A 57,671-nucleotide genomic window follows, 5' to 3' on the forward strand; every position below is an offset into this window, starting at 1 on the left:
TTATCAGAAGTTCTGAGCCGGATTTCCCACCCGATCCGAGGTCACCGTCGTCCAGCGCATGAAGCTCTGGGGTTCCCCCTCGGGCGGAGCCGTAAACGTACTGGAGCGGGGTGCCCCGATGCAAATCGAGGCGCCCCGCTCCCAGTTCACGCAGTCGACGTGTCAGACCTCCACGACGACCGGCAGGATCATCGGCCTGCGGCGGTAGGTGTCCGAGACCCACTTGCCCAAGGTGCGGCGGATCAACTGCTGCAACTGGTGCGGCTCCACGACGCCGTCCTGGGCGGAGCGCTCCAGCGCCTCGTTGATCTTCGGGACGACGCCGGTGAAGGCGGAGTCCTCGATGCCGGAGCCACGGGCCTGGATGTGCGGGCCGCCCGTGATCTTGCCGGTGGACGAGTCCACCACCACGAAGACCGAGATGATGCCCTCGTCGCCCAGGATCTTGCGGTCCTTCAGGGCCGGCTCGCCCACATCGCCGACGGAGAGGCCGTCGACGTACACGTACCCGGCCTGCACCTTGCCGGAGATCCGGGCCTTGCCCTGGACGAGGTCGACCACCACGCCGTCCTCAGCGATGACGATCCGGTCGTGCGGGACACCGGTCATCGCGCCCAGCTCGGCGTTGGCGCGCAGGTGCCGCCATTCGCCGTGGACGGGCATCAGGTTCTTCGGGCGGCAGATGTTGTAGAAGTACAGCAGCTCGCCCGCGGACGCGTGGCCGGAGACGTGCACCTTGGCGTTGCCCTTGTGCACGACGTTGGCGCCCCAGCGGGTCAGGCCGTTGATCACGCGGTACACCGCGTTCTCGTTGCCCGGGATGAGGGACGACGCCAGGATCACCGTGTCGCCGGGGACGATGCGGATCTGGTGGTCGCGGTTGGCCATGCGGGACAGGGCGGCCATGGGTTCGCCCTGGGAGCCCGTGCAGACCAGGACCACCTCGTGGTCCGGGAGGTCGTCGAGGGTCTTGACGTCCACGACCAGGCCCGGCGGGACCTTCAGGTAGCCGAGGTCGCGCGCGATGCCCATGTTGCGGACCATCGAGCGGCCGACGAAGGCGACCCGGCGGCCGTACTCGTGGGCCGCGTCCAGGATCTGCTGGATGCGGTGGACATGGCTGGCGAAGCTCGCCACGATGATCCGCTTGCGGGCTCCGGCGAAGACCTGGCGCAGGACGTTGGAGATGTCCCGCTCGTGCGGTGTGAAGCCCGGGACCTCGGCGTTCGTCGAGTCGCTCAGGAGGAGGTCGATGCCCTCCTCGCTGAGCCGGGCGAACGCGTGCAGGTCGGTGAGGCGGTTGTCCAGCGGAAGCTGGTCCATCTTGAAGTCGCCCGTGTGCACGGCCATGCCGGCGGGGGTGCGGATGGCGACCGCCAGGGCGTCCGGGATGGAGTGGTTGACCGCGATGAACTCGCAGTCGAAGGGACCGATGCGCTCCCGGTTCCCCTCCGCCACCTCGAGGGTGTAGGGGCGGATCCGGTGCTCCTGGAGCTTGGCCTCGATGAGCGCGAGGGTCAGCTTGGAGCCGATGAGCGGGATGTCCGGCTTCTCGCGGAGCAGGAAGGGGACGCCACCGATGTGGTCCTCGTGCCCGTGGGTGAGGACGATGCCCTCGATGTCGTCGAGACGGTCCCGGATGGACGAGAAGTCCGGCAGGATCAGGTCGATTCCGGGCTGCTCCTCCTCGGGGAAGAGCACTCCGCAGTCGACGATCAGCAGGCGGCCCCCGTATTCGAAGACCGTCATGTTCCGGCCGATCTCGCCGAGACCGCCGAGCGGAGTGACGCGCAGGCCGCCCTCGGGGAGCGACGGGGGCGGTCCGAGTTCAGGATGCGGATGACTCAAAAGACTCTCCTCACCATGCGCGCCACGTACCGGTCGGGCACGTGGCGCGCATGACGTTCGTGCAGAAGCAGTTGTCGTTGTGGGGTGCGGGCACCGGTGGCCCGCTGTTCTGTTGTCCGATTCAGTTGTCAAGCTCGGGTGGTGCCAAGTCTGTTGTCAGAGCTGTACCCCGCCGGCGGCAAGATCGATCTTGAGCTGGGCGATCTCCTCGGGCGAGCACTCGACCATGGGCGCCCGCAGGGGTCCCGCGGGCAGCCCCTGGAGGGTCAGAGCGGCCTTGGTGGTCATGACGCCCTGCGTACGGAACATGCCGGTGTACACCGGGAGCAGCTTCTGGTGGATCTCCGTGGCCTTGACGACGTCGCCCGAGGTGTACGCGTCCACGAGGGCACGCAGGTCGGGGGTGACAACATGGCCGACGACGGAGACGAAGCCGACCGCGCCCACGGAGAGCAGCGGCAGGTTCAGCATGTCGTCACCGGAGTACCAGGCGAGGCCGGAGCGTGCGATGGCCCAGCCGGCCCGGCCGAGGTCGCCCTTGGCGTCCTTGTTGGCGACGATGCGCGGGTGCTCGGCCAGGCGGACCAGGGTCTCGGTGTTGATCGGGACCCCGCTGCGGCCGGGAATGTCGTAGAGCATGACCGGCAGCCCGGTGGTGTCCGCGATGGCCGTGAAGTGCCGGTACAGGCCCTCCTGAGGGGGCTTGTTGTAGTACGGGGTCACGACCAGCAGGCCGTGCGCGCCGGCGCGCTCCGCGTCGCCGGCCAGTTCGATGCTGTGGCGGGTGTCGTTGGTGCCGACTCCGGCCACGACGTGGGCGCGGTCGCCGACCGCTTCCACCACGGCTCGTACGAGATCCGCTTTCTCCGCGTTGCTGGTGGTGGGGGACTCGCCGGTGGTGCCGTTGATGATCAGGCCGTCGTTGCCTGCGTCCACCAGGTGGGCGGCGAGCCGCTGCGCGCCGTCGAGGTCGAGTGCGCCGTCCGCCGTGAAAGGCGTGACCATGGCGGTGAGGACCCGCCCGAAGGGGGTCTGCGGAGTCGAGGTCGGAGCCATGGGTAACACGCTACTCGGTGCTCCAGGCGTGGTCTGCCCGTGGGGGGCCGGGTAAGTCAGGACAAATGCGGAGCCCGGCACTGCCTGCTCGGGGGTTCAAGCAGTGCCGGGTCCGTTTGATCAGGCTAGATGAACTTCTCCGAATGCCGCAATACGGACACTTCGCCCGGCTGATCCGTACATCCGTTCCGCGTGGGGGAACAGGGCTTCGTTACGGAGCCACACGTCCGTTCGCGTTGAAGGCGGCATATGTGAGCGGCATGAGCCGGGCCCATTCCGCCTCCATCAGCTCGCCGACCATCTCGATCTCCCGCTGCGGGAAGGACGGCACCTTGGCCAGTTCGTGCTGGGTGCGCAGACCGAGGAAGTGCATCAGGGAGCGGGCGTTGCAGGTGGCGTACATCGAGGAGAAGAGACCGACGGGAAGAGCGGCGCGGGCCACCTCGCGGGCGACGCCCTCGGCGAGGAGCTTCCGGTAGGCCGTGTACGCCTGCTCGTAGGACTCCTCCAGGGTGCCGCGCACCGCCTCCCGCTGGGTCTGCGTGCCCTCGACGAAGACGTACTTGCCCGGGCGGCCCTCCTGGACCAGTTTGCGGTCCTCGCCGGGGACGTAGAAGACCGGCTCGAGCTCCCGGTAGCGGCCCGACTCCTCGTTGTACGACCAGCCGACCCGGTGCCGCATGAACTCGCGGAAGACGAAGATCGGTGCGCTGATGAAGAAGGTCATCGAGTTGTGCTCGAACGGGCTGCCGTGGCGGTCGCGCATCAGGTAGTTGATCAGGCCCTTGGAGCGCTCCGGATCCTTCTTCAGCTCGTCCAGCGACTGCTCGCCGACGGTGGAGACGCGGGCGGCGAAGAGGACGTCGGCGTCCGACGCGCTGGACTTCACCAGCTCGACGGTGACATCGCTGCGGAAAGTGAGCGACTCGGGGGTGGTCACGGGGGTCCTTCCCATCACTTCTTGAGGTTCGCGCCCACTGTACGGGGCACCCCTGACACCCCCGAACAGTGACCTTGCCACGCATTTTTTCGGACAAGGGCACCTTTTGTGCCACTCGCGCGTCTGTACCGGTAAGGCCTGATCGTCCGACCCCGAAAGGAGCTGAGCCCGCGATGTCCCTCTCCCGGCGACCGCAGGGAGGTGCCTCCGGTGAGCCCGTGCCCTTCGTCTTCCCGGCCGAGGCGGACCGGTTCCGCAGCAATGTCACTCCCCCGCCCCGTGAGCGGGCGTCGCTCGGTGAACTGGCCGGGCGCTGGCTGCTGGGCCTGACCGTCATCGCCGGGCTGGTCGGGGCCCTGGTCCTCGGAATGCCGGCGCTGTCCACACCGTCCGGTGCGCCGGACCAGCAGTCCCAGGCCTCGCAGGGGCACTCCCGGGGCCACTGACCCTTACGGCCGCCCAAGGGTGGTGGGCGCGAACCCGGCCGGATAGCCTCACCGGGCACAGCCCCAGCGAGGATCGAGTGAGGACCAGCCGTGCCCCTGCCCTTCCTGACGGCCGACCGCTCCTTCGACGCGGCTTCCGAGAGCCCGCTGCCGTACGACGACCGGGACCGCTGGCGGCGGCCCTACCGGCCCGGGCCGTGGCGGGTGGGCGGTGCCGCCCTGGGACTTCTGCTCTCCTCGTTCGTGCTGTTCGGGGCGGTCCTCATCGCCCTGACCGACTCGGTGTCCGCCGCGGGCCTGGTCCTGGCCCTGGCGCTGACCGTCATCGCCTCGGCGCTGCGCGTCCTGCGCATGGGCGTGTGGGTGAGCGCGCGCGGGCTGCGCCAGGTGGGTTTCCTGGTCACGCGTACCGCGCCCTGGCAGCGGGTGATCGCGGTGCGGACGGCTCAGCAGCCGGTGCGCTGGCTCGGGCTGCCGCGCACCGTGCAGGGTCAGGCGCTGACGCTCGTGCGCAAGGACCGGGCCGTCGAGGACACTCCGCCGCTGCTGACCACGCACTCCCTCGACTTCCTGGACCGGCCCGCGGCCTTCGACCGGGCGGCGGACACCGTGGAGGCGTGGGCCGCGGAGTACGGGCGCGGCTGATCTTCCCCGGACCATGACGAAGGGGCCGGCCCGCGGTGCACGCGGTCCGGCCCCTTGCTCGTACCCGGCCGGCCCGGCCCGGCGCGTCAGACCTGGGCGGGCCTGCCGTCGTGCAGGGCGATCGCCCGCTGCATCGCCTTTCGGGCACGCGGGGTGTCGCGGGCGTCGTGGTAGGCGACGGCGAGGCGGAACCAACTGCGCCAGTCGTCCGGGGCCGCCTCCGTCTCTGCCTTGCGCCGGGCGAACACCTCGTCCGCCGAGTCGCGGTCGACACGGCCGCTCGGGGTGCGCCTCAGCTCGTCCACGGGCAGGCCGCCCTCGGCCTCGAGTTCGGCCGCCAACTGGTTGGCCCTGCGGACGAACTGGGTGTTCTTCCACAGGAACCACAGGCCGATGACCGGCAGGACGAGTACCGCGACGCCGAAGGCGACGGTCAGGAGTGTGCCGGTCTGTATGAGCATGACGCCGCGGCTGCCGACCAGGACGAAGTAGAAGACCAGGACGGCGGCCGTGACGAGGTAGGTGATCTTCGCGCGCATGACGTGTTCGGGCTCAGCTCAGGTCGAGGAAGTGTTCCAGGCCGAAGGTGAGGCCCGGGGTCGACACCACGCGGCGGGCGCCGAGCAGGATGCCCGGCATGAAGCTGCTGTGGTGCAGGGAGTCGTGCCGGATGGTGAGGGTCTCGCCCTCGGCGCCGAGCAGCACCTCCTGGTGGGCCAGCAGGCCGCGCAGCCGGACGGAGTGCACGGGCACGCCGTCGACGTCCGCCCCGCGGGCGCCGTCCAGGGCGGTCACGGTGGCGTCCGGCGCCGGGGCCGAACCGGCCCGGCGGCGGGCCTCGGCGATGAGCTGGGCCGTGCGGGCGGCGGTCCCGGAGGGGGCGTCCACCTTGTTCGGGTGGTGCAGCTCGACGACCTCGACCGACTCGAAGTACGGGGCGGCGAGCTGCGCGAACCTCATGGTGAGCACCGCGCCGATGGAGAAGTTCGGCGCGATGAGGACGCCCGTCTGCGGGAACTGGGCGAGCCAGCCCGTCAGCTGCGCGAGGCGCTCCTCGGTCCAGCCCGTCGTACCGACCACCGCGTGGATGCCGTGGCGCACGCAGAAGTCGAGGTTGCCCATGACGGAGGCGGGGGTGGTGAGTTCGACGGCGACCTGGGCGCCGGTGTCCGCCAGGGTCTCCAGCTTGTCGCCCCGGCCCAGGGCGGCGACCAGCTCCATGTCCTCGGCGGCCTCGACCGCCCGTACCGCCTCGGACCCGATCCGGCCCTTGGCGCCGAGTACCGCCACGCGTAGCTTGCTCATCTGTTGCTTCCTTACCGGAGGTGATTAGGCGACGGCGTCGCGCAGTCGTGCGGCCTGCTTGTCCTTCAGCGGGCCGATGACCGACAGCGACGGGCGTTGGCCCAGGACGTCCCGGGCGACCGAGCGGACCTCGTCCGGGGTGACCGCGGCTATCTTCGCCAGCATGTCGTCCACGGACATCTGCTCGCCCCAGCACAGCTCGCTCTTGCCGATGCGGTTCATCAGCGCGCCGGTGTCCTCCAGGCCCAGGACGGTGGAGCCCTGGAGCTGACCGACGGCCCTGCCGATCTCGTCGTCGGAGAGGCCGTTCTGGGCGACCTGGTCGAGCTCGTCCCGGCAGATCCTCAGCACGTCGTGCACCTGGCTGGGCCGGCAGCCGGCGTACACGCCGAACAGGCCGCAGTCGGCGAAGCCCGAGGTGTACGAGTACACGCTGTAGGCGAGGCCGCGCTTCTCCCGGACCTCCTGGAAGAGGCGGGAGGACATGCCGCCGCCGAGGGCGGTGTTGAGCACGCCCATCGCCCAGCGGCGGTCGTCGGCGCGGGCGAGGCCCGGCATGCCGAGGACGACGTGCGCCTGCTCGGTCTTGCGGGTGAGCAGCTCCATCCTGCCGGTCGCGCGGATCGCGCGGCGGCCGTCGCGCGGGGCGATGGGCTGCGCGCCGGGGTCCGTGAAGGCCTCCGCCTTCTCGAAGGCGGCGCGGACCTGCCGTACGACCTTGTTGTGGTCGATGTTGCCGGCGCAGGCGACCACGAGGTGGGTCGGGTCGTAGTGCTTCCTGTAGAAGCGGCGGATGCGGTCGGCGGTGAGGGCGTTGACCGTGTCCACGGTGCCGAGGACCGGGCGGCCGAGGGCGTTGTCACCGAACATGGTGTGCGCGAACAGGTCGTGCACGCAGTCGCCCGGGTCGTCCTCGGTCATCGCGATCTCTTCGAGGATGGCGCCGCGCTCGACGTTGACGTCCTCCTCGAGGATCAGCGAGCCGGTCAGCATGTCGCAGACGACGTCGATGGCGAGCGGCAGGTCGGTGTCGAGCACGCGCGCGTAGTAGCACGTGTACTCCTTGGCCGTGAACGCGTTCATCTCGCCGCCGACGGCGTCGATCGCGGCGGAGATGTCCAGCGCGCTGCGCTTGGCGGTGCCCTTGAAGAGCAGGTGCTCCAGGTAGTGCGTGGCGCCGTTCAGCGACGGGGTCTCGTCGCGGGAGCCCACGTGCGCCCAGATGCCGAAGGTGGCCGAGCGCACGGAGGGCAGGGTCTCGGTGACGATGCGCAGGCCACCGGGGAGGGTGGTCTTGCGGACCGTGCCGATGCCGCCGGTGCCCTTGATGAGGGTTTGGGTACGGGCGACGGCCCGCGCCTCCGAAGAGGTGCGGGCCGTCGCCTTGGAGCCACGGGACGTCACTGGTCGGCGTCGTCCTTCTTCGTCTCGTCGCCTTCATCGCCCTCGATCACCGGAACGAGGGACAGCTTGCCGCGGGAGTCGATCTCGGCGATCTCGACCTGGACCTTCTGGCCCACACCGAGGACGTCCTCGACGTTCTCCACGCGCTTGCCGCCGGCGAGCTTGCGGATCTGCGAGATGTGCAGCAGACCGTCCTTGCCCGGGAGCAGCGACACGAACGCACCGAAGGTCGTCGTCTTCACGACGGTGCCCAGGTAGCGCTCGCCGACCTCCGGCATGGTCGGGTTGGCGATGCCGTTGATCGTGGCGCGGGCGGCCTCGGCGGCCGGGCCGTCGGCGGCACCGATGTAGATGGTGCCGTCGTCCTCGATCGTGATCTCGGCGCCGGTGTCCTCCTGGATCTGGTTGATCATCTTGCCCTTGGGGCCGATGACCTCACCGATCTTGTCCACGGGGATCTTGACGGTGATGATCCGCGGGGCGTTCGGGGACATCTCGTCCGGCGTGTCGATCGCTTCCATCATCACGTCGAGGATGTGGAGGCGGGCGTCGCGGGCCTGCTTGAGGGCCGCGGCCAGGACGGAGGCCGGGATGCCGTCCAGCTTGGTGTCGAGCTGGAGGGCGGTCACGAACTCCTTGGTGCCGGCGACCTTGAAGTCCATGTCGCCGAAGGCGTCCTCCGCACCGAGGATGTCGGTGAGGGCGACGTAGTGCGTCTGGCCGTCGATCTCCTGGGAGATCAGGCCCATGGCGATACCGGCGACGGGGGCCTTGAGCGGCACACCGGCGTTCAGCAGCGACATGGTGGAGGCGCAGACCGAGCCCATGGACGTCGAGCCGTTGGAGCCGAGGGCCTCGGACACCTGGCGGATCGCGTAGGGGAACTCCTCGCGCGTCGGCAGGACCGGCACGATCGCGCGCTCGGCGAGCGCGCCGTGACCGATCTCGCGGCGCTTGGGGGAGCCGACGCGGCCCGTCTCACCGACGGAGTACGGCGGGAAGTTGTAGTTGTGCATGTAGCGCTTGCGGGTCACCGGGGAGAGGGTGTCCAGCTGCTGCTCCATGCGGAGCATGTTCAGGGTGGTGACGCCCAGGATCTGGGTCTCGCCACGCTCGAACAGCGCCGAGCCGTGCACGCGCGGGATGGCCTCGACCTCGGCGGCCAGCGTACGGATGTCCGTGACGCCGCGGCCGTCGATACGGACCTTGTCCTTGATGACACGCTCGCGGACCAGCTTCTTGGTCAGCGCGCGGTACGCGGCGGAGATCTCCTTCTCGCGGCCCTCGAACTGCGGGAGCAGCTTCTCGGCGGCGATGTCCTTGACGCGGTCCAGCTCGGCCTCGCGGTCCTGCTTGCCGGCGATGGTGAGCGCCTGGGCGAGCTCGCTGCGGACCGCGGCGGTCAGGGCCTCGAGGACGTCGTCCTCGTAGTCCAGGAAGATCGGGAACTCGGCGGTCGGCTTGGCGGCCTTCGCGGCGAGGTCCGACTGCGCCTTGCACAGGACCTTGATGAAGGGCTTCGCGGCCTCGAGGCCGGCGGCCACGACCTCCTCGGTCGGCGCCTCGGCACCGCCCTTGACCAGCTGGATGGTCTTGTCGGTGGCCTCGGCCTCGACCATCATGATCGCGACGTCGCCGTCCTCCAGGACGCGACCGGCGACGACCATGTCGAAGACGGCGTCCTCGAGCTCGGTGTGCGTCGGGAACGCGACCCACTGGCCGTTGATCAGCGCGACGCGGACGCCGCCGACCGGGCCGGAGAAGGGCAGACCCGCGAGCTGGGTGGACGCGGAGGCGGCGTTGATCGCCACGACGTCGTACAGGTGGTCGGGGTTGAGCGCCATGATCGTGGCGACGACCTGGATCTCGTTGCGAAGGCCCTTCTTGAAGGACGGACGCAGCGGACGGTCGATGAGACGGCAGGTGAGGACGGCGTCCTCGGAGGGACGGCCCTCGCGGCGGAAGAAGCTGCCGGGGATCTTGCCGGCGGCGTACATGCGCTCCTCGACGTCCACCGTCAGGGGGAAGAAGTCGAGCTGGTCCTTGGGCTTCTTGGAAGCGCTGGTGGCCGACAGCACCATGGTGTCGTCGTCCAGGTACGCCACGGCGGAGCCGGCGGCCTGCTTGGCCAGGCGGCCCGTCTCGAAGCGGATGGTGCGGGTGCCGAAGGCGCCGTTGTCGATGACGGCCTCGGCGTAGTGGGTCTCGTTCTCCACTAGCGTTTTCTCCTCGTCTTCGTCCCTCGCCGCCCGTGTGGCGGGGGGACGTTTGTGGAGAAGCGCTCCGTCTGGTGCGGGCCGGTCTTCGATCGAAGCACCCGGGGCTCACTTCCCCCCGGGGGCCACTACCGAGGACCGGCGGCGGCGAGGTGCGCTCCTCCTCGTTCTGTTTTGTACGGGTCTGCCGTACGTGTTCCGTGTCGTGCGTACTGCGTTGTGCTACCACACTACAAAGCGGGTGTGACACCGCGCACGTTCCGCACGTTCCGCACGTACGGCAAAGGGAGCGGCCCCCGAGTCATTTCGGGAACCGCTCCCTTCACGGCGTGCTACTTCGCGCCCGCCGCACCGCGGCGGATGCCCAGACGGTCGACCAGCGTACGGAAGCGCTGGATGTCCTTCTTCGCCAGGTACTGCAGCAGGCGACGGCGCTGACCGACCAGGATCAGCAGACCACGGCGGGAGTGGTGGTCGTGCTTGTGGGTCTTGAGGTGCTCCGTCAGGTCGGAGATGCGACGCGACAGCATGGCGACCTGGACCTCGGGGGAGCCGGTGTCGCCCTCCTTGGTACCGAACTCGGTGATGATCTGCTTCTTCGTAGCGGCGTCGAGCGACACGCGTACTCCTCAATAGTCTGATAAGTGCCTTCGAGTGCCCCCGGTCCACATCTCGGGGGAGCTTCCACGACTCGGGAGGCGGGGATCCGCTGAGCGCGGCCTCCAGGGCGGCAGGCGATACCTGCGGTTGCTCCGGGGGTGCGTACACAAACGGCCGTCGACCAGGGTACCAGGCGGCCGAGGGCCCCTCGGCCCCGGTTCCGGAACGCCCCGGAGCGCGGGGCGGCCGCCACTAGGGTGACCGTACTGAGCGTACGTACGTCGGGAAGGGGTCGCTTCGGGATGGCGGAGTCGGAAGCGGAGATGAAGGCACGCAAGGAGCGGGAGCGGGACGAGCTGTACGCGCTCGACATCTCGGACGCCGAGTGGCACTGCGCGCCGGGCACCGAGGAGCACGAGGAGCGGGTCGAGATCGCGTACCTGCCCGCGGGGGCGGTGGCGATGCGCTCCTCCCTCGACCCGGGCACCGTCCTGCGCTACACGGAGGCCGAGTGGCGGGCCTTCGTCCTGGGCGCCCGCGACGGCGAGTTCGACCTGAAGCCGATGCCGCACAACGGCGGGCTCGCGGCGGACTGAGCAAGCACCGGGCGAGTACTGGGCGAGTACGGCGGAGGGCGGCACGCGCGCGTGCCGCCCTCCGCCGGTGCCGGCGCCGGTGGGTTGCCGTCTCCCCCAGCGCCTCTCGTTCGGATCGCGCGGGCTCGCGGGGTGCGGCCGGATCCGAACGGAAGACCTCAGTGCCGCGTCGGCCGGGGTTCGCCCGTCGAGGAGCGGTGTCCGGCGGGTGCCCCCGGCGTGCCGGGCGGAAGCCCTCGTACCGGGCGCACCCGGGCTCCGGCCGGTGCGGCGACGGTGCCCGCCGGGCATCGCGACGGGGCGAACCCCGGCCGACGCGGCACTAGCTGGTCATCGCCCGGGCCTGCGCGTAGACGTCGAAGACGGCCAGCGCCAGCGGGATCAGCGTGAGCAGCACGAAGCTCTCGGCGATCTCCAGGAAGCGTCCCCAGAAGGGGGTGACGCCGCGCCGCGGGGTGATCAGGGCGATCGCGGTGACCAGGGCGATCGCCGCGCCCACCGCCGCGGCGAGCCAGACGCTGCGGATGTCGAGGGCGGTGGTGTCGCCCTGGAAGGCGTCGATCACGTAGTCGCGCGGCGGGTTCAGGGCGAGACCCAGGCCGAGGAAGACGATGGCGGCGAGGCCCGCCGCCAGGGTGGCGCCGACCTGCTGGGTGTAGCGGAACAGGTGCGCCCGCATCAGCATCGCCACACCGGTCGCGAGGGCCAGGAGCTGCGCCCAGGTGTTGCTGGAGAAGCCGAGCACGATCGAGGCGCCGACGGCCACGAGGGCGCAGCCGCCGACGAGGCCGACGAGCAGTTCGTGGCCGCGGCGGGCCTGGGCGGCCACCCGTTCGGCGTCCACGGGCTCCTGCGGGGCGGGCTCGCCGCCGCCGTAGCCGCCGCGGGACGGGTTGGGCGGCTCGAAACCGATGGGCAGCCGCGCGAAGCGCATGGACAGACCCGGCAGGAAGGCGAGCGCCACGACGGACAGCGGGGCGCAGACGGCCGCGGTCTCGATGGGCCGCAGCTCGGTGAGGATCGCGACGAAGGTGGTGATCAGGCCGACGGCGGAGGCGAAGACGAACGCGACGAAGGGCCCGTCACCGCCCGGCGACACCAGGGTGAGCACCACGGAGGCGACGAGGACCGCCGCGCAGGCGAGCAGGAACTGCAGCCGCCCGATGCCCTCGCCGCCGGAGAGCGGCAGCAGCCCCGAGCCCGCCACGCCGACGTTCGGCAGCGCCCCGAGCCCGAGCGCGACCGCGGAGCCCCGGTCCTCGTACACGCGCGCGCGTACGCAGGCGATGCCGACGAGCAGCAGGCCGGTGACTCCCGCGATGACGCCCTGCAGGCTGTTCATGTCGTGCCGGATCTGCGAGCTCCAGGCCACGAACGCGAGGAGCGCGGGCAGGATGCCGGCCGCGACCAGGCCGGCGGCGCGGGTGAGGTCTCCGCTCCACAGGGTGCGGTCACGGGTGACGGCGGAGGCCACCGCCTCGGAGACGTCGTCGAGGACGGCGGGCGGCAGGGACTCGGCGAACGGGCGCAGGGTGAGCAGTTCGCCGTCCAGGATGCGCTGGGCGGTGAAGGAGCGGGCGCCGTCGAGGACGGTGCCGTCCCGCCGGACCAGGTGGTAGCCGACCGGCGCGCCCTCGGCGGGACTCTGCTGGGAGAGGCGCAGGATCTCCGGGTACAGGTCGGCGACCGGTACGTCGTCGGGCAGCGCCACGTCGATGCGGCTGTCGGGGGCCACGATGGTGACCCGGCAGAAGCCGAAACCCATGCCCGCCCCGGAAGGGGCTCCGGTGCCCGGTCCACCGGTCGCGCCGGCCGGCGCGGAGGCCGTCATGCTCACCTGCTGTTCCCCCTCGTCGGTGGGGCGGGCCCGCGGTGCCGCCGCGCACCCTTCCGCCCGTAAAGATCCTGTGTAGGTTGAGCCGCGCCTTCCGTTCCGTCGGCCGACCGCGGGGTCGCATCCGGGGTTCGCTGGATGGCGCTCACTTCGAACCGTTGCGGATTGCCCGGTTTCTCCCGGAACGATTCGCAACTGCTCACGCGTCTCAACGGCACCCTACCGCCCGCTGTTGTCCGTGGTTGTCAGTAGGATCGCGCTTCGCGGTCGACGTTCGCCTGACACGGGGCGGCGGACGAAACATCTCGGTCCGGCAAGGGAATTGGTGCGTAGTGAGCCACATCGTCGTCAAGCGCCCGCCAAGGGCACTGCCGAAGGAAGTGCCCACGGACGAGGTCGTACTGCAGGCACCGCCGGAGCTCCCGCGCGGTCAGCAGGAGGGCGCGCTGATGCAGCTCCTGCCCATGCTCGGCATGGGCGGGTCCGTGGTGTTCTTCTTCAACCCCCAGGCCCAGCCGTTCATGAAGATCATGGGCCTGGTCATGGTGGCGTCGACGATCGGCATGGGCATCTCGATGCTGGTCCGCTACCGGCGCGGCAGCCAGGGGCAGATGGCCGACATGCGCCGCGACTACCTCCGTTACCTGTCGCAGACCCGGCGCGAGGCCCTGGGCACCGCGCGGGCGCAGCGCGACGCGCAGTTCTACCTCCACCCTTCACCCGAGCAACTGTGGGCGCTGGTCGCCGAGGGCAGCCGGGTGTGGGAGCGGCGCACCGGTGACGAGGACTTCGGGCAGGTGCGGGTGGGGCTCGGCCCGCAGGCCCTGGCAACTCCCCTGATTCCGCCGCAGACCGCCCCGGTCGACGAGCTGGAGCCGCTGACCGCGGGCGCCATGCAGCGCTTCCTGGCCGCGCACAGCGCCCTGGACGACCTGCCGATGGCGGTGTCGCTGCGGGCCTTCTACCACGTGACGATCAGCGGCGAGCCGGACACCGTGCGCGGCACCGCCCGCGCGGTCGCCGGTTCCCTGGCCTCCCTGCACTCCCCCGAGGACCTGGTCGTCGCCGTCGTCACCGGCCGGGAGTCGGCGCCCGAGTGGGAGTGGGCGAAGTGGCTGCCGCACGCGCAGGCCCCGGGCCTCACCGACGGCGCCGGCAGCGTGCGCCTGATCACCACCAGTCCGGTGGAGCTGGAGGACCGGCTCGCCTCCCGCCTCCAGGGCCGCCCCCGTTTCCACCCCGGCGCCCCGCCGGTCGCGGAGCAGCCGCACGTGGTGGTCGTGCTCGACGGCGTCTCGCTGCCGCCCACGTCGCTGCTGGCGAGCCCCGAGGGCTTGCAGGGCGTGACGGTGCTCGAGGTCGTGCCCGGCGACCTCACCACCGGCCGCGGTGACCTCTCCGTCGTCGTGCACCCGCGGGAGCTGCGCCTGGAGTCGGCGCACGGCATGGTCTACGAGGGAACGCCGGACGTCCTGTCGTACGAGGCCGCCGAGGCCCTGGCCCGTCAACTGGCGCCCCTGCGCATGGGTTCGGGCGGGGACGACGACGAGCCGCTGCTCGCCAACCTGGAGTTCACGGACCTGCTGAACCTGGGCGACGCGGCCTCGGTCGACACGAAGCGGACCTGGCGGCCGCGCTCGCAGTCGGAGCGGCTGCGCGTGCCGATCGGTCTCGGCGAGGACGGCCGGCCCGTGATGCTGGACCTCAAGGAGGCCGCCCAGGAGGGCATGGGCCCGCACGGACTGTGCGTCGGCGCGACCGGCTCCGGCAAGTCGGAGCTGCTGCGCACACTGGTCCTCGGTCTCGCCGTGACCCATTCCTCGGAGACGCTGAACTTCGTCCTCGCGGACTTCAAGGGTGGTGCCACGTTCGCGGGCATGGCCCAGATGCCGCACGTGGCGGCCGTGATCACCAACCTCGCGGACGACCTGACCCTGGTCGACCGCATGGGTGACTCGATCCGCGGTGAGCTCAACCGCCGCCAGGAGATGCTCCGCGACGCCGGCAACTACGCGAACATCCACGACTACGAGAAGGCGCGCGCTGCGGGAGCCCCGCTGCAGCCGATCCCGTCCCTCGTCCTGGTGATCGACGAGTTCAGCGAACTGCTCACCGCGAAGCCCGACTTCATCGAGATGTTCGTGCAGATCGGCCGTATCGGCCGTTCGCTCGGCGTGCACCTGCTGCTGGCCTCGCAGCGCCTGGAGGAGGGCCGGCTGCGGGGCCTGGAGACCTACCTCTCGTACCGCATCGGTCTGCGCACGTTCTCGGCGGCCGAGTCGCGTGCGGCGCTGGGCGTGCCGGACGCCTACGAACTGCCGAACGTGCCGGGTTCGGGTTTCCTGAAGTTCGGCACCGACGAGATGGTGCGCTTCAAGGCGGCGTACGTCTCCGGCGTGTACCGCACCGGTTCGCAGGCGGCCGCCGCGCTGGGCGGTCCGCTGCCCGTCGACCGCAGGCCGGTGCTGTTCACGGCGGCCGAGGTCCCGGTGCGGTACGCGCCGGTCCCGAAGCAGCGACCGGAGACTCCCGAGAAGCAGCAGGACGACGCGCTCGCCGACACCGTGCTCGACGTGATCGTGCGGCGCCTCGAGGCCCAGGGCCCGAGCGCCCACCAGGTGTGGCTGCCCCCGCTGGACAGCCCGCCGTCGCTGGACGCGCTGCTTCCCGGCCTCGCCCCGGTACCCGGCCGCGGCATGACCCAGCCGGGCTACGAGGGCGCGGGCCGGCTCGTCGTCCCGGTCGGGCTCGTCGACAAGCCCTACGAGCAGCGGCGCGACCCGCTGTGGACGGACTTCGGCGGCGCGGCCGGCCACATGCAGATCATCGGCGGCCCGCAGTCCGGCAAGTCGACGCTGCTGCGCTCGATCATCGCCTCGTTCGCCCTCACCCACACCCCGCGGGAAGTGCAGATCTACGGCCTGGACTTCGGTGGTGGCGGCATGGCCGCGGTGGCCGGCCTGCCGCACGTGGGCGGCGTCGCCTCCCGCCTGGACCCCGAGAAGGTCCGGCGCACCGCTGCCGAGGTGTACGGCGTCATGACCCGCCGCGAGGAGTACTTCCGCTCCTCGGGGATCTCCTCCATCGCGGAGTTCCGCTCCCGCCGCGCACGCGGCGACATCTCGCCGACCGACCAGCCCTGGGGCGACGTCTTCCTGGTCATCGACGGCTGGGGCAACTTCCGTACGGACTACGAGGCGTTGGAGCCGCTGGTCCTGGACATCGCCGCGCGCGGTCTGGGCTACGGCATCCACCTCATCCTCACCGCGTCGCGCTCGATGGAGGTCCGCGCGAACCTCAAGGACCACCTGATGAACCGCCTCGAGCTGCGGCTCGGCGACCCGATGGACTCCGAGTTCGACCGCAAGGTCGCGGCCAACGTCCCCACCGGGGTGCCGGGGCGCGGCCAGACCCCGCAGAAGCAGCACTTCATGGCGGCGGTCCCGCGAATCGACGGCCTCTCCTCCGACACGGACCTCGCGGAGGCGACGGCCGCCCTCGCGGCCGAGGTCACCCGCCACTGGCAGGAGCCGGGCGCACCGGAGGTGCGGCTGCTGCCGCGCGAGTTCCCGGCGGCGCAGCTTCCGCCGGGCGACCGCTTCCCGCAGCGCGGCATCTCCTTCGCGCTCGACGAGGACAACCTCGAGCCGGTGTTCGTGGACTTCGAGCAGGACCCGTTCTTCCTGGTGTTCGGCGAGAGCGAGTCCGGCAAGTCGAACCTGCTGAAGCTGCTGATCAAGCGTCTCACCGAGCGCTACGACGGCAACACCTGCAAGCTGTTCGTCGTCGACAACCGCCGCTCGCTGCTCGGTGTGACGCCGCCGTCCCACCTGGCGGAGTACATCCCCATGTCGAACCAGATGCAGCACCACATGGACGCTCTGGCCGACCTGATGCAGCGCCGCACCCCGACGGCCGACGTGACCCCGGAGCAGCTCCGCAACCGGAGCTGGTGGCAAGGTCCCACGGTGTACGTCGTCATCGACGACTACGACCTCGTGTCCACGTCGAGCGGCAACCCGCTGGCGGGCCTGACGGAACTGCTCCCGTTCGCCCGCGACGTCGGCGTCCGCTTCATCATCGCCCGCTCCACGGCGGGCGCGGGCCGCGCCGGCTACGAGTCCTTCATGCAGCGCATCAAGGAACTCGGCGCCCAGGGCGTCGTCCTCGCGGGCGACCCGGCCGAGGGCGACCTGCTGGGCGGCGTACGGCCACGCCCGATGCCGGCGGGCCGCGGTGTGTTCGTGTCGCGGAAGCGGGGGAAGCCCATGGTGCAGGTGGGGCAGGTCGCGGAAGAGGTGGACTGAGCACGCGCCGCGGCCGGGGGTCTCCTGGCACTCGTGCCCCGGTCACTCGTGTCCGGGTGGGTCGAGTGGGGTGCTGATGAGCGGCGCCGGCGCCCCGGCCCGCCGACTTCGACGAACGCTTCGGCGGGCCGGGCGACCACGCGGGGTCTTCGCGATGCTCAGGCAGCAAGGCGATCCGGTCGACGCGGCATCGACGGAGAAGGCCGTCACCGATTTCGCCGTACCGCCGTCCGCGTCCCAGCGGTGCTGCGAACTCCACGGCTGGGAGAGGGAACGGGAGGTGCCCTCACGTCCGACGCTACGGGCCGCCTCTCCGTCTCAGAACGTCGTCAGGGCCTCGAGCTCGCTGTCGTACATGACGAAGACCCGGTTGCCCGCGGCGGCGAGACGGACCGTGTCGAAGTCGGGCAGCGGGTATCCCCATACCTGTTGGCCATCGGCCACCTTGGCTGCGATGAGCTCGGTCGGATTCGCGTTCATACCTGTGGAGTCGAAGGCCCACACGGCGTGGGCCGCCACCAGAATGCGGCTCTTGTCCAGTGAGGTCATCGACTCACCGGCGTATCCGGTCTGCTCGGGCGTCCACATGCGACTTCCGTCGCGCTTGTCCAAGCGCGTGGGGTGGTTGCCGTCGCCGGCGTAGACCGCCTCCGCGTCCACGGCCGGTGAACCCCAGCCGTCCCGGGCGCCGGCGCCTGTGCACTTGATGCTCCAGATCGTGTTCCCGTCGCTGAGGCGGCGAGCCTCGAGTGTTCTGCCGTTGACATACGCGGTGTCTCCGGAAATGGCCGGACGCACCTTGATGTCGTGTTCGTCGAGGTCCGCCGTCCGGCTCCATGCGGCACGGCCGTCGCCCGTCCGGACGGCGAGGACGCTGCCGTTCGACGCCGCCAGGACGAGCCTCCCCTGCCCGACGACGGCGGGATTGATCAAGTTCTCGCGGAAATCAGCCGGAACGGTCGCCGTCCACCGGACCTTCGCGTCCGAGCGGCCTACGCTGCGCACCTCGCCCCCCGTCGTGAGGACGTACACCGCCTCCGCGTCGGCGGCCAGCATCGTTGCCGCTTCCGCTTCCGCACATGTCCACTTGGCCACTCCGGTGGACGGGACGAAGGTGCGCAGTGCGCCCTGGGTGTCCGCGCACACGACCAGCCGATCCGACAGGGACAGGTACCCGCTCTTCACCAGGATGTCCGGCGCACTCCAGCGCCGCTTGCCGTTCGTGACGTCGTGCCCCGCGATACCGCCGCTGGCGGCGCCGAAGACGAGCACGTCCCGCACCGGCAGCAGCCCGGGTGAGTAGATGTCCGCTACATCGCTCAGCGACCAGATGTTCGCGGGATGGTCGCCGGCGGGTTCGTCCGAGTCGAGTCGGTGGTCCAACCTCTCCACCGGGGTCCGCGCGGGTGGCGGGATGTCGAATGGGTCGCTGGTCTTCGTGCTCCGGGACGCCGTGCCGTTTCGCGTGCCGAGCCACCAGGCCGTCGTGCCGCCTCCGGCCGCGACGACCAGGCCCGCCCCGGACAGGCCGGTGAGCAGTCGTCGCCGTGTCACCGATGACGGCCCGGCGGTCAGGTGCGCCGTGACATGAGTCGTCAGTCGTCGGGCATCGGCCTCACGCGCCGTGATCGCACCGGCGATCTTCCCTCGCCGCCACACCCTGTCCGCCCCTTGGGCACCGACATGGCCTGCGCAATCTGAAGAGGCGTGGGGCGCACAGCCGGGTCCTTGGCCAGGCACGGAGCGACGAGAGTTCTCAAGTGGGGCGACAAACCTTCGAGTTTCGGCTGACCGTGCACGACCTCGTGCTGCAACGCCGCGACGTGATCGCCGTCGAAGGCACGTCCGCCGGTGGCGGCGTACACGAGCACGGCTCCCAGTGAGAACACGTCCGCAGGCGGTGCGACTCGCTGTCCCAGGACCTGCTCGGGAGCACCGTAGCCGGGGGTGACGGGGATCTGACCGGTGTTGGTGAGAGTCAGCCCGTGTTCGGGGCGGGCGATACCGAAGTCGATTACGCGCGGCCCTTGCGAGGTGAGCACGATGTTCGGGGGCTTGAGATCTCGATGCACGAAGCCCGCCGCGTGAATGTCGGCAAGTGTCCGTGCCAAGGAGGTCGCCATGTCACGCAAGGCGGCTTCGGGAAGTGGACCGAACGTGCCGACCGCCTCGTCCAGGGTGAGGCCTGCCAGGAACTCGGTGGCGATCCAAGGCCGTGCGGCCTCCGTTTGCGCCCCGAGCACGGCTGCGACTCCCGTGCTCCGCACGGCCTGGGCCGCGTGGGCCTCACGGACGAAGCGCCGGGCGAGGTTCGTGTCGTCAGCGAGTTCGGGACGCAGCACCTTGACGGCGGCGAGGACACCGGCGCCGTCCTGACCCAGGTAGACCTTGCCCATCCCGCCCTCGCCGAGGACGCCGAGCAGGCGATAGGGGCCGAGACGGACCGGATCACCGGTACCGAGGGGTTTCATGGGGGTCGGTCCTTCTGCCGGGGAACGGTTGTGGTGCCCGCGATGCTGTCGTCAGCGGTGACACCGGCGGACGGGTCCGCAGGCGGCTACTCGAGCGGATAGGCGGAGAGGCCGTCCGGGGCCACGCCGAGGATCAGTCCGGCCTGGGCGTCCACGTGGAACTGCTCCGCCGCCGTCTTGTACGTCAGGGCCGTATCGTGGCCGGACAGGGAGACGGCCCTCAGTTGCATGCCGTTCCGGTAGTAGGCGTGGCCGGTGCCGACTGCTGGTCGCCAGCCCGTGTACGCCTGGTCCGCCTCGGCTGTCGCCTCGGTCCACAGAATGCGCCCCCGTCGTGCGTCCACGGCCGTGAGCCCCGCCCCCTTGCGGACGGTGTAGAGCACACCCTCCCTCAATGTGGGCGGGCTGCAGTCCTCGGCGCCCTCGAGGGCCCACGCCTGAGCACCGTCACTCAGTCGCAGCGCACGGAGCCGAGCACCACCGAGGTAGAGGTACCTTCCGTCCGCGGCGATGCCGCTCCTGAGGGAATCGGGGTCCCCGACGTCACACGGTGTGTCCCACAGGACGGCGCCGCCTGCAGCGTCACGGACGACGGCATGCACCTTTCGGTCAGCCACCTCCTGAAGCGTCACCAAGCGGCCGCCGACGACCTTCGCGGCGAGGAAGTGCAGCCGCGTGCTCGCGGCAGGCCGCTTCGGCAGGGACTTCTTCCAGAGCGTTCTGCCGGTCCTCAAGTCCCCGGCACGCAGGGTCCAGACCTGCGAGGGCTCGAAACCCGTGCGGGATCCCCCCTTCCCGGACCCCAGTGCCACGTACATGATGTCGCCCGCGACGGACAGGATCTGGTTCGGCTGCAGTCTTGAATCGGCGTCGGCGAAACGAAGCGAGGTCGGCTCCAGGTAACGCTGACCGTCCTTCCAGGTGACGACCGCCGTCGACTGCCCATGCCCGGAGTAGTCCCGTTCGAGCGAGCAGAGCCGATCGTTCCGGACCGCCATCTGCCACCAGGTGCCCGAGATGACGGCGTCCCGCTGAGGCCGCCCAGTGGACGGGTCGAAGCGTTTGACGGGCCCGCTCAGGGGCAGCAGGACGGATCCGTACGCGTGGTACGGCACCGTGAGGCCCCAGCCGTACATCGTGAGATCGGTGTATTCGCCGTAGCGCCACAGCGGATCGAGGTTCCGGGTCTGCCGCGGCGCCTTCTTCGCGGCCGGAGCGGGTGCGACGCGCCTTTGGCACCACCACGCGGTCGCGCCCGCGCTCGCGGTCACCGCGAGTGCCCCTCCCGCTGCCAGGAATGCCCGACGCGAGGGGCGTCGACCGAGCGGTGCGGCGGCTGCGGAGGGATCCCCTTCTGCCGAGGGCGCCGGAAGCCGCTGCGGTACGAGCCGCCAGACGTCGGCAGCCAGCCGCCCGATGTCCGCGAGCAGTCGGTCGGGAAGGTGATCGGCGAACTCACCGTCGCCGGCGTGAAGATGGGATGCCAGTTCGGCCGTCGTGGGGCGCTCCCGCGGCTCCTTGGCCAGGCACCTGGCGAGCAGCGGCACGAGCGCGGCCGGTACGCCGCTGAGATCCGCCTCCGTGTACCGGACCCGGTAGAGCAGGTCCGCCGCCCGGCCGTGCCCGAACGGGGCACGCCCGGTGGCCGCGTACACCAGAACTCCGGCGAGTGCGAACACATCGCCGGCCGGATCGTGTTCCTGCCCGGTCGCCTGTTCCGGGGACATGAAGGCAGGTGTGCCCACGGCGGAGCCGGCACGGGTCAACCGGTCGTCTCCGATGGCCCGTGCGATGCCGAAGTCGATGACCTTCGGCCCGTAAGCCGTCACGAGAATGTTGGACGGTTTCAGATCGCGGTGCACCACGTCGGACCGGTGCAACTGGCCGAGCGCCGAGCACAACGCGGCACCCAGGGCCCGCAGCGACCGTTCGGGCAACGGTCCCCCTGCCTCCACAGCCTCGTCGAGCCCGGGCCCGAGCACGTACTCGGTGGCGAGCCAAGGAGTCTCCGCGAGGGGGTCCGCGTCCATGACCCGCGCTCCGAACTGCCCGCCCATGACCCGGGCCGCGTCCACCTCCAGCCGGAAACGGACGCGGGCGGCAGGGTCGGTGGCGATGGCGGCGTGCATCGTCTTCACCGCCACGGTGCGCCCACCGGATGACCGCGCCACGTAGACGGTGCCCATGCCTCCGCCGCCGAGTCGGGCGATGAGCCGGTAGGGGCCGAGGGCGACGGGATCGTCGTGGGTGAGAGGAGTCGGCATGGGAGTTCTCGCTGTCAGGGACTGCGGCGGGGGACGTCGTCCAGGGAAGGGGTGCCGCCCGCCGTCCGGCCCTGATGCTGCTGGGTCCACACCTCTGCGGCCAGCACTGACGCCGCCTGATGAACGATGGCGGCGATGAGCCGGGCCGGCAGCCACCCGGGACCGAGCAGTGTGCCGGCACGCGCAGGGGCAGCGAAGCCCGAGGAAGTGCCCGGCTCGCTTTCGCCGGTCAGTTCCTGGACGAGTTCCGAGAGTTGCGGCCGTCGGGCCGGGTCGCGGGAGAGGCACCGGGCGATCAGGGAGCGCAGTTCGGGCGGCAGTTCCTCTCGTTCCGGCATCGTGTATCCGGTGGCCGCGTAGGCGAGCGTGGCACCGAGCGCATGGACGTCGCCCAGCGGGCGCGGCCGGCCCCCCTCCGCCTGTTCGGGCGGAAGGCTGCCGGGATCGAGCCCGGGCACCTCTCGTCGCGGGACCCCGTCAGGCGTGGCGGCTCGTGCCGCCCCGAAACAGGTGAGACGGGGGCCGTCCGCCGCGACGAGCACAGCGGACGGGCAGAGCCCCGCGTGGGTCAGGCCCTGCCCGTGCATCAGGGCGAGGTTCTCGGCCAGCGCGACGGCGATGGCCCGAACGGTGTGCCCGGGGAGCGGCCCTCCGTGCAGGGCAAGGGCGACGGGCAACGGGAGCGAGGGCACGTAGGGACGCGCGTGCCACGGCTGATCACCGGGAGCGGCGAGTTCGGTGGCCGGGAGGACCCAGGATCCCAGGAGATAGCGGGAGGCATCCGCTTCGGCCATGAAGCGCTGTGGATCCAATGTGGCCAGCGGTGTGCTCAGCAGCACGGTGCGGTCTCCGTCGGCGCTGCGGGCGATGAAACGGTGCTCGGATACGGGTGTGTGCGCGGGAACGCGGGTGTCGAGCCGGGTGACCACCGTGTACGGCCCGATGGACCGGATGGCTCGGGTACCTGGTCCAGCGCCTGCGCGCATGCTCACCCCTTGTCCATCCGGCTCGCCTCACCGGCTCGGCACAACGCAGGGTGGGCGCCTCCCGCGCGCGCCCACCCTGGAGTTGCTTGCTTCTTACGAACCGCGTCCTACTGGAAGTAGCTGGAGGCCTTCTTGTCGCCTTCCATGTACGTACCGCCGGACTGGGCGACGACGTGCCCGATCCCGGTCAGCGCCTGGTGGATGTCGTTCGCCTCCTTGTCCCAGCGGTGCAGCTTCTCGTGGAAGGTGTTCTGGGCCTGGCCCTCCCAGTACTGCAGGCTGCTCACCACCATCTTGCGGAGCTCCTGCAGGTCCTGCTCGAGCTGGCTCGCCTCGTTGCCGATCTTCGTCGCCGCGAAGTCGAGCCCGTCGTAAGTTACTGACAGTCCCTCAGCGTTGTTGGCCATGACCTGTTTACCTCGTCTCGCCGATGTGTGCCTGTTGTCGTGCGCCGGCTGCCCGGCAGTAGCTCTGAGTGCCGCGCGCCTCCGAGGAGGCGGAGTCTCAGTAGGAGCTGAGGGAGGAGGACTGGACCGTGGGAGCGCCGTCCTGGACGTCGATCTTGTTGACGGCCGCGCGCACCTCGTCTTCCTTGCTGTCCTTGATGTTGCGCGTCGCGGTCATCGCCTCGATGACGTCACCGAGGATGTCGCCGATGTTCTTCAGCGACTCGTTGATCTCGTACTGCTTCTTGTCGAACGCGGCACGGCCGATACCCTGCCACTGGCCCTCGAGACCGTCGATGACGCCCTGGAGTCCGTGCACGCGCTTGCGGACGCCCTCGTACTTCTCGTACATCCTCTTCTGCAGGTGAATTACTGCGGCATCTTCGAGCTTCTGCTTGTCGGCCATGTCAGCCCGCCCTTTCTTGTCTGTCTCTTCGGTCCAACTGTTCCGGCTCACCGCTCATGTGGTGCCTCGCGGCGGTGAGCGCGCACCGCGTGCTCTATCCCGAGAACACAGGGCTGCATACGACTGCCGACGTCACCTGGCGCGCCGGGCCCGCATGACGGCGGCCGCTCCACCACCGATCACGATGACCGCGGCGACGACGCCGAGCACGATCCAAGGGGTGTTGCCGTCGTTCGACGACTCCGCGCTCGATCCTGCCGCCGAGGTGCCGCCGGTCGAACCCTTCGCGGGTGCTTGTGACGGGGTTGATGCAGAGGAGGATTCGGCGGAAGAAGCCCCATCGGGGGTTCCTGCCTTGGCCAGGAGGTCGCCGCCATTGTCCTTGGCGAGCGGGTCGATGTGCGCTGGCCCCGCATCGTACTTGGGGTCCTCAAGAACCAGGCGGGGACGAATAAAGCCGTAGCCGGCGTACTTGCTCGGGTTGTCCTTCTCCCAGTTCCGGCCGGCTGTGTCAATCAGAGCGCGGGTGATCTGATTCACTGTCCAGTCAGGATGGGCGGACCAGATCAGCGCGGCAGCAGCGGAGGTGATTGCGGCTGCCGAACTCGTACCATTCACATTGTCACAGTAGGAACGGAAGGTCGCGTCGCACCACCCGGGGAAACCCTGCCCCGGAGCCGAAATATCTACATAGTTTCCGGACGAGGAGAATGGCGAGACCGTGAGGGACTGGTTCGCTGAAGCCACGCCGACCACGTAGGGGAACGCAGCGGGATACTCGATGGTGTCCCCGGCCTTGCGGCCGTCGTTGCCCACAGCGGCGACCAGGAGCTTACCCTTCGACGCCGCGTACTCGATAGCGTCCTTTTCCTTGGAACTCGGCCCTTCTGCTCCGAAGGACATGTTGATGATTTTCGCGTCGGTGTCGGCTGCGGCGCGGATCTCATCCGTGGCGTCGGGCGTCTTCCTCTTCTCCTCAGCCCCGCCCTTGAATCCGTCGAACACCGAGCGGTAGGGGACGATCTTCGCCCCAGGAGCCAGGCCCTTCAAACCGCCCCCGGCCCCCGTACCCGCGATGAGCTCGGCCATGGTCGTCCCGTGGCCGAGGTAATCGTCCGTCGCTCGGTACGCGACTGCCTCGGGGACTTCGTCCGTCAGCACCTGCCCCTTGAGGGACGGAGTCTTCGCGTTCACACCGCTGTCGATGACAGCGACCTTCACGCCCTCCCCCGTGCTGACCCTCCACATCTTCTCGGCCTGCATCGGCCCCAGGTACCACTGCTTCGACTGAACGTCCGAAGCGGCAGCACCTGGAGCGACGCTCACAACCGTGGCCGTCAGGACACCGACGACCGCGCCCACAGCTCGGACTCGTCCGCTGTAGCGCGTGCCGCGGCCCGCAACCCGTTCGACCCGTCGGGTGGTCCGTGACTTCATCGTTTTCCGTGTCCTCGTTCGTACTCAGTCGACAACCGGCGGCACGTCACGCCGGGGCTTGTTGGGCAGGTGCGTCTCTTCGTCTTCGACCAGATAGTCGGGGCGCGGCGCTGCCTCGTTGTCCTCCTCGTCCCGCGGCTTGCCCTGGTGACCGGTACCGCGCACGAGTCCGGCGCCTCCACGCGTCATCCCGTTGCGCTCGGCGCCTGCGGCCGAGTTGCGTGTGGACGGCCTGCCCGTGACGGCTTCCGACGCTCCCGTACGCCCACGGGCACCGGTCGCACTCGAACCCGGTCTGGCGGTGGACTCGGCTGCCCCGAAAACACCGCGTTCCCCGAGTCGGCTCGTCGTGGGGCGCGAGTTGCCCGCCCCCTCGCCACCGATGACGGTGCCTCGAGGGATCTTCGACCCACCCTTCGTGGAAGTGCCGCCGGTGCTCGTGGGCCGCCCTCCGACGACTCCGTTGGAGCGACCGGCACCAGTCGCCGGCCCGGCGTTCGCTCGTGGCGTTGCCGAGCCGCCGGTCCTCGGCGTACCACCGGTGACCCCTCGCCCCGTCGCAGTCGGCTTGGCGCCAGAGGGGGCCCCCTTGACGGCGGACTGCCCCGTCGAGGCCGAGCGGCCCATCTGATTCACGGGCCCTTGTCCGGGGGTACGGCCAGCGGCCGGATTGGCCGAACCGGACGTGCCCGCACGGCCTTGAGTGGAGGGAGGAGTGCGGAAGTTGCCTGCGCCGCTCAAGCCCCGCCCTGATGAAGCCCTGGGTAGCGGAGTTCCGAAAGGGCCTTCGAAGACGGTGGGCTGGCCACCGGTCGCAGGAGGTGTACCCACGACGGGCGGAGTGTGGCTGGTACCGGTCGGCGCGGTGGGAGAGGGCAGCGTTCCTACGGTGTCGATGTTCGTGCCCACAGGCGCGTCTGGGTACGAGACCTTGCCGGGGACGTGCTTGGTCGGCGCCGTGCCATCGGTCGTCACGTGACCGGGAACATCGCCCGTCACCGACACGTGGTGGCCTCCGGAAGCCACAGCGGAAGGTGTGTCGGCGCCTCCGGGCGATCCCGTGGCCGACGCCGATCGGTCGACATCACGCACACCCCGGGGGCGGGGCACTCCCACGTCAGGCATGGAGGTGAACTCCGGAGTCTTCTCCTTGACCGGCAGGCCTGACAGCACTTCCTCGGACACCGCGTAGTAGGACGCCAACCGGTTCATCTGGTTGATCGCCTCCTGGCGGTCCTTCTCCACCTTTACAGCGGCGGCGTACCCCTCCTTGTCGGCAGCCTTCTCGGCCGTCGTGAAATGCTTGGGCCGCTTGTGATTTGCCGGATCGCGCTCCGGCATCGCACCTCGCACGGACGCCAGTCCCACGGCTGCGGCTGTGATCTGGTCGCCGGCCGTTCCGGCGAAGTCACTCAGGTGATGGGTGTTGGTGATGAGCTTGGCACCCCACTCACGGAATGCATCGCCGGACTCTCCGACCCAGTGAACCTTGTCGACGTGGCCGTTGAGTTCGTCCGCAGCCGCCTTGATCGCGTCCCGCGCATCCCACAGGGCCTTGCCCGAGGATTCGAGATCCTCGGGGTCTGTCTGCTGGACGAGGTCGAGCATCCTGTTCAGATCGAGGTCACGCTGCCCGAAGTCCGTCCGGCCGACGATGGCCTGCCCGAAAGGGGTGGCTCCGACCGCGACCCTGACGATCCCGTCGAGGAAACCGACTTGCGGACCGTCCTCCACTCCGCGAACGAAGTCCGTCACGTCGTTCTGTGAGGAGACCCGGTTCAGGTCAGCTTCATGCTGCTTGTCCGTCATCGTCACGCCTTCATCTCAGTGCCGGTGCCGGTGCGCTGCTTGCCGCCCTGCTTGTCCTCGATCTTGCCGATCTCCGCCTGGATCGCCCAGAACCGCCGACGCTGCTCCTCTTCGAGTTTCTCGAAGCCGTTGTGCGCGCCTTTGACCGCGATACCGATCGCCTCGATCTGCAGATGCAGGCTCTTGGACAAGGAAGTGAGCTCTGCATGGACTCGGTGATACTGCTTGTACAAGCCGTGCGCTTCAGGAAAGTCGCTTTCCGCACCTGAAGTCAGAGACGTGGGCCTGATTGTCTGCGCCCCGACCTTCGTCGGATTACCCGCGGAAGCCTCAAGGGTGGCGAGGACCGCGTCCACCCGTGACACGAACTTGTCCAACGCCTCACCGCTGGCCTCCAGGTTCGCCGCCCTGGTCGCCGACACGCCCCCCACCATGTCTGCCGGAAGCACGAAGCTCCTCCCCGTTTCCCCGTACGGTCCCCCGGCCTTGGCGGGCCGGGACCAATCAGCCGCTCGCCGTACGATCGCAAAGCGAGCCGCGTCTCACAACGCCTTTACCACTCTAGTCAACCTGCCCAACCGGTCCAACCAAGCATGTGTCCTAACTCGGTCACGAGGCCGCACCCCCGCACCACTTTTTGTCCTATTTTTCTGTTTGCAGCGAATCTGTGCTCACCCTGCGGCGCCGCACCCCCACCACGGACGAACCGGCCCCGACGGGCGACCGCCGCCCGCGAAACCGCTCTCAGCGATCTCCATCAAATCTCCACACGGGAGTGGGTGGACGTGAGAGTCAACTCAAGCACCGACGCGTCGAGTTACGGGTATCCAGCGGCCTCCTCCCGGGCAGGTCGGGGTAGTTGACCGGTGCACTAGATGTTTCTCCGGCCGGCCCGGACGACTCGCACGGCTCGGGCAGGGGGCGGGGGACGACCCTCAACTCGGTTCACGGGCACGACTTCTCGGTGAAGATCTCGCGTGGGAAAACCCGAGGATTCACGGAGGTTCGGCGAGCGATATATGCGGGCGCCGCCCAGGGAAGGCCCAGGGAAGGTGCGTGTGGCACTGCCACGTATGCTGCGTGGGTCTTTCTGTCATGCTCAGCAAATCCGGAGATGCGACATGCCCAAGTTCCGCGGATCCACGGCCATTGCGGCCGTTTCGGCAGCAGCCGTGGGCGTCCTGCTCCCGGGGTGCTCGGCCTCCGTCAGCGTCGGGGGATCGACTCCGAAGCTGTCCGCGGACAAGCTGGCCTCCACGCTGTCCGCGAAGCTCGCCGCCGCCACCGGGCGACCCGAGCCGGACGTCACCTGCCCCGAGGACCTCAAGGGCAAGGTCGGTACCACGACCCGGTGCGTGCTCACCGCGGACGACGGCAGCACCTTGGGGGTCACGGTCAAGGTGACCTCCGTGGACGACGGGAAGATCCACTTCGATTTCAAGGCCGACGACAAGGCTTCGCCCGCCGCGGGCTGAGGGCGTTCAGAGGGGTCGTTCGGCGTGGGCCGCGCTACGACGCGGTCGGCCAGAGGCAGTTGCCGCGCGGACTCGGCGGCGAACGGGGAGAGGCGGAGTCATGGCAGGGCCGGAAGCAGGACGGACGGCGGGTGACGCGGCCGCGGGGCCCGTCGGGATGCGGCTCAACCAGTTGCCGGCCGACCCCGGAGGGTCCTCGGGTCCCCCTCCCCTGCTCGCGGGCCAGAAGGACCTCGCTTCCTCCCCTGCCGAGAAGAAGGCCGCCGCGAAGGCCATCGAGGACCACATCGAGCCCGACACCCGCAAGGCCGGTGACTGGGCGGACACGGAGACCGACTCGGCCGTCTCCGGGTTCCGGGACGGCTGGCACACGTCGGGCGCTCTGAAGAAGGCGCACGAGACATGGGGCGAGCAGGTGCAGAACCTGATGCACATGCTCGCGTCCGACAAGGCGTCCCTGCGGAGCGCGAACACCGTGCTGCAGCACACGGACATCCAGACCGGGAACAACGCCGGCTCCGTGTCGGTGCTCAACGCCTACTGACGGGGCCGGGCGCGGCGTGCCGGTCGGCCGCCCCGACCCGCACGCCGCCGAGCACCGCCCCGAGCGGCACGCCGCCGCACCGTCCCGACCCGTACGCCGCCACGCCATCCCGACCGCACGCCGGTACGCCGCCACGCCATGACAACGGGGAACCCATGCCGAACTATCACGAGATCATGACGACGGACCTGTCCAAGCTCTCCACGGCGGCGGACCGCTGGGACGGGATGGCCAAGGAGTTCCACGAGCAGGAGATCGCCTACAAGCGCGATGTGCACGGGGTCTCCACGGGACAGACCTGGACCGGCCTGAGCGCGGACGCCGCCGGCCGGCGGTTCGACGTCACGCTCAAACAGTTCCAGAGCGCCCAGGTGGAGGCCAGGGCGGTGGCCTCGCTCCTGCGCGAGGCGCACACGCAGTTCACGGACCTGCGCAAGAAGCTGGAGTCGGCCCGGGCGGACGCGGTCAAGGCCGGCATGGCGGTGTCCGAAGCGGGCGTGGTCTCCTACGACACCACGAAACTCGGTGACGGTGAACGCAGCGCACTGCACCACGACCCCGACTACCAGCAGTCCGTGCGCGAGGCCGTCGCCTCCTGGCAGGAGCACGTGGACAAGGCGGTGAAGGACGTCGTCGAGGCCGACGCCCATGTCAAGACCGCGCTCGATGCGGTGGTGCTCGACTCCGACGTGAGCGACGGCACGCTCACCGGGTTCAACAGCCAGGCGCACACCGGCATCGACAAGTACGTGGCCGAGTCGAAGCAGACCCCCGCCAAGCCTGACGGGTGGGTGTCCGACGGGGAGGCCGAGGCCTCGGGTCCAGGTGTCGGCGCGGAGGCGACCGGACCGGACACCGGTTCCGGCAAGATGGGCGAGGCCGAGGCGCACGCCGACCTCGGTCGCGCGAGCGCGGAGGGCTCGCTCACCAACGGGCCGGTGAAGCTCGACGGCGAGGCCGAAGCCTACGCGGGCGCCAAGGGCTCCGTGAGCGGTGGCGTCACCAAGGAGGGACTCCAGGGCGAGGCCGGCGTGCTGGCGGGCGGTGAGGCCTCGTCCCAGGGCCGCTTCGACGTCGGCCCGGTCGGCGTCTACGGACGTGCCGAGGGCATGGCGGGTGCCGAGGCCGGCGCCCACGCGGGAGCGGGCCTCGAGGGCATCAACCTGGGTGCCGAGGCGTTCGCGGGGGCGAAGGGCGGCGGCACCGTGGGCGCGGACATCGGTGGTATCGGGGCGGGTGTCTCCGCCGAGGGGTGGGCCGGTCCGGGTGCCGAGGCGAGCCTGGACATCGGAAAGACCGAGGACGGAACGTGGGAGTTCAAGACCGAAGTGGGTCTCTCCCCGATCGTCGGTGGTGAGGTGGGCTTCGAGTTCACCGTCGACCCGGACAAGGTCGCCGACACCGCGGGCGACCTGGCCGACGCCGTCGGCGACGGCCTCAGCTCCGCCGGTGACGCCATCGGCAGCCTGTTCTGACCCCCACGTCCCGCTCCCGCACGAGGGTGCACCACTTCAGGAAGGAGTGCTCGCGATGACCACGAGCCTGCCGGTCCCGATCGATTTCGAACTGCCGGAGGGCTGGCGCTCGGCGCCGCCGGACGAGGTGGGTGCCCCCGGTGCCGCGTTCGTGGCGGTGCATCTGCCGTCCGACGGCGGGTTCACCGCGAACATCACCATCGACGGCGAGTACCGTCCGGACCCGGCGACGCTCCCGGAGATCGCCGACGAGTCGGTGCAGCGCCTCGGCCGGGCGGTCACCTCGGTCGCCGTCACCGGACGCCGCGAGACGGGCTCCGCGGAGGCTCCCGGCCTCACGCAGACGCTGTCCTTCTCGACCGTCGCCGGCGGAGTCCGGCGCGACCTCGTCCAGTCCCAGGTGTACATGTCGATGCTGGACGTGTCCGATCCGCGCCGGCGGGCGGTGATCCGGTTGGTCCTCACCACGACGGCTGCCCAGCATCCGGCCGTCCTGGACGACTTCAGCGACCTCGTGCGCACGGTGCGACCGGGCGACGGCGCGACGTCGTGAGGCGGTCCGCGGGAACCGGAAGGGCGTTGGTTGTACCGGCTGAGGCGTCCCTCGTAGGTTGAGCCCATGGCACTCTTCGACAGGCTGACCGGAACCCGGCGTCCCGCGGACGGTGTCCCGCCGGTCCCGGCGGAGGAGCTGCGCACGGCCCTGCTCGCGCTCAACCGGCCGGACGCACCGTATGTCGTCCGCTACGGCGCCGCGGAGGGCGCCGACCTGGTGGCGGAGTGGCGGATCGCGGAGCCCGCCTGGCGGAGCTTCTTCGTGGAGTCCCGGATCACCCATGCCGTACGCGTCCGTATGCGGCTCGACCGCGACGCCCACGAGGTGCGTGTGCTCGAGGAGCAGTGGGAGGTCAGCCGGGTCGGCGGTCCGCCGGGGCTGCAGGTCACGTCGTCGTACTCGCGCGGGCCGGACCGGACCGTCACGCGGCGGTGGACGCTCGGCCGGGGGGACGGCGGTCGACCGGAAGCGACGGAGACCTTCCGCTTCGACGCCGCGCGGTTGCGCGAGCCGCTGCAGGGCACCGTGCTGAGGTCCGGCTGGACCTGGCGCGGGGTCGTCCTCGGCAAGCTGTGAGGCCGGACGGCGGGACTACGCGCCGCCTTCCGGCCGCCCCGCGCGCCGGCGTCGTGCGTCGCGGACCGCCACGGCGGTGCCGGCCAGGCACGCGACGAGGACCAGGCCGCCGACGACCACGTAGGTCGCCATGCGGGTGTCGCGTTCCTGCGCCGTCTCGCCGAAGCGCAGGGGGGTGACCGAGGGGGCCTCGCCCCTGGAGACGCCGTTCTCGGGGCGCGGAGACTGGACGGGGTGCTCCGGGTCCACGTCGGTCAGCGCCTTCACCGGGTCCACCACGCCCCAGCCGACCAGCCGGTCGTGGCCGGGGATGGAGCGTTCGGCGGTCTGCTCGATCTGGGCGGTGACCTCCTGGGCCGTCCACTTGGGGTGTTTGGCCTTCAACAGGGCCGCCACGCCCGCGACGTACGGTGCCGAGAAGCTCGTGCCGTTGTCCGAGCAGTGGCCGCCGCCGGGCACGGTGGAGATCATGTCGACACCGGGAGCGGCGACGCCCACGAAGTCTCCGGACTGCGAGAACGCCGCCCGCTCGTTGTTGCGGTCGGACGCCGCGACCGCGAGCACACCCTTGTACGACGCCGGGTACGTCACCTTGACGTTGCCGCCGAGGCCGTCGTTGCCGGCCGAGGCGACGACCACGACCTTCTGCTTCAGGGCGTAGTCGACGGCCTGCTCGAGCCTGGCGTCCGGCCGGACCGCGTTGGCCGTGTCCTGGGAGATGTTGATGACGTCGGCACCGGCCCCGACCGCGTGCCGGATCGCGGCGGCCAGGGTGAGCGCGGTGCCGTCGCCCTCGGCGTCGTTCTGCTTGATCGGGATGATCGTCGCGTCCGGGGCCAGGCCCACGAAGCCGGTCCCCTTGGCCGGCCGTGCGGCGATGATGCCCGCCACGCGGGTGCCGTGGCCGACGGTGTCCGTGGTGCCCGAGCTGTTGCCGCGCTCTATCTTCTCGCCCTCGGCGTTCTTCGGCGGCAGCAGGTTCTTGCCGCTGGACGCGTCGACCGCCTTGGTGAGCTGAGGGTTCTTGATGTCGACACCGGTGTCGATCACGGCCACCCGCACCCCCTTGCCGGTGGACCGGGCCCACAGCGCGTCCAGGTTGACGCGCTGCAGCGCCCACGGCCGGCCCGAGTAGTCCTTCGCCGGGAAGGTGCACTGGCCGTCGTCCGCGTGGGCCGCGGTGGCGGGCAGGGCGAGGGTGGTGGTCGCGGCGGTGAGGAGCACCGCGGCGGCCACGGCCGCGGCCCGGACCGCGGTAGCGGGGAGCTGGGGTCGCGGGGGCCGGACACCCGACGGCACCGTGCCCGCGGGCCGCGGGCCGGACTGCTTCGGCTTCTGCATGGATGCGTGATCCTCCCTCGCCGCTACGAGCCCTGCGGCTGCCGGGCCGCCGACTCCGACAGCCGCGGACCGGTGGGCAGGAACCGGGACCACTCGACGGGGATGGGCGTGGGCGTCACGTTCTCGTAGCCGAGGCGGGTCTGGGCGATCCTCGCCTCGCTCAGTTCCTCCTTGCGCCGTTTGGCGGAGGTGCCGATGCCCTGGTCGTCGGTGGTGCTGTCGCTGTTGGACTGCAGCGCGTAGCGCAGGCCGGTGTCGGTGACCAGGAAGACACCGCCGGCCGTGGTCTCGGTGCCCTGGAACTGGCGGTAGAGCTGACCGGAGCCGGGGGTGACGTAGGCGCTGGAGGAGCCGGTGGGGAGCTGGGCCGGGAAGTCCTTGCCGACCCAGGTGGACAGGGTGGTGACGCCCTCGGCGCCGACCGAACGCATGACGTTGCACAGCGTGTTGCGGCCGCTGGTCGTGCTGGACCCGTCGTTCACCGTCCTCGGCTTGTACGCGGGCCAGTCGCGGCCGCCGTCGAACGCCGTGCTGTCGACGACCGCGCCCGGGCTGACCTGCTGCGCCTCACCGGCCTGGCCCACGCGGACGAGGTCACCGCTGTTGAGCAGCAGCGTGGCGGTGAACTCGGAGACGCGGGCCACCTTCCCCTTCAGGACGACGTAGTACTGCATCGTCTGCCCGTCGTACGCCTTGATGACCTCGCCGACCTTGTCGTACTGGCGGAGCAGTTCGGAGGCGCCCGCCTTCTCGCCGGGGGTGCCCTGGATCGACGGGATGGAGACCGGGTCGCCCTTGTGCAGGGTGTCCAGCCACTCCTGGGACACGCGCTGCGGGGCGCGGCCGCGGGTGTCGAGGGCCTTGAGGAGTTCCTTGTCGGCCGGGTCGGCGAGCTCGTACGACGTGCCCCGCGCGTCGACCACGTACTGGGTCTTGCCGTCGGGGCCGACGACGTACATCAGGTCGCCGCGGGCGAGTCTGTCGCGCCCGTCCGTCCTGGACCACTCCTTCCGCGCGAGGACGAACGCCGCCTTCTGGATGGCCCGGCCGCCGTCGCCGGGGCGTTCGCAGACCGCCCAGCGCTTGGTGGCCGACGACTCGTCGGCGGAGGGCAGGCGGTCGGGGGCGTACGGGATGCCGATGGTGGCGCCGTGCGGGGGTTTGCCGCTGTCCAAGATCTTCTCGTCGACGGTGATGACGCCGTCCTTGCCGGGGTCCAAGAGCAGCTTGGCGGAGGCCATGTTGAGGACCGGGTGGAGCTGCTTCTGGTCGCCGGTCTTCAGTACGACGTACCGGGTGGTGGACTTGCTCGCGACGATGACGTGTTCTTCCGGGGTGTCCCAGCCCTTGGGCGCGGTCGGGCTGAACATGCCGACGGCGCCGAACACGGCGAGGACCACGGCGCCGACGACGAGGCCGGGCACCAGTGCCTTCAGCGGCTTCGGGGCGCCCTCCTCGGAGCCGGAGGGGGAAGGCTGCAGGAATGACGCGAGCGTGCGGCGCTTCGCGAAGGTGTAGGCGTTGAGTTCGTCCCGCCGTGATGCCATCTGTGTCCGCTCTCTCCCCGTTGCGGAGCCGTGGGGGACCTGTGAAGATCCGTCCCCCGCCCTCGGTTGCCTCTGGTGCCTCGACTGTCAGACCCGGCCCCTACTATGCCTGTTGCGTGGAGGTGCGTGCGGCACGGGTAGGGTGCTCAGGGCTTGAAGGGACCGGAGCGCAAGGGTTTTCGGGAGAGTTCGGGGGTTTTGGAGTGATGGCTTCCGCAACGCGGGCCCGGTCGCGATCGCAATCGGGGGCTGGGTCGGGTGACGCGGGCCGGTCGGGTGCCCGCGGCTCTTCCTCCTCCGGGCGGCGCGGTGAGCGGGCGCCCACGTCCCCCCGGGGTGCTTTCGCGCCGCATCCGGAGTCCCGTTCCGGGCGCGGCGGTTCGTTCGCGGTGCAGCGGCTGGTGCTGCTGGAGATCGCGGGCGCGCTCGTGGTGTGCGGCTGGCTGGCCGGCATGGTCGCCCTGGTCGTCGCGGCCGCGATCGCCGCGCTGCTGGTGGTGCTCGCCGTCGTACGGCGCCGCGGGCGCTCCCTGCCGGAATGGCTCGCCACCCTGCTGGCGCTGCGGGCCCGCAACCGGCGGGCCGCGAGCACACCGGTGCCGGTGGGCACCGACTCCGGTCTGGCGCCCGCCGTGGAGTGCGACCCTTCCCTGCGGACCTACAGCCACAGCCGGGGCGACGACCGCGATCAGCGGCCCGTCGGCATGGTGGGCGACGGCGGTTTCCTGACCGCCGTGCTCCAGGTGGAGTCGGACGCGGGCGCGCTGCGCGCGGAGCGCGGCCGCAGACCGCTGCCGGTGGCCCTGGTGCGGGACGCCCTCGACGTCGACGGGATCCACCTGGAGTCGGCGCAGATCGTGGTGCACACGCAGCCCGCGCCCGCGCTGCATCTGCCGCAGCAGTCGGTCGTGGTCAGCAACTACGCGCCGCTGCAGGCGGAGACCGGCTCCCCCGCGGTGCGCATCACGTGGATCGCGCTGAAACTCGACCCCGAACTCTGCCCGGAGGCGGTCGCCGCGCGCGGTGGCGGGCTGCTCGGGGCGCAGAAGTGCCTGACGCGTTCGGCCGAGCACCTGTCGAGTCGGCTGACCGGCGCCGGGTTCCGGGCGAGGGTGCTCAACGAGGAGGAACTGACGGCGGCCATCGCCACCTCGGCGTGCGCCAACCCCATGGTGACGGCGCAGGCCGCCCAGGCCGGACGGGGCGAGGCGCCGCAGCGCCGCACCGAGGAGTCCAGCCGGAGCTGGCGCTGCGACAACCGCCGGCACACCACCTACTGGGTGCGCCGCTGGCCGCAACTGGACGGATCCGGCGGCTCGCTGGCGCAGTTGGTGGCGCGGCTGACCGCGGTGCCCGCGCTGGCGACGACCTTCAGCCTGACCCTGGCCAGGGGCGCGCAGCAGAACGTCTCCCTGACGGGTCATGTGCGGATCACGGGCCGCAGCAACCAGGAGCTGACGGACGCCCGGCGCGATCTGGAGCGTGCGGCGCGCGAGGCGCGGACCGGGCTCGCGCGCCTGGACCGGGAGCAGCTCCCGGGTGTCCTGGCCACCCTGCCGCTCGGAGGTGCCCGCTGATGGCCATCACGACTTCGCCCGGCCAGTCCGGCGGGGCTCGTCCCGGCACGGCCCCGTCGCGCGCGGGTCTCGGCGAGCGGCTCCGGACGGGCTTCGGCCTGCTGGGCCCCCGTCATCCCCGGCACACTCTGCCCGTCGAGCAGGCCGACGCGCTGTCCCTGCCGATCGGCGACGACGGTGTGGTGGTCGGCGTCGACACCGAGGGGCAGCCCGCGGTGCTCGGGGTCAACCGGCCCACGCCGTTCGACATGGTGCTCATCGGGGGCCTGTGGACCGCACAGGTCATGGCGCTGCGCGCGGCGGCCACCGGCGCCCGGGTGGCGGTGGAGACGGGGCGGGCCCAGTCCTGGATGCCGATGGTGCACGCGATGGGCGGCGGGCAGAACGGTCTCGCGGTGTACGACGTCGGCCGGGTGCCCCCGCAGGGCGCCTCGGCGGGGACGCCGGTGCTGGTGGTGCGGGACTGCGGCATGCGGCCGCCGCGTGGACGGGTGGCGTCGGCGCCGTGGCAGTCGGTGCTGACGCTGCTGCCGTATCTGAGCCCGGTGGCGCCGCGGTTGATGCGCCAGGCGCGGCTGGTGGGTGTGCAGCGGGTGTCGCCGGACGAGGCGGCGGAGATCGGGCGGGTGCTGACGCTGCCGCGCGCTGAGCTCGAGGCGCTGCCCACGCTTCCGGACGGCGTGACCCTGTGGTGCACCGAGCGGGACCGGCAGTACGTGATGACGCGGGCGACGGACGCCGAGACAGGACTGCTGGGCGTGGCACGCCGGATGGACTGACCCGGGGCCGAATTGGCCCTTTTTCGCCTCGGATTGGCGACTTCTCGCGTCAATTGCGGTGGCGGTGAGGCCTGGACGTGGTGCTCCTGCGTCACGTTTTGGTGTACGTCGAAGTGTGCCGCACCCCTCGTCGGCCGGGTGCGGCACCGCGCGCCGGGCGGGTGAGGGGCGGACGGGCCTGCCGGGTCGGCGCCTGTGGTGATTAGGCTGGGGCAGGGCACGTCGCGAGTTCCCGCGAGCGGGCGGAACGGCTTCGCGACTGAGGGGCCGGCGGCCCCGTGGGGAAGCCCCGGCGACATCGCACGACGGAACGGGGCGCCCCGAGCACGGCATGAGGGTGCCCGACCACACCAGGAGGAACTGTGAGCAGCGATCGGGACGGGATCCGCGGGGGCTGGGCCACACCCGGCGATGACCAGCCCGACGCGGAATCGGCCATCGAGACCACCGGCGAGTTCACCATCGACTACGCCCCGCCCGCCTGGTACACCCAGAACGCGTCCGGGACGCCTGCGGGTTCCGGTGGCGAGGGCGACGCCGGCGGCGCCCATGGTTCCGGCACGGCCGGCGGTTCCGGCGCCGCTCCGCTTCCGCAGTTCCCGTCCGGTTCGTCCGACTCCGGACCGGCTCCGGCACCGTCGCCGTACGCGACCCCGGCGGCCGGTACCGCGACGCCGGGCGCCCCGTACGCCCCACCGGTCCCGCCCGCTCCCCCGGCTCACGCGCCGGGCGCGCCCTACGCGCCGCCCGCTCCCGCTCCGGGAACGCCGTTCGCCTCGCCGGCTCCGGCCGGTTCCGGCGCCCCGTACGCACCGCCCGCGCCGCCGACCGGGAGCCCGGTTCCGGTGCCGCGCCTGCCCGAGGGGTTCGAACCGCAGCAGGCTCCGGGGGCGGCCGAGCCGCCCCGGCAGGAGAGCCCGGCCGCCGCCACGCCGCCGGCCGCGCCCGAGCCGGACAACGGGGACCTGGAGAGCGGGGCGACCATGCGGTTCTCCGCCGTCGCCCTGAAGCGCGAGATGGCTGAGATCGCGGAGCGCGCGGCCGCCGCGGAGGAGACCGCCGGAGCCGTGGACGAGGGTTCCGCGCAGAGCGCCGGAGCGCCCGCCGAGGACGGTGGGTTCGCGGCCGGGGCCGAGGACTCGGTCGCCTCGCCGGACGGCTCCGCCGAGGAGAGCGCCGGTGCCGGTGGCTCCGCGGCCGCCGAGGCCGCCGCGACGGCCGGGGGCGCCGAGGGCGCGGACGCCGATACGGCCGCTTCCGCCGAGTCCAGCGGGTCCAGCGGGTCCAGCGGGTCCAGCGAGGTCACGGTGACCGCCGGAGCCGCCGAGCCCGACGGGTCCGACGGGTCCGACGCGTCCGCCGAGAGCGCGGCCGGGGCAACCGGCACGGACTCGGCGGCGGAGGGCGCCCCGGAGGCGGTATCCGCGCCCGAGGGCCTGAGCGAAGGTGACGAGGCCGCCGGGTCCGCCGTCGCCGCGCCGGCCCAGGACGGCGTGGCCGCCGACGCCCAGCCGGACGCGACCGGGTCCGGGGACACCCCGACGTCCGGGGACGCCCCGGCGCAGGACCGGACTCCCGAGGACGGCACCCCCCAGGCCGGCGCCCCGCAGCAAGCCCCTCCCGTCGATCCGGCCGCACCGGGCACCCACCCTGGCGCGCCGCCCGCCCGGGGACCCGCGCCCGCGGGGAACGCGCTCCCTCCGCTGCCGCCGTCGTACCGGCCCGCCGCCCCGGCGCCGGCCGCCCAGTGGCCCGCGCAGCCCGCGCCGCCGCAGCAGCCGGGCCCGATGCCGGCGGGTCAGGCTCAACCTGCCGCGCAGGGGCCCGAAGGCGCGCCCGGGCAGCAGCCGCCGTTCCAGCCGCAGGCGCCCCAGCCCGCGCCCGCGGCCTGGCACCGGCCGGGTCAGCCACAGGCCGCGGGAGCACCCGGACAGCCGGGCCCCATGCCCGGACAGCCGGGTGGTCACGGCTTCCCGCAGCAGGGTCAGCCGCAGGCACCCGTGGGGGCCGCCGCCGGCGGCTACGGCTTCCCGCCGCCCGGACAGCAGCAGCCGAACGCAGCCGCACCCCAGCCACCCCACTCCGGCACACCCAACCCCCCGGCCCAGCCCAGCGGCTACGGCTTCCCCCAACCCGGACAGCAGCAGGCACCCGCCGGGCCCACCCCGCCCAGCGGCTACGGCTTCCCCCAGCCCGGGCAACAGCCGAACGCAGCCGCACCCCAGCCACCCCACCCCGGCACACCCAACCCCCCGGCCCAGCCCAGCGGCTACGGCTTCCCCCAGCCCGGGCAACAGCCGAACGCGCAGCAGCCGGAGGGCGGTGCGGCGGGTCAGGGCGCGCAGCAGGCCGCCGACCCCCGGGCCGGTGCCGCCTGGCCGCAGCCGATCCAGCACGACCAGCGGCAGCCGACGAACCCCGGTGCCGCGCCGCTCGGTTACACCGCGGCCGTGGAGCTGTCCTCCGACCGGCTGCTCAACAACAAGCGGCAGAAGGCGAAGAGCAGCAGGCCCGCGGCCGTCGGCTCGCGGTTCAAGCTGGGTGGGAAGAAGGAGGAGGCCGAGCGGCAGCGGAAACTGGAGCTGATCCGCACGCCCGTGCTGTCCTGCTACCGGATCGCGGTCATCAGTCTCAAGGGCGGCGTCGGCAAGACGACCACCACCACCGCCCTCGGCTCCACCCTCGCCTCCGAGCGCCAGGACAAGATCCTCGCGATCGACGCGAACCCGGACGCCGGCACGCTCGGCCGCCGGGTGCGCCGCGAGACCGGGGCGACCATCCGCGACCTGGTCCAGGCGATCCCGTACCTCAACTCGTACATGGACATCCGTCGGTTCACTTCGCAGGCGCCCTCCGGTCTGGAGATCATCGCCAACGACGTCGACCCGGCCGTCTCGACCACGTTCAACGACGAGGACTACCGGCGCGCCATCGACGTGCTGGGCCGGCAGTACCCGGTGATCCTCACCGACTCGGGCACGGGTCTGCTGTACAGCGCGATGCGCGGGGTGCTCGACCTCGCCGACCAGCTCATCATCATCTCGACACCGTCCGTCGACGGGGCGAGCAGTGCCAGCACCACCCTGGACTGGCTGTCCGCGCACGGGTACGCCGACCTGGTCTCCCGGTCCATCACGGTCATCTCCGGGGTGCGCGAGACCGGCAAGATGATCAAGGTCGAGGACATCGTGTCCCACTTCGAGACCCGCTGCCGCGGGGTGATCGTGGTGCCCTTCGACGAGCATCTGGCCGCGGGTGCCGAGGTCGACCTCGACATGATGCGGCCGAAGGTGCGGGAGGCGTACTTCAACCTCGCGGCCATGGTCGCCGAGGACTTCGTGCGGCACCAGCAGATGCACGGCCTGTGGACGAACGACGGCAACCCGCCGCCGGTGGCCGCGCCGCCGATGCCCGGCCAGCCGATGCCTGCCCAGCCGTACCCCGGCCAGCCGATGCCGGACCAGGCGTACCCGGGCCAGCCGATGCCGGGTCAGCCGTACCCGGGTCAGCCCATGCCGGACCAGGCGTACCCCGGCCAGCCCATGCCGGGCCAGCCCATGCCGGGTCAGCCGTACCCGGGCCAGCCCATGCCGGGTCAGCCGTACCCCGGCCAGCCGTATCCGGGCGGGCCCCACCAGGGGCAGCCCCACCCGCCGCAGCAGGCACAGCCGGGCCAGGCACAGCCTTACCCGGAACAGCAGGCGCAGCCGTACCCGGAACAGCAGGCGCGGCCGTACCCGGAGCAGCAAGCGCAGCCGGGCCCGCCCCACCCGCAGGGCGCTCCCGCCCAGCCCTACCCGCCGCAGCCGGGGCAGGCCCAGGCACGGCCGCCGCAGCCCCCGCCGCAGCAGTAGCCCCGGCCAGGGGACGGGGGACGGTACGACGAAGGGCGGCCGGTGCGATGCGCACCGGCCGCCCTTCCTTGCCCGGGGGCCTACGCCTGCGCGGCCACGATCTCCCGGCACCGCTTCACGTCGTCGGCCATCTGCTCGAGCAGCGCGTCGAGGGACTCGAACTTCGCCTGCCCGCGGACGTAGGCGACGAAGTCGACGGCGACGTGCAGGCCGTACAGGTCGAGTCCGACGCGGTCGATGGCGTACGCCTCCACCGTGCGCTCGGTGCCGTCGAACTGCGGGTTGGTGCCGACCGAGATCGCGGCCGGCATGATCTCGCCCTGCGCGTGCAGGTAACCGGCGTACACGCCGTCGGCCGGGATCGCGGTGTGCGGCAGCGTCTCCACGTTGGCCGTGGGGAAGCCCATCTCACGGCCCCGCTGGGCGCCGCGCACCACCACGCCCTCCACCCGGTGCGGGCGGCCCAGGATCTCGCGCGCGCCGGTGACGTCGCCCTCGGCGACCAGGCGCCGGGTCAGGGTCGAGGAGAACGGCTCGCCGCCGCCCGCGTCGCCGGTGACGTACAGGTCGACGACGTCCACCTCGAAGTCGTAGATCTCGCCCTGCTCGGTGAGGAAGTCGACGTTGCCGGCGGCCTTGTGGCCGAAGCGGAAGTTCGGGCCCTCGACGACCGCCTTGGCGTGCAGCTTGTCGGCCAGGACCTTGACGACGAACTCGGCGGGCGACAGCTTCGAGAACTCGGTCGTGAACGGGAGGATCAGCACCGCGTCGACACCGAGCTCCGTCATCAGCTCGGCCCGGCGGTGGTGCGGGGCGAGCAGCGGCGGGTGGCTGCCGGGGCGGACGACCTCGCTGGGGTGCGGGTCGAAGGTGACGACGACGGCCGGGACCCCCAGCTCGCGGGCGCGGTCGACGGCGTGCTTGATGATCAGCTGGTGGCCTCGGTGGACGCCGTCGTAGGAACCGATGGTGACGACGCTGCGCCCCCAGTCCTGCGGGATGTCCTCCAAGCCACGCCAGCGCTGCACTGTGACCGCTCCTCGAACCCTTGTCCGTGTCTACCGTTGACCTGTTGTGCAGGTCTAAGGGTGCCATGCCGGGTGCCCGGCGCCCGCATCGGCATGGGGGCTGTGACCGGGCGCACGTTCCCCGGCGGCTCAGGCCGGTACGCGAACGCCGGCCAGGCTCTCGATCATGCGGTGGGCACTGGGGCCCACCACCGCCGCCCACTCGTCGGGGGCCTCGCTCAGCCAGCGGGCCATCCGGGCGGCGAAGCCGGGCGCGTGCCGGGACAGGTCGACGAGTGCGCAGTCGAAGCGGGTGGCGCCGTCGGGGGTGCGCACGAGGAGCAGGCCCGTACGGTGGACCAGTGCGCGCAGTTCCGTCTCCCGGCCGGCTCCGTGCGGGGCCGCGGCGTACAGGACGGCGTCCAGGACGGACGGATCGCGCTCGTGGGCGAACAGGAGGTCCAGCAGCTCGCGCCGCAGGGGCCGGGACGCGGGGCCCCCGGGGGCGGCGAGGACGCCGGCGAGAGCCGCCCGGACCTCTTCGGGACCGTCGCCGAGCAGTCCGGTGACCAGGGGCAGCAGGACGGGGCGGGCGGCGGGGCCCCGGTCCAGGCAGCGGTCGACGTAGTCGGCCGCGGGTCCGGCCAGCTCCGGACGGGTGCCCGCCGCGTCCCCGACCAGGGCGGCGACCCGGCCGGCGACGGCAGGGTGGGTGACGGCGGCGAGCACGCCCAGTGCGGCCCCGGCATCCCGGCCACGGCTGCCGCTCAGGCGGGCACGGAACGCCTCCAGGACCGGCTCGGGATGGGTGTTCAGCGCCGGGGCCAGGGCGCCGGGCGGGAACAGCGGATCGCCGCCTGCGAAATGGTGCAGGGCCTCGGCCAGGTGGCGGTCGCGGGTCTCGGGGTCGTGGACCAGGAGGGCGAGGGCGCCGCCGTGCAGGGCGCGGTCGGCGGGACGGGCCAGCAGGGCCACGGCGGCGTGGCGCAGCAGTTCCCGGTCGGCCGCCGCGCGGACGTGGGGGACCGCGCGGAGCCCGGACGCGACGGCGGCGGCGTGGCGGGCCGGGCGCTCGTCGTGCGCCCAGCGGTCGACGGCCCGGCAGACGGCGGAGGGCTCGTCCTCGGCGAGGACGGCGAGCAGTTCGTCGGCGCGTGGGTGCGCACTGGTCACGAGCACCTCGGTGAGATCGTCCAGGGCTCCGTGCCGATGGGTGTGCAGCAGCGCCTGCGCGGCGGTCGCCACGGTGGCGTCCGGGGTCGCGGGCAGCGGCCGCTCGTCGTCGAACCAGTCGGTCAGGTGGGGCTGTACGACGCCGGGCCGGGCCGCCAGCAGCCGGGCCACGGCGTCGAGGTGGCGGCCGCCGGCGTCGGGCGGCTCCGGTGGCCCGGCATCCGCCAGGACCAGCTCGCGCAGCAACGAGAGACGTTCCTCGACCGGGACGGGCAGCGCGGTCCAGAAGTCGGGCCCGAACTCGGCCGGTACGGCGCGCTGTTCACGGCGCCAGGTGACGATGTGGTCGGCGAGGGTGCGCAGCACCCCGGTGTACGGCGTCGCGTCCGGGACCGCTGTCAGGGTCCGGGCGAGCAGACGGGCGGGCCACCAGGAGTTCGGCTCCAGATCCAGGGCCTCCGTCAACTCGGCCATTCGCTCGGCGAGTTCGTGGGGTCCTTGCTGGCGGGCGAGGAGGAGCAGGGCCTGGACCACCGGGCCGGCGCGGTGGTGCGGCAGCGGGGCGAGGTGCGGGCCGAGCGGGGCGCGGGAGCGGTGGACGAGGACGTCGAGGGCCTCGTCCAGGTCGAGGTGCAGGCCCTGGATCCAGTCGGCCAGTTCCTCGTGGGCGAAGCGGTAGCCGTCGCCTGCCGGAATCAGGAGGCCCTCGGCGAGGACGGCGGAGGCCCAGCCGGAACCGCCGCCCAGCCGGGCCGGAGCGGGGCCCCAGGGGAACACCGCGTCGAAGGACTCCCGGTCCAGCTCACCCCGTCCGGTGCCGAGGCTGCGCCGGGCGGCCTCGTGCACCTGCCCGGCCACCCGGGCGGCGAGCCTCCTTACGGGCGTGCCGCGCAGACCGTTCCCGGCGGCGAGGCGGACCGCGACGCGCAGGCACACCAGGTCCAGGTGGGCGGTGTGGACCTCGTGCCGGTCGACCGGGCCGGTGGGTGGGGTGCCGGCCGGGAGAGCGGCGTGGACCTCGGAGAACAGGCGCAGGGTGAGCGGGTGCCGGGCGTCCCGGTCGTCCAGGGCCCCCTCGGGGATGCGGTAGCGGGCACGGGCCTCGCGGGCCTCCTCCCGGTCGAGATCGGCGAGCCGCACGCACGGCGGCAGGGGAGTCCCGGCACCCGCCTGCGTCGGCGCGTGCAGCAGACCGGCCGGGAACTCGGCCCCGGCGTGCTCCCAGTACTCCTCCCCGCAGGCCACCACCAGCCGCGCCCCGGTCCGCTCCAGCCACCGCGCCGTGCCCCTGATCCACTCGGGGGAGCGGCGGGCGAGGGCCGGCGGCATCTCCTCCGGCCCGTCGAGCAGGAGCAGCAGCGGGCGACCGGCCGGCTGTGCGAGACCGGCCACCCGCTCGGGGGTGGGGGCGGCGCTCCCCGCGGGCGGTGCGGAGGGACCGGCGGCGACGATGCGCGCGGCGCGCGCCAGGCTGCGGCGCACCGCGTCGGCCACGGACTCGTCGGTGTCCTCCAGGTCCGCGCCACGCAGCCACAGGGTGGCGGCGGGCCGCCCGGCACCGTGGCGGCGGGCGGCGAGGATCCCGAGTTCCGTCGTGCGGCCGCTGCCCGGCGCTCCGACGAGACCGAGCACGGCGGGGCGGGCACCGGCACCGGCACCGGCGAAGGTGTTCAACTCACCTGTCACGCGCTCCCGTTCGACCGGTCGCACCGGAGGGAGGCCGGCCGCGCCGGTGTGTCCGGCCAGGGCGCCGGGCGGGCCGTCCTGGCCCACCGAGGTGGCGGTCAGTTCGAGCACTCCGGCCAGGTTGAGGTCGGCGCCGTGGGCGGGCACGGTCGCCGCGTTGCGGGCGAGCAGTTCGGCGAGCGGACCCTCGGCCGCCGGTCGCAGGGGCACCGCGAACCCGGTGTCGCGCCGGTCGGAGTGGAGGGCGGTGCCGATGACGGCGAGCACCGCGCCGGTCCCGGCGTCGAGCACCGGTCCCCCGGCCGCGCCACCGCCGAGCCGGAGCGCGTCCTGGCCCGCCGTTCCGATGGCCAGCTCCAGCGCGTCCTCGATCAGGTGGAGGCGGTCGGTGGCGGTGTAGGTCACCCGGGTGGCCGCCAGCACCCGTGCCTCGCGCCAGCAGCCGGCGGCGACGCGGACGTACGCGCCGGCCTCGACGCGGTCACGAACCGTCAGCGGCAGCGGCGCCACGTCCAGCCCCTCGGTGCGGACCAGGGCCAGCCCCAGCCCGGGCAGTGCGGTGACGGCCTCGGCGCCGACCAGGCAGGTGCGCTGCCCGGCGGTGCACAGCACGAGCCGGCCGAGCCCGTCGACGGCCTCGTGGCTGGTGAGGAGGGTGCCACGGTGATCAGCCAGAAACCCCGTACCGCGAGGCCGCCCGGCCGGGTCACGGATCTGCACGAGTCCCTCGAGCCCGGCCCGGTCCCTGCTGCCGCCCGGGCCGGAGCCTGTGACAACGGCCCGGCCAGGGGCAACGGCCCGGCCAGGGGCAGCGATACGGCTCGGCCCGCCGGCCCCGCCCCGAACCACGGGCGCCTTCGGCTCGCCGGCCTCGTGCCGCCCGCCGGTCCTCGTCGGACCTGCGGTCCGGTTCGGACCGGTGGTCGCCTTCGGCCCGTCGGTCGGCGAGGGGTCGACGGGGCGCCGCGGAGCGCCGGTCCCGCCCGGAGCGGCGGCCGGCGCCACGGCGCCGGTCCCTCCGGGGTCGCCCGCACCTGCGGAGTCACCGGTCCGGCCCCGGGCGGCGGACCCGCTCGGGGCACCGGTCGCCCGCGGGGCGGCGATCCAGCCCGGCAGACCCGCCCAGCTCACATTGACCGCCCGCCTCGGGACACCGCTCCCGTCCGGTCCCTCGGCCCCGCCCGGTGAGCCGGTCCGCCCCGTTCTGCCGTCGCCGCCCGAGTCGGGGGTCCGGCTGAGGAGACGAGCCCCGCCCGCGCCACCGGCCGAGCCGGGCACGCCGCCTTCGCCCGGCACACCGACCGGGCTCGCGACGCCGGCCCCCTCAGCGCCCTCGACCGGGTCCGGACCGGCCGGGACGGCGGCACCGTTCGAGTCGCCGCCGCGTCGGTCCGGCAACTCCGTGCGACTCTCGGACCGGGCGGGGCCGAAGACGCCGGTGGGTTCCGGCCCCTCGTCTCGTGCCGCCATGGCCGTACCCTCCCCGCCCGTGCTCGCCTGTCCTCGTCCCCGACGGTAGGCGGGGATGATCAGCGAGAGTGCGCGCGAGGCGAAAGCGCCCCCTTCCGCTCCCCCGGTTCACTCCGAGCGCCTGCCCGGTCGGGTGAATGAGTGGGGGCGGCTGGATACACCCTAGGGAGGGGGAACCGAGGGGGGACCGTGGAGCGGCGGCAGTGGCAGTACCCCGTGGCCGCCGCCGCTCCACGGTCAGGCTCGCCCACCGGCCGGACGCCGGGTCGCGGTCAGCCGAAGACGGCCAGGCTCTTCGCCTTGCCCTTGTGCTCCTCGACGAGGGCGAGGAATCGGCCCTCCAGGTCGAACACGGCGACAGGACCGGCGCCGGCGTACTCCTCGGGCATCTCCAGGCGGACGCCGTTGAGCAGCAGCCGGGCACGCCGGACGTCCACCTGCCAGCGCGGGAACGCCGCCGTGGCCGCCTCGGCGACGGGCATCACGGTCAGCTCCTGCTGGAGCTGGTCCAGCGTCTTCGCGGAGTCGAGCCTGTACGGGCCGACGCGCGTCCTGCGCAGTGCGGTGAGGTGGCCGCCGACGCCCAGGTCGGCGCCCAGATCGCGGGCGAGGGCGCGGATGTAGGTGCCGGACGAGCAGACCACCGAGACGACCAGGTCGAGCACGGCGGTGCCGTCCTCCGCGACGGCGTCCCGGACGTCGTACACGGCGAAGGAGGAGACGGTGACCGGACGGGCCGGGATCTCGAACTCCTCGCCCTCACGGGCCCGCTTGTACGACCGCACACCGTTGATCTTGATGGCGCTGACCTTGGACGGCACCTGCATGATGTCGCCGCTCAGCCTGGCGACGCCGGCGTCGATGGCGTCCCGGGTCACCTTGGAGGCGTCCGTGGTGGAGGTGATCTCCCCCTCGGCGTCGTCGGTGAGCGTGTTCTGGCCGAGGCGGATGGTGCCCAGGTACTCCTTCTCGGTCAGCGCGAGGTGCCCGAGCAGCTTGGTGGCGCGCTCGACGCCGAGGACCAGGACGCCGGTCGCCATCGGGTCGAGGGTGCCGGCGTGGCCGACCCGGCGGGTCCGGGCGATGCCGCGCATCTTGGCGACCACGTCGTGCGAAGTGAAGCCCGACGGCTTGTCGACGATGACAAGGCCGTCGGGCGTGGTGTGCTTCTGGGTCATTCCGCGGCTTCGCCGTCCGTCCCGGCGCTCTCGTCCTCGCCCGGCTTGCGGTAAGGATCGGCGCCGCCCGCGTACGCCGCGCCCGCGGAGGCCTCGCGGACCTTCGCGTCGGACTGCCGGGCCCTGTCGAGCAGGTCCTCGATGGTCCGGGCGGTGTCCGGGAGGGCGTCCGCGACGAAGGTGAGGGTCGGCGTGAACTTCACACCGGCCGCACGGCCGACCTCGGAGCGCAGGATGCCCTTGGCGCTCTCCAGGCCGGCGGCCGCGGCCTGCCGCTCCTCGTCGTCCCCGTAGACCGTGTAGAAGACGGTCGCCTCCCGCAGGTCACCCGTGACCCGGGTGTCCGTGATGGTGACGTGCGAGCCGAGCCGCGGGTCCTTGATCCCGCGCTGCAGCTTCTGGGCCACCACCTCCCGGATGAGGTCCGCCAGCCTTTTCGCCCGCGCGTTGTCGGCCACTGGTCCGTCTCCCGTTCTTTCTTCTTCTCGTGTTTCCGTGGGTGTGGTCGTCGTCAGTCGTCTTCGCCGTGGAGGCGCCGTCTCACGGAGAGCAGTTCCACCTCCGGGCGGCCGGCGACCAGCCGTTCGCACCGGTCCAGTACGTCGCTGAGGTGCGCCGTGTCACCGGAGACCATCGCCATGCCGATGATCGCTCGCCGGTGGAGGTCCATGTGGTCCACCTCGGCCGCGCTCACCGCGTACTTGCGCTGGAGTTCGGCGACGATCGGGCGGACGACGGAGCGCTTCTCCTTCAGCGAGTGGACGTCGCCGAGGAGCAGGTCGAAGGACAGAGTCCCCACATACATGTGTGCAACCGGTTCACCCGCCGGTACGGGATAGGTGGCCCCGGGTCCGAATGGCCGGGGACACCAAGAACGGTACCCCGTACCCGCCGGTGGCTCGACAGGGTTTCCGCGGCACCGGCGGCCGGACCGCTGCCCGGGGCGAAGCGCCCGGGCAACGGCGCGCCGGCCGGCGGGACCGAAGTCCCGCCGGCCGGCGGCGAACCGTGGGGTGTTACGCCCGCGGCTTCTCCCGCATCTCGTACGTCGCGATGACGTCGTCGACCTTGATGTCGTTGAAGTTTCCGAGGTTGATACCACCCTCGTAGCCTTCGCGGATCTCGGTGACGTCGTCCTTGAAGCGACGCAGGCCCTCGATGTTGAGGTTCTCCGCGACCACCTTGCCGTCGCGGATGAGGCGCGCCTTGGTGTTGCGCTTGACCTCGCCGGACCGGATGAGCACACCGGCGATGTTGCCCAGCTTGGACGACTTGAAGACCTCGCGGATCTCCGCCGTGCCGAGCTCGACCTCCTCGTACTCCGGCTTGAGCATGCCCTTGAGGGCCGCCTCGATCTCCTCGATCGCCTGGTAGATGACCGAGTAGTACCGGACGTCCACGCCCTCGCGCTCGGCCATCTGCGCCGCGCGGCCGGCCGCGCGGACGTTGAAGCCGATCACGATGGCGTCCGAGCCCATCGCCAGGTCGATGTCGGACTCCGTGACCGCACCGACGCCGCGGTGCAGGACGCGGATGTCGACCTCTTCGCCGACGTCGAGCTGGAGCAGGGAGGACTCGAGGGCCTCGACGGAACCGGAAGCGTCACCCTTGATGATCAGGTTGAGCTGCTGGACCTCGCCGGCCTTGAGCACCTTGTCCAGGTCCTCCAGCGACACGCGGCGCGTGCGCTTGGCGAACGCGGCGTTGCGCTCGCGGGCGGCGCGCTTCTCGGCGATCTGACGGGCCGTACGGTCCTCGTCGACCACCAGGAAGTTGTCGCCCGCACCCGGGACGTTGGTCAGGCCCAGGACCTGGACCGGCGTCGAGGGCCCGGCCTCGCCGACGTTGTTGCCGTTGTCGTCGAGCATGGCGCGCACGCGACCGTAGGCGTCGCCCACGACCATCGTGTCGCCGACCCGCAGCGTGCCTCGCTGGACGAGGACCGTCGCCACGGCACCGCGGCCGCGGTCGAGACGGGACTCGATCGAGATGCCCTGCGCGTCCTGGCTCGGGTTGGCCCGCAGGTCGAGCGAGGCGTCGGCCGTGAGGACCACGGCCTCCAGCAGCGAGTCGATGTGCAGACCCTGCTTGGCGGAGATGTCGACGAACATCGTCTCGCCGCCGTACTCCTCTGCCACCAGGCCGTACTCGGTCAGCTGACCGCGCACCTTGGTCGGGTCGGCACCCTCGACGTCGATCTTGTTGACCGCGACGACGATCGGCACCTCGGCGGCCTTGGCGTGGTTGAGCGCCTCGACCGTCTGCGGCATGACGCCGTCGTTGGCCGCGACGACCAGGATCGCGATGTCGGTCGACTTCGCACCACGGGCACGCATGGCGGTGAACGCCTCGTGACCCGGGGTGTCGATGAAGGTGATCTTGCGCTCTTCGTCGTTGACCTCGGTCGCGACCTGGTAGGCACCGATGTGCTGGGTGATGCCGCCGGCCTCGCCCGCGATGACGTTCGTCTTGCGGATGGCGTCGAGCAGTCGGGTCTTACCGTGGTCGACGTGACCCATGACGGTCACGACCGGCGGACGGACGACCAGGTCCTCCTCGGAGCCCTCGTCCTCGCCGAACTCGATGTCGAAGGACTCGAGCAGCTCGCGGTCCTCCTCCTCGGGGCTGACGATCTGAACCGTGTAGTTCATCTCGTCGGCGAGGAGCTGCAGGGTCTCGTCGGAGACGGACTGCGTGGCGGTGACCATCTCGCCGAGGTTCATCATGACCGCGACGAGGGACGCCGGGTTGGCGTTGATCTTCTCCGCGAAGTCCGTGAGCGACGCGCCGCGGGAGAGGCGGATGGCCTCGCCGTTGCCGCGCGGCAGCATCACGCCGCCGACGCTCGGGGCCTGCATGGCCTCGTACTCCTGGCGCCTCTGCCGCTTCGACTTGCGGCCGCGACGCGCGGGACCGCCGGGACGGCCGAAGGCGCCCTGCGTGCCGCCGCGGCCACCGGGACCGCCGGGACGGCCACCGAAGCCGGGACGGCCGCCACCGCCACCGGGACCGCCGGGACGACCGGCGAAGCCGCCGCCACCGCCACCGGGACCGCCGGGACGGCCGGCGAAGCCGCCGCCACCACCCGGGCGACCGGCGAAGCCGCCGCCACCCGGACGACCGCCGCCACCGGGACGACCGCCGCCACCGGGACCACGGCCACCGGGGCCACCGCCGCCGGGACGCGGGCCGGCAGCCGGACGCTGCGGCATCATGCCGGGGTTCGGACGCGGACCGGCCGGTCCGGGACGCGGACCGCCCTGCGGGCGGGGCATGCCGGACGGCGACGGACGGTTGCCGCCGGGAGCCTGCGGACGCGGACCGCCGCCCTGGCCGCCGGGAGCCTGCGGACGGGGACCGGCGCCGGGGGCACCGGGACCACCGGGACGCGGGCCGCCCTGCGGGCGGGGCGCCTGCGGGCGCGCCATGCCGGTGGAACCACCGGACGTGAAGGGGTTGTTCCCCGGACGCGGGCCGGCCGGGCGGGCACCCGGTCGCGCACCCTGGCCACCGGGGCGCTGACCGCCCTGGCCCGGACGACCACCCTGGCCCTGACCGGAGGCCGCGGGACGGCCACCGGGCTTCGGCGCACCCGGACGGGCGCCGGGACGCGGGCCCTGCGCGGCCGGAGCCTGCGGGGTCTGCGCGGGCGGGGCCGGCGGAGCGGTGAACTCCGGGGCCGCCGGGGCCGGACGCGGCGCGGGCTTCGGACCCGGGACCGGACGCGGGCCGGGGGCCGGCGTCGGGGCCGCGGGAGCCGACGGAGCCGCGGACTGCGGGGCAGCCGGCGGCTTGGGGGCACCCGGCTTCGGGGCAGCCGGACGGGCCGCCTGCGCCGGAGAGGGCGCTGCGGGCCTGGGGGCGGCCTTACGGGGGGCGGGCTTGCCGGCGGACTTGCCGGAGCCGCCGCCCTGGAAGGCGTCTGTCAGCTTGCGTACAACGGGCGCTTCGATCGTCGAAGACGCCGAACGGACGAATTCACCGAGTTCCTGGAGCTTGGCCATGACGACCTTGCTCTCCACGCCGAACTCCTTGGCGAGTTCGTAGACCCGGACCTTAGCCACTTCGCTCCTCTGAGGTCCGGGTTGCGTCCGGACCGTCGCTAGTTCATGGGCGTACTCATCGCGTACTCATCGAGTGCTCATCGCAATCTCGACCTGCTTTCGACTCGCGAGGTACCAGGCCGCACGGGGGGATCCGCGCGGCTCGCTTTACGGTGTTGCCTGTGTTGCCTGCTCGGCAACTGTCTGTCGCTCGACGTAGCGGCGCAACGCCTTTACGTCGAGCGGCCCGGGGACGCGGAGCGCCCGAGGGAACGCCCGGCGGCGCACCGCCTGGTCGAGACAGACCGGGTCGGGGTGTACGTACGCACCCCGGCCGGGCAGCGTACCGCGAGGATCGGGAACGCACTGCTCCCGATCCGCCACGGTCCGCAGCAGAGCGTCCTTGGCCGCTCGCTGCCTGCACCCCACACAGGTGCGCTCAGGGCATGCGCGGGCTCGCGTCCGGCCAGACACCCTTAAGTCTACCTCCCCGCACCGACCTCACCCCTCCGGGGGAAGAGTCGAACAGTTGCTTGCTGCAGGCTGTCGTATTCTCAGCGTCACTCGGCCGAGATCTATTCCCCGCCGCGCTCCCCGGCCGGCTCGGTGTCCGGCCGGATGTCGATCCGCCAGCCGGTCAGCCGCGCGGCGAGCCGGGCGTTCTGCCCTTCCTTGCCGATCGCCAGCGAGAGCTGGTAGTCCGGCACCGTCACCCGGGCGGACCGGGCGGCCAGGTCCACGACCTCCACCTTGCTCACCCGGGCGGGTGACAGCGCGTTCGCCACCATCTCGGCCGGGTCGTCCGACCAGTCGACGATGTCGATCTTCTCACCGTTGAGTTCGCCCATGACGTTGCGCACCCGGCCGCCCATGGGGCCGATGCAGGCGCCCTTGGCGTTCAGGCCCGAACGGGTGGACCGCACGGCGATCTTGGTCCGGTGGCCGGCCTCGCGGGCGATCGCCGCGATCTCGACCGAGCCGTCGGCGATCTCCGGCACCTCCAGGGCGAAGAGCTTCTTCACCAGGTTGGGGTGCGTGCGGGAGAGCGTCACCGAGGGGCCCCGGACGCCCTTGGCCACCCGTACGACGTACGACCGCAGGCGCATGCCGTGCGGGTACGTCTCGCCCGGGACCTGCTCCTGCACCGGCAGGATGGCCTCGAGCTTGCCGATGTCCACGAGCACGTTCTTGGGGTCGCGGCCCTGCTGGACCACGCCGGTGACGATGTCGCCCTCGCGGCCGGCGTACTCGCCGAGCGTCGCGTCGTCCTCGGCGTCGCGCAGCCGCTGCAGGATCACCTGCTTGGCGGTGGTGGCGGCGATCCTGCCGAAGCCGGACGGGGTGTCGTCGAACTCGCGGGGCGCCTGCCCCTCCTCGAGGTCCTCGGGGTCCTCCTTCGCCCACACGGTCACGTGCCCGGTCTCCCGGTTGAGCTCCACGCGCGCGTGCCGGCGGCTTCCCTCGGTGCGGTGGTAGGCGATGAGGAGGGCCGACTCGATCGCCTCGACCAGCAGGTCGAAGGAGATCTCCTTCTCCCGCACCAAGCCCCGCAGGGCGCTCATGTCGATGTCCACGGCTACGCCTCCTCCTCTTCCTTCATGTCCTTCTTGTCCTTGCGGTTGAACTCGACCTGCACGCGCGCCTTCGCGATCTCCGGGAATCCCAGTCTGCGGGCGGTCGCCTTGCGGCCCTTCACCCCGGGCACCTCGACCTCGATACCCTCCTCGTCCACCTCGAGGATCCTCGCGACCAGTTCGCCGCCCTCGGCCAGTTGGAACCTCACCAGCCGGTCGGTGGCGCGCACGAAGTGCCGGTGCTCGGAGAGGGCGCGCTCCGCGCCGGGGGTGCCGACCTCCAGGTCGTACGCGTCGTCGCCCATCGCGTTGGTCTCGTCGAGCTTCGCCGAGAGCGCGCGGCTCACATCGGCGATCCGGTCCAGGTCCGCTCCGGCGTCGGAGTCGACGGTCACGCGCAGCACACGCTTGCGTCCGACGGATTCCACGGTGATCTCTTCGAGGTCGAGCCCCTGAGAGGTGACGAGCGGTTCCAAAAGCTCTCGCAGCCTCTCGCTCTGGGTGGTGCTCATCCGGGTGACTCCTCGGCCGCGTGTGCTGTTGTGGGATGGGTCGCGTGTCTGGTCAAAGGGTATCCGGTCGCAGGGAGTGTTGCCGTCCACCTGTGTACGCGCGGTGCCGGTGAGTGGCGTACCAGCGGGGCGCGGGTACGGTGATCACGGGCAGGCCGCCCGACGGCCGTTCCCCCTCCTTGCCGTGCCGTTCCCCGCCGTTCCCTTCGTACGAGTGCCCGAGGACGTCTGCCGTGCCGTACCCTCCGCCGCCGCGCACCCCCTCGGGTCCGCGCAGAAGATCCCTGCTCGCCTCGGCCGCCGGGGCCGCCCTGCTGGTGGGCTGCTCGGCCGGCCCCGACTCCGCGGCCGGCGGGACGGCCTCGGTGGCCGCGCGGGCACGCGCGCGGGCGGCCCGGGACAGCGAGGGACTGCTGGAGCGGTACGACGCGGTGCTCGCCGCGCACCCCGCGCTGGCGGAGCCGCTGGGACCGCTGCGGGCGCAGGTCGCGGCGCACCGGGCGGCGTTCGCCGGGCGCGCCGCCACCGGCACGCGGGCGCCGGCGTCCGCCGCCGCGGCGACCACGGCCGCGCCCTCGCCGGCCCCAACCGTGCCCGCCGGGGAGAAGGACGCGCTGGCGTTCCTCGCCACCGCCGAACGGAGCCTCGCGGACCGCCGGGCGAAGGACCTGCTGGACGTGCCGGGCGAACTGGCCCGGCTGATGGCGTCGGCGGCCGCGGCCGGGGCCGCGCACGCGTATCTGCTGACCGAGGAGGCCAGGTGAGCCAGCGGGACAGATCGGCCGAACTCACCGCCCTGCAGGCCGCGCTGGCGGCGGAGCACGCCGCGGTGTACGGGTACGGCGTCGTCGGCGGGCGCGTCGGCGACAAGCGGCTGAAGCAGGTGCGGGCGGCCTACGACGCCCACCGGGCCCGCCGGGACGCGCTGGTGCGCGAGGTGCGCGAGTTGGGTGGCGAGCCGGTCGCGGCGAGCGCCGGCTACGCGCTGCCCTTCCCGGTGGCGGACTCCTCGGCCGCGGTGCGGCTCGCCGCCGATCTGGAGGAACGGGTGGCCGGGGTCTACTCGGACCTGGTGCGGGCGACGACCGGGGAGCGGCGTGGCGCGGCCGCCGGGGCGCTGCGGGAGGCCGCGGTGCGGGCGGTGCGCTGGAGCGGGGAGAGCGTAGCCTTCCCTGGGCTCGCCGAACGGACCGGTGACGACACGGGTGCGGCGGGTCCGAGCGCCTCGGCGTCCCCGTCGAGGTGACGGCAGAGCCGCCCCCGGGGCAGGCTCAGGAGAGGAAGGGAACGACTCGCGCATGGTTTTCGAACCGCCCCGGCGGCTGGTGCGGGCGCTCGGTGAGACGGCGCCGGCCGGGGACGACTGGCTGGCACGGCTGCCTGAGACGGCCGAACGGACGGTCGCACGGCGCGAGTTGACCGTGGAACGGGTCCAGGTACCGGGCGGCCGCAGCAGCCTGGTCGTACTGGTGCGGCGGACCGACGGCACACCGGCGGTGCTGAAGCTGGCCCCGAACCGGGCCCGGCCGGAGAGCGAGCGGGCAGCGCTGGCGCACTGGGCGGGGCGGGGTGCCGTACAACTGCTGGAGTCGGACGCCGGGGACAGCGCCGACGGAGCGCTGCTGCTGGAGCGGCTGCACCCGGACGTGTCGGTGCGGTCGCTGCCGGAGGCCAAGGCGCTGCTGGAGGCGGCGGGGACGCTGCGGCGGCTGTGGGTCGAGCCGCCGGGCGGTCACGTCTTCGAGACGGTGGCGGAGCGCACCGGGCGGCAGGCGGAGGCGATGCGGGCGGCCGCGCCGGCCGCGCCCGAGACGGCACCGCTGGTGGACGCGGCGCTCACGGCCCGGGCGGAACTGCTGGCCGCGCCGCCGGACCACCGGCTGCTGCACGGCACGTTCCGGCAGAGCAAGGTGCTCGCCGGGGAGCGGATGCACTGGCTGGCGGTCGGACCGGACCCCGTGGTCGGCGAGAGCGCCTTCGACCTCGCGCGGCTGGTGCGCGACCGGGTAGAGGACCTGATCGCCAACCCGTCCGGCGCGTCCACCACCCGGCGCCGGATCAAGCGGCTCGCGGAGTCACTGGAGGTGGACCTGGAGCGGCTGCGCGGCTGGACCCTGTTCCGCGCGGTGGAGTCCGGCGTCCGGGCCCTGCGGGTGGGCCGTCCGAAGGACGCGGAACTGCTCCTCGAGTTCGCGGGCTGGCTGTAGCCCGGGGTGCACCCGCCCGACCACCCGGAGCGCCCATGCCCCTGCGCCCCGCGTCCCGGGCGGGACGCGGGGCGCAGGGCCGCCGGTGTCAGGCGGACAGGCGGGCGACGGCGTCCTCGACGGACAGTTCCTCGCGCTCGCCGGTCTTGCGGTCCTTGAGCTCCAGCACGCCCTCGGCGGAGCGGCGGCCCGCCACCAGGATCTGCGGTACGCCGATCAGCTCGGCGTCGGTGAACTTCACGCCCGGGGAGACTCCGGCCCGGTCGTCCACCAGGACGCGCAGGCCGGCGGCCCGCAGCCGCTCCGCGACGTCGAGCGCCAGCTCGGTCTGCACCGCCTTGCCGGCGGCGACGACGTGCACGTCGGCCGGGGCGACCTCCTTGGGCCAGACCAGGCCGTGCTCGTCGGCGTGCTGCTCGGCGAGGGCGGCGACCGCGCGGGAGACGCCGACGCCGTAGGAGCCCATGGTCACGCGGACCGGCTTGCCGTTCTGGCCGAGGACGTCCAGCTTGAGGGCGTCGGTGTACTTGCGGCCGAGCTGGAAGATGTGGCCGATCTCGATGGCGCGGTCCAGCTTCAGGCCGGTGCCGCACCTCGGGCAGGGGTCGCCCTCGCGCACCACCACGACGTCCACGTACTCGTCGACCTCGAAGTCACGGCCGGCGACGACGTTCCGGGCGTGCGTGTGCTCCTTGTTGGCGCCGGTGATCCAGGCGGTGCCGGGGGCCACGCGCGGGTCGGCGAGGTACTTGACCTTGTCGCCCAGTCCCTGCGGGCCGACGTAGCCGCGCACCAGGTCGGGGCGGCCCGCGAAGTCCGACTCGGTGACCATCTCGACGACCGCCGGGGCGAAGTGCTCCTCCAGCTTGCCGAGGTCCACCTCGCGGTCGCCGGGGACGCCGACGGCGACGATCTCGCCGTCCACCTTGACCAGCAGGTTCTTCAGGGTGGCCGAGGCGGGGACCCCGAGGGAGGCGGCGAGGGTCTCGATGGTCGGGGTGTCGGGGGTCGGGATCTCCTCGAGCGCGGGGAGGCCGGAGCCGTCCACCGGCTTCAGCTCGTAGGTGATCGCCTCCGTGTTGGCGGCGAAGTCGCAGTTCGGGCAGTCGGCGAAGGTGTCCTCGCCGGCATCGGCCGGGGCGAGGAACTCCTCGGACTTCGAGCCCCCCATGGCGCCGGCGGTGGCCGCGCAGATGCGGTAGTCGAGGCCTAGCCGGTCGAAGATGTTCTGGTAGGCCTGGCGGTGCAGGGCGTAGGACTTCGCCAGGCCCTCGTCCTCGAGGTCGAAGGAGTACGAGTCCTTCATCAGGAACTCGCGGCCGCGCAGGATGCCGGCGCGGGGGCGGGCCTCGTCACGGAACTTGGACTGGATCTGGTAGAGGATCACCGGCAGGTCCTTGTAGGACGTGCACTGGTCCTTGACCAGCAGGGTGAAGATCTCCTCGTGGGTCGGGCCGAGGAGGTAGTCGCCGCCCTTGCGGTCCTTCAGCCGGAACAGTTCCTGGCCGTACTCGTCCCAGCGGCCGGTCGCGTCGTAGGGCTCGCGCGGCAGCAGGGCGGGCAGGGAGACCTCCTGGCCGCCGATGGCGTCCATCTCCTCGCGCACGATCCGCTCCACGTTGGCCAGGACCTTCTTGCCGAGCGGCAGCCAGGACCAGATGCCGGCGGCGGTGCGGCGGACGTAGCCCGCCCGGACGAGGAGCTTGTGGCTGAGGACCTCGGCGTCCGCCGGGTCGTCGCGCAGCGTCTTCACCATCAACTGGGACATGCGCTGGACCGGTGCGTTCGCCATGGTTGTCGTACTCCTGCCGGATGGGGGTCCCCCCGCTCGGGCGCGGCCACGAGAGGGGAAGGGTTATGGCATAGGAGGTTAGCCGGGCGGGCTGCGCCGGTGGAAATCGGTTAGGCCCTGCGCAGCGGCAGGGGGGCGCCCATCACGGCGTACGGCTTGGCGGCGCTCGGGAAGTGCACCTGGCGGGCGAGGTCGACGTAGCCGAGGGAGTGGTAAAGGCCGCGGGCGGGGCTCTCGGTGTCGATCGCGGACAGGATCGAGCGGGGTTCGCGGGCGCCGTCGGTGAGGG

The 57,671-nt window shown here is 71.9% G+C and carries 46 protein-coding genes (1 of these 46 running past the window's edge); 15 read left to right on the forward strand and 31 right to left on the reverse strand.

Annotated features, from left to right (window positions below):
• Positions 1–162: 162 nt before the first annotated feature.
• The 3 genes from MXD57_RS03320 to thyX form a co-directional block, all read right to left on the reverse strand.
• Positions 163–1,848, reverse strand: a complete 1,686-nt coding sequence (locus MXD57_RS03320) for a ribonuclease J (RefSeq protein WP_250399740.1) — start codon at positions 1,846–1,848, stop codon at positions 163–165.
• Between the two features lie 156 nt (positions 1,849–2,004).
• Complete coding sequence (gene dapA / locus MXD57_RS03325; protein WP_250399741.1) at positions 2,005–2,904, reverse strand: 4-hydroxy-tetrahydrodipicolinate synthase; 900 nt, start codon at positions 2,902–2,904, stop codon at positions 2,005–2,007.
• A gap of 211 nt (positions 2,905–3,115) precedes the next feature.
• Positions 3,116–3,859 (reverse strand): FAD-dependent thymidylate synthase, encoded by a 744-nt coding sequence (gene thyX, locus MXD57_RS03330; RefSeq protein WP_250399742.1) that lies wholly within the window; start codon positions 3,857–3,859, stop codon positions 3,116–3,118.
• Positions 3,860–4,017: 158 nt separating this feature from the next.
• On the opposite strand from thyX, the gene MXD57_RS03335 reads away from it, so the two are divergent.
• Positions 4,018–4,290, forward strand: coding sequence for a hypothetical protein (locus MXD57_RS03335; RefSeq protein WP_250399743.1), 273 nt, complete (start codon positions 4,018–4,020; stop codon positions 4,288–4,290).
• 90 nt (positions 4,291–4,380) lie between these two features.
• Positions 4,381–4,935, forward strand: coding sequence for a hypothetical protein (locus MXD57_RS03340; RefSeq protein WP_250399744.1), 555 nt, complete (start codon positions 4,381–4,383; stop codon positions 4,933–4,935).
• 86 nt (positions 4,936–5,021) lie between these two features.
• Here MXD57_RS03340 and MXD57_RS03345 read toward each other — a convergent pair whose 3' ends face one another.
• From MXD57_RS03345 to rpsO, 5 genes are all read right to left on the reverse strand, one after another.
• Positions 5,022–5,474 (reverse strand): hypothetical protein, encoded by a 453-nt coding sequence (locus MXD57_RS03345; RefSeq protein WP_250399745.1) that lies wholly within the window; start codon positions 5,472–5,474, stop codon positions 5,022–5,024.
• Positions 5,475–5,487: 13 nt separating this feature from the next.
• Complete coding sequence (gene dapB, locus MXD57_RS03350; protein ID WP_250399746.1) at positions 5,488–6,240, reverse strand: 4-hydroxy-tetrahydrodipicolinate reductase; 753 nt, start codon at positions 6,238–6,240, stop codon at positions 5,488–5,490.
• A 24-nt stretch (positions 6,241–6,264) separates the two neighbouring features.
• A complete protein-coding gene (locus tag MXD57_RS03355; protein ID WP_250399747.1) occupies positions 6,265–7,644 on the reverse strand; it encodes a M16 family metallopeptidase in 1,380 nt (459 codons plus the stop codon).
• Positions 7,641–9,860 (reverse strand): polyribonucleotide nucleotidyltransferase, encoded by a 2,220-nt coding sequence (locus MXD57_RS03360; protein WP_250399748.1) that lies wholly within the window; start codon positions 9,858–9,860, stop codon positions 7,641–7,643. The genes MXD57_RS03355 and MXD57_RS03360 overlap by 4 nt, the downstream gene beginning before the upstream one ends.
• A 332-nt stretch (positions 9,861–10,192) precedes the next feature.
• Positions 10,193–10,480, reverse strand: coding sequence for a 30S ribosomal protein S15 (rpsO, locus tag MXD57_RS03365; protein ID WP_020138875.1), 288 nt, complete (start codon positions 10,478–10,480; stop codon positions 10,193–10,195).
• 282 nt (positions 10,481–10,762) lie between these two features.
• Here rpsO and MXD57_RS03370 point away from each other — a divergent pair, with 282 nt between their 5' ends.
• Entirely contained in the window at positions 10,763–11,056 is a 294-nt protein-coding gene (locus MXD57_RS03370; RefSeq protein WP_250399749.1) for a DUF397 domain-containing protein, read from the forward strand.
• Between the two features lie 322 nt (positions 11,057–11,378).
• Here the strand turns inward: MXD57_RS03370 and eccD are convergent, their stop codons facing one another.
• Positions 11,379–12,887 carry a type VII secretion integral membrane protein EccD gene (eccD, locus tag MXD57_RS03375; RefSeq protein ID WP_250399902.1) on the reverse strand — a complete coding sequence of 503 codons (1,509 nt, stop codon included), beginning with the start codon at positions 12,885–12,887 and terminating at the stop codon, positions 11,379–11,381.
• A 335-nt stretch (positions 12,888–13,222) separates the two neighbouring features.
• Between eccD and eccCa the strand changes: the two genes are divergently transcribed.
• Positions 13,223–17,197, forward strand: a complete 3,975-nt coding sequence (gene eccCa, locus MXD57_RS03380; RefSeq protein WP_250399750.1) for a type VII secretion protein EccCa — start codon at positions 13,223–13,225, stop codon at positions 17,195–17,197.
• Positions 17,198–17,515: 318 nt separating this feature from the next.
• On the opposite strand, the gene MXD57_RS31735 is transcribed toward eccCa, so the two are convergent.
• From MXD57_RS31735 to MXD57_RS03425, 9 genes are all read right to left on the reverse strand, one after another.
• On the reverse strand, positions 17,516–18,751 hold the full coding sequence (locus MXD57_RS31735) for an outer membrane protein assembly factor BamB family protein (protein WP_250399751.1): 1,236 nt from the start codon (positions 18,749–18,751) through the stop codon (positions 17,516–17,518).
• Between the two features lie 41 nt (positions 18,752–18,792).
• On the reverse strand, positions 18,793–19,668 hold the full coding sequence (locus MXD57_RS03390) for a serine/threonine-protein kinase (RefSeq protein WP_250399752.1): 876 nt from the start codon (positions 19,666–19,668) through the stop codon (positions 18,793–18,795).
• A gap of 86 nt (positions 19,669–19,754) precedes the next feature.
• Positions 19,755–21,932, reverse strand: coding sequence for a protein kinase domain-containing protein (locus tag MXD57_RS03395; RefSeq protein ID WP_250399753.1), 2,178 nt, complete (start codon positions 21,930–21,932; stop codon positions 19,755–19,757).
• A gap of 14 nt (positions 21,933–21,946) precedes the next feature.
• Positions 21,947–22,918, reverse strand: coding sequence for a serine/threonine protein kinase (locus MXD57_RS03400; protein WP_250399754.1), 972 nt, complete (start codon positions 22,916–22,918; stop codon positions 21,947–21,949).
• 107 nt (positions 22,919–23,025) lie between these two features.
• The gene (locus MXD57_RS03405; protein ID WP_250399755.1) at positions 23,026–23,325 is read right to left on the reverse strand and encodes a WXG100 family type VII secretion target; all 300 of its coding nucleotides are present in this window, start codon (positions 23,323–23,325) and stop codon (positions 23,026–23,028) included.
• Positions 23,326–23,422: 97 nt separating this feature from the next.
• The gene (locus tag MXD57_RS03410; protein WP_250399756.1) at positions 23,423–23,770 is read right to left on the reverse strand and encodes a WXG100 family type VII secretion target; all 348 of its coding nucleotides are present in this window, start codon (positions 23,768–23,770) and stop codon (positions 23,423–23,425) included.
• Between the two features lie 132 nt (positions 23,771–23,902).
• A complete protein-coding gene (locus tag MXD57_RS03415; protein WP_250399757.1) occupies positions 23,903–25,132 on the reverse strand; it encodes a S8 family serine peptidase in 1,230 nt (409 codons plus the stop codon).
• Positions 25,133–25,231: 99 nt separating this feature from the next.
• Positions 25,232–27,016: a WXG100 family type VII secretion target gene (locus tag MXD57_RS03420; protein ID WP_250399758.1), complete on the reverse strand. Its 1,785-nt coding sequence runs from the start codon at positions 27,014–27,016 to the stop codon at positions 25,232–25,234.
• A gap of 2 nt (positions 27,017–27,018) precedes the next feature.
• Positions 27,019–27,438 carry a hypothetical protein gene (locus tag MXD57_RS03425; protein ID WP_308290646.1) on the reverse strand — a complete coding sequence of 140 codons (420 nt, stop codon included), beginning with the start codon at positions 27,436–27,438 and terminating at the stop codon, positions 27,019–27,021.
• Between the two features lie 699 nt (positions 27,439–28,137).
• Between MXD57_RS03425 and MXD57_RS03430 the strand changes: the two genes are divergently transcribed.
• The 5 genes from MXD57_RS03430 (at position 28,138) to MXD57_RS03450 (ending at position 31,642) form a co-directional block, all read left to right on the forward strand.
• Positions 28,138–28,491, forward strand: a complete 354-nt coding sequence (locus MXD57_RS03430; RefSeq protein ID WP_250399760.1) for a DUF4333 domain-containing protein — start codon at positions 28,138–28,140, stop codon at positions 28,489–28,491.
• A 100-nt stretch (positions 28,492–28,591) separates the two neighbouring features.
• Entirely contained in the window at positions 28,592–29,035 is a 444-nt protein-coding gene (locus MXD57_RS03435) for a hypothetical protein (RefSeq protein WP_250399761.1), read from the forward strand.
• A 176-nt stretch (positions 29,036–29,211) separates the two neighbouring features.
• Positions 29,212–30,510: a hypothetical protein gene (locus tag MXD57_RS03440; RefSeq protein ID WP_250399762.1), complete on the forward strand. Its 1,299-nt coding sequence runs from the start codon at positions 29,212–29,214 to the stop codon at positions 30,508–30,510.
• A 55-nt stretch (positions 30,511–30,565) separates the two neighbouring features.
• Positions 30,566–31,063 (forward strand): DUF1795 domain-containing protein, encoded by a 498-nt coding sequence (locus MXD57_RS03445; protein ID WP_250399763.1) that lies wholly within the window; start codon positions 30,566–30,568, stop codon positions 31,061–31,063.
• Between the two features lie 66 nt (positions 31,064–31,129).
• Positions 31,130–31,642, forward strand: coding sequence for a hypothetical protein (locus tag MXD57_RS03450; RefSeq protein ID WP_250399764.1), 513 nt, complete (start codon positions 31,130–31,132; stop codon positions 31,640–31,642).
• A 15-nt stretch (positions 31,643–31,657) separates the two neighbouring features.
• On the opposite strand, the gene mycP is transcribed toward MXD57_RS03450, so the two are convergent.
• Positions 31,658–32,983 carry a type VII secretion-associated serine protease mycosin gene (gene mycP, locus MXD57_RS03455; protein WP_250399765.1) on the reverse strand — a complete coding sequence of 442 codons (1,326 nt, stop codon included), beginning with the start codon at positions 32,981–32,983 and terminating at the stop codon, positions 31,658–31,660.
• 23 nt (positions 32,984–33,006) lie between these two features.
• Complete coding sequence (gene eccB, locus MXD57_RS03460; protein WP_250399766.1) at positions 33,007–34,530, reverse strand: type VII secretion protein EccB; 1,524 nt, start codon at positions 34,528–34,530, stop codon at positions 33,007–33,009.
• Between the two features lie 206 nt (positions 34,531–34,736).
• Here eccB and eccE point away from each other — a divergent pair, with 206 nt between their 5' ends.
• From eccE to MXD57_RS03475, 3 genes are all read left to right on the forward strand, one after another.
• Positions 34,737–36,107, forward strand: coding sequence for a type VII secretion protein EccE (eccE, locus tag MXD57_RS03465; RefSeq protein WP_250399767.1), 1,371 nt, complete (start codon positions 34,737–34,739; stop codon positions 36,105–36,107).
• A complete protein-coding gene (locus MXD57_RS03470) occupies positions 36,107–36,886 on the forward strand; it encodes a hypothetical protein (RefSeq protein WP_250399768.1) in 780 nt (259 codons plus the stop codon). Before eccE ends, MXD57_RS03470 begins: the two co-directional genes overlap by 1 nt.
• 362 nt (positions 36,887–37,248) lie before the next feature.
• Entirely contained in the window at positions 37,249–40,740 is a 3,492-nt protein-coding gene (locus MXD57_RS03475; protein ID WP_250399769.1) for an SCO5717 family growth-regulating ATPase, read from the forward strand.
• A gap of 80 nt (positions 40,741–40,820) precedes the next feature.
• On the opposite strand, the gene MXD57_RS03480 is transcribed toward MXD57_RS03475, so the two are convergent.
• The 9 genes from MXD57_RS03480 to rimP all read right to left on the reverse strand — a co-directional run bounded on the left by MXD57_RS03480 (position 40,821) and on the right by rimP (position 53,383).
• Positions 40,821–41,768 carry a bifunctional riboflavin kinase/FAD synthetase gene (locus MXD57_RS03480; RefSeq protein WP_250399770.1) on the reverse strand — a complete coding sequence of 316 codons (948 nt, stop codon included), beginning with the start codon at positions 41,766–41,768 and terminating at the stop codon, positions 40,821–40,823.
• A gap of 129 nt (positions 41,769–41,897) precedes the next feature.
• A complete protein-coding gene (locus MXD57_RS03485) occupies positions 41,898–45,326 on the reverse strand; it encodes a trypsin-like peptidase domain-containing protein (RefSeq protein ID WP_250399771.1) in 3,429 nt (1,142 codons plus the stop codon).
• Between the two features lie 1,022 nt (positions 45,327–46,348).
• Positions 46,349–47,254, reverse strand: coding sequence for a tRNA pseudouridine(55) synthase TruB (gene truB / locus MXD57_RS03490; protein WP_250399772.1), 906 nt, complete (start codon positions 47,252–47,254; stop codon positions 46,349–46,351).
• Positions 47,251–47,712 (reverse strand): 30S ribosome-binding factor RbfA, encoded by a 462-nt coding sequence (gene rbfA, locus MXD57_RS03495; protein ID WP_250399773.1) that lies wholly within the window; start codon positions 47,710–47,712, stop codon positions 47,251–47,253. Before rbfA ends, truB begins: the two co-directional genes overlap by 4 nt.
• Positions 47,713–47,765: 53 nt before the next feature.
• On the reverse strand, positions 47,766–48,059 hold the full coding sequence (locus tag MXD57_RS03500; RefSeq protein WP_250399774.1) for a DUF503 domain-containing protein: 294 nt from the start codon (positions 48,057–48,059) through the stop codon (positions 47,766–47,768).
• Between the two features lie 211 nt (positions 48,060–48,270).
• Entirely contained in the window at positions 48,271–51,318 is a 3,048-nt protein-coding gene (gene infB / locus MXD57_RS31740; protein WP_250399775.1) for a translation initiation factor IF-2, read from the reverse strand.
• 147 nt (positions 51,319–51,465) lie between these two features.
• Positions 51,466–51,771 carry a YlxR family protein gene (locus tag MXD57_RS03510; protein ID WP_250399776.1) on the reverse strand — a complete coding sequence of 102 codons (306 nt, stop codon included), beginning with the start codon at positions 51,769–51,771 and terminating at the stop codon, positions 51,466–51,468.
• A gap of 101 nt (positions 51,772–51,872) precedes the next feature.
• Complete coding sequence (gene nusA, locus MXD57_RS03515) at positions 51,873–52,871, reverse strand: transcription termination factor NusA (RefSeq protein WP_250399777.1); 999 nt, start codon at positions 52,869–52,871, stop codon at positions 51,873–51,875.
• 2 nt (positions 52,872–52,873) lie between these two features.
• Positions 52,874–53,383 carry a ribosome maturation factor RimP gene (gene rimP / locus MXD57_RS03520; RefSeq protein ID WP_250399778.1) on the reverse strand — a complete coding sequence of 170 codons (510 nt, stop codon included), beginning with the start codon at positions 53,381–53,383 and terminating at the stop codon, positions 52,874–52,876.
• Positions 53,384–53,616: 233 nt separating this feature from the next.
• On the opposite strand from rimP, the gene MXD57_RS03525 reads away from it, so the two are divergent.
• From MXD57_RS03525 to MXD57_RS03535, 3 genes are read left to right on the forward strand one after another with little or no spacing between them, the layout of a single operon-like run.
• Positions 53,617–54,147 carry a hypothetical protein gene (locus tag MXD57_RS03525; RefSeq protein WP_250399779.1) on the forward strand — a complete coding sequence of 177 codons (531 nt, stop codon included), beginning with the start codon at positions 53,617–53,619 and terminating at the stop codon, positions 54,145–54,147.
• Positions 54,144–54,629 (forward strand): ferritin-like domain-containing protein, encoded by a 486-nt coding sequence (locus MXD57_RS03530; protein ID WP_250399780.1) that lies wholly within the window; start codon positions 54,144–54,146, stop codon positions 54,627–54,629. The genes MXD57_RS03525 and MXD57_RS03530 overlap by 4 nt, the downstream gene beginning before the upstream one ends.
• A 52-nt stretch (positions 54,630–54,681) precedes the next feature.
• On the forward strand, positions 54,682–55,590 hold the full coding sequence (locus tag MXD57_RS03535; protein ID WP_250399781.1) for an aminoglycoside phosphotransferase family protein: 909 nt from the start codon (positions 54,682–54,684) through the stop codon (positions 55,588–55,590).
• Between the two features lie 88 nt (positions 55,591–55,678).
• On the opposite strand, the gene MXD57_RS03540 is transcribed toward MXD57_RS03535, so the two are convergent.
• Together MXD57_RS03540 and MXD57_RS03545 are read right to left on the reverse strand one after the other, a co-directional pair.
• Positions 55,679–57,382, reverse strand: coding sequence for a proline--tRNA ligase (locus tag MXD57_RS03540; RefSeq protein ID WP_250399782.1), 1,704 nt, complete (start codon positions 57,380–57,382; stop codon positions 55,679–55,681).
• A gap of 110 nt (positions 57,383–57,492) precedes the next feature.
• Positions 57,493–57,671, reverse strand: partial view of a GNAT family N-acetyltransferase gene (locus MXD57_RS03545; RefSeq protein WP_250399783.1) — the end only. 355 nt of this gene lie beyond the right edge of the window; the window shows 179 of its 534 coding nt (coding positions 356–534); its start codon lies off the right edge, out of view; the stop codon is at positions 57,493–57,495.

The organism is Streptomyces cellostaticus (assembly GCF_023630175.1).
GTDB lineage: Bacteria > Actinomycetota > Actinomycetes > Streptomycetales > Streptomycetaceae > Streptomyces > Streptomyces cellostaticus_A.

Bases quoted from the DNA above. Each gene is read 5' to 3' on its own strand.
- MXD57_RS03540 (WP_250399782.1), bottom strand. From the start codon at position 57,382: ATGGCGAACGCACCGGTCCAGCGCATGTCCCAGTTGATGGTGAAGACG.
- MXD57_RS03410 (WP_250399756.1), bottom strand. From the start codon at position 23,770: ATGGCCGACAAGCAGAAGCTCGAAGATGCCGCAGTAATTCACCTGCAG.
- thyX (WP_250399742.1), bottom strand. From the start codon at position 3,859: ATGGGAAGGACCCCCGTGACCACCCCCGAGTCGCTCACTTTCCGCAGC.
- MXD57_RS03440 (WP_250399762.1), top strand. From the start codon at position 29,212: ATGACGACGGACCTGTCCAAGCTCTCCACGGCGGCGGACCGCTGGGAC.
- MXD57_RS03370 (WP_250399749.1), top strand. From the start codon at position 10,763: ATGGCGGAGTCGGAAGCGGAGATGAAGGCACGCAAGGAGCGGGAGCGG.
- MXD57_RS03435 (WP_250399761.1), top strand. From the start codon at position 28,592: ATGGCAGGGCCGGAAGCAGGACGGACGGCGGGTGACGCGGCCGCGGGG.
- MXD57_RS03335 (WP_250399743.1), top strand. From the start codon at position 4,018: ATGTCCCTCTCCCGGCGACCGCAGGGAGGTGCCTCCGGTGAGCCCGTG.
- dapA (WP_250399741.1), bottom strand. From the start codon at position 2,904: ATGGCTCCGACCTCGACTCCGCAGACCCCCTTCGGGCGGGTCCTCACC.
- MXD57_RS03470 (WP_250399768.1), top strand. From the start codon at position 36,107: ATGGCCATCACGACTTCGCCCGGCCAGTCCGGCGGGGCTCGTCCCGGC.
- truB (WP_250399772.1), bottom strand. From the start codon at position 47,254: ATGACCCAGAAGCACACCACGCCCGACGGCCTTGTCATCGTCGACAAG.
- MXD57_RS03390 (WP_250399752.1), bottom strand. From the start codon at position 19,668: ATGAAACCCCTCGGTACCGGTGATCCGGTCCGTCTCGGCCCCTATCGC.
- MXD57_RS03405 (WP_250399755.1), bottom strand. From the start codon at position 23,325: ATGGCCAACAACGCTGAGGGACTGTCAGTAACTTACGACGGGCTCGAC.
- rimP (WP_250399778.1), bottom strand. From the start codon at position 53,383: ATGAGCACCACCCAGAGCGAGAGGCTGCGAGAGCTTTTGGAACCGCTC.
- MXD57_RS03345 (WP_250399745.1), bottom strand. From the start codon at position 5,474: ATGCGCGCGAAGATCACCTACCTCGTCACGGCCGCCGTCCTGGTCTTC.
- MXD57_RS03535 (WP_250399781.1), top strand. From the start codon at position 54,682: ATGGTTTTCGAACCGCCCCGGCGGCTGGTGCGGGCGCTCGGTGAGACG.
- MXD57_RS03430 (WP_250399760.1), top strand. From the start codon at position 28,138: ATGCCCAAGTTCCGCGGATCCACGGCCATTGCGGCCGTTTCGGCAGCA.
- MXD57_RS03445 (WP_250399763.1), top strand. From the start codon at position 30,566: ATGACCACGAGCCTGCCGGTCCCGATCGATTTCGAACTGCCGGAGGGC.
- eccD (WP_250399902.1), bottom strand. From the start codon at position 12,887: ATGACGGCCTCCGCGCCGGCCGGCGCGACCGGTGGACCGGGCACCGGA.
- MXD57_RS03395 (WP_250399753.1), bottom strand. From the start codon at position 21,932: ATGCCGACTCCTCTCACCCACGACGATCCCGTCGCCCTCGGCCCCTAC.
- dapB (WP_250399746.1), bottom strand. From the start codon at position 6,240: ATGAGCAAGCTACGCGTGGCGGTACTCGGCGCCAAGGGCCGGATCGGG.
- MXD57_RS03450 (WP_250399764.1), top strand. From the start codon at position 31,130: ATGGCACTCTTCGACAGGCTGACCGGAACCCGGCGTCCCGCGGACGGT.
- eccE (WP_250399767.1), top strand. From the start codon at position 34,737: ATGGCTTCCGCAACGCGGGCCCGGTCGCGATCGCAATCGGGGGCTGGG.
- MXD57_RS03500 (WP_250399774.1), bottom strand. From the start codon at position 48,059: ATGTATGTGGGGACTCTGTCCTTCGACCTGCTCCTCGGCGACGTCCAC.
- MXD57_RS03400 (WP_250399754.1), bottom strand. From the start codon at position 22,918: ATGCGCGCAGGCGCTGGACCAGGTACCCGAGCCATCCGGTCCATCGGG.
- MXD57_RS03420 (WP_250399758.1), bottom strand. From the start codon at position 27,016: ATGACGGACAAGCAGCATGAAGCTGACCTGAACCGGGTCTCCTCACAG.
- mycP (WP_250399765.1), bottom strand. From the start codon at position 32,983: ATGCAGAAGCCGAAGCAGTCCGGCCCGCGGCCCGCGGGCACGGTGCCG.
- eccB (WP_250399766.1), bottom strand. From the start codon at position 34,530: ATGGCATCACGGCGGGACGAACTCAACGCCTACACCTTCGCGAAGCGC.